Annotated in this window: 40 protein-coding genes; 20 read left to right on the forward strand and 20 right to left on the reverse strand. The window is 66.3% G+C overall.

From position 1 onward, the window contains the following. On the reverse strand, window positions 1-746 hold a 746-nt coding region (locus tag SCH01S_RS11215; protein ID WP_046348911.1), incomplete at its 3' end, for a class I tRNA ligase family protein. Window positions 747-749: 3 nt separating this feature from the next. Continuing rightward, window positions 750-1229 (reverse strand): DUF3576 domain-containing protein, encoded by a 480-nt coding sequence (locus tag SCH01S_RS11220; protein WP_046348912.1) that lies wholly within the window; start codon window positions 1227-1229, stop codon window positions 750-752. A 183-nt stretch (window positions 1230-1412) separates the two neighbouring features. On the opposite strand from SCH01S_RS11220, the gene SCH01S_RS11225 reads away from it, so the two are divergent. Beyond that, window positions 1413-2129: a hypothetical protein gene (locus SCH01S_RS11225; protein ID WP_046348913.1), complete on the forward strand. Its 717-nt coding sequence runs from the start codon at window positions 1413-1415 to the stop codon at window positions 2127-2129. Window positions 2130-2185: 56 nt separating this feature from the next. Beyond that, entirely contained in the window at window positions 2186-2416 is a 231-nt protein-coding gene (locus SCH01S_RS16805; RefSeq protein WP_046348914.1) for a hypothetical protein, read from the forward strand. 57 nt (window positions 2417-2473) lie between these two features. Here SCH01S_RS16805 and SCH01S_RS11235 read toward each other — a convergent pair whose 3' ends face one another. Then, on the reverse strand, window positions 2474-3007 hold the full coding sequence (locus SCH01S_RS11235; protein ID WP_046348915.1) for a thiamine phosphate synthase: 534 nt from the start codon (window positions 3005-3007) through the stop codon (window positions 2474-2476). A 22-nt stretch (window positions 3008-3029) separates the two neighbouring features. Between SCH01S_RS11235 and SCH01S_RS11240 the strand changes: the two genes are divergently transcribed. Together SCH01S_RS11240 and SCH01S_RS11245 are read left to right on the forward strand one after the other, a co-directional pair. Then, a complete protein-coding gene (locus tag SCH01S_RS11240; protein WP_046348916.1) occupies window positions 3030-3689 on the forward strand; it encodes a YggS family pyridoxal phosphate-dependent enzyme in 660 nt (219 codons plus the stop codon). Then, window positions 3686-4348, forward strand: a complete 663-nt coding sequence (locus SCH01S_RS11245) for an HAD family hydrolase (protein ID WP_046348917.1) — start codon at window positions 3686-3688, stop codon at window positions 4346-4348. Before SCH01S_RS11240 ends, SCH01S_RS11245 begins: the two co-directional genes overlap by 4 nt. A 154-nt stretch (window positions 4349-4502) precedes the next feature. Here the strand turns inward: SCH01S_RS11245 and ribA are convergent, their stop codons facing one another. The 3 genes from ribA to SCH01S_RS11260 all read right to left on the reverse strand — a co-directional run bounded on the left by ribA (window position 4503) and on the right by SCH01S_RS11260 (window position 7139). Further along, window positions 4503-5546: a GTP cyclohydrolase II gene (gene ribA, locus SCH01S_RS11250; protein ID WP_046348918.1), complete on the reverse strand. Its 1044-nt coding sequence runs from the start codon at window positions 5544-5546 to the stop codon at window positions 4503-4505. Beyond that, complete coding sequence (locus tag SCH01S_RS17225) at window positions 5543-6334, reverse strand: exodeoxyribonuclease III (protein ID WP_046348919.1); 792 nt, start codon at window positions 6332-6334, stop codon at window positions 5543-5545. Before SCH01S_RS17225 ends, ribA begins: the two co-directional genes overlap by 4 nt. 193 nt (window positions 6335-6527) lie before the next feature. Further along, window positions 6528-7139 carry a LolA family protein gene (locus tag SCH01S_RS11260; protein ID WP_046348920.1) on the reverse strand — a complete coding sequence of 204 codons (612 nt, stop codon included), beginning with the start codon at window positions 7137-7139 and terminating at the stop codon, window positions 6528-6530. A 208-nt stretch (window positions 7140-7347) separates the two neighbouring features. On the opposite strand from SCH01S_RS11260, the gene SCH01S_RS11265 reads away from it, so the two are divergent. Then, window positions 7348-7953, forward strand: coding sequence for a CatB-related O-acetyltransferase (locus SCH01S_RS11265; protein ID WP_052733908.1), 606 nt, complete (start codon window positions 7348-7350; stop codon window positions 7951-7953). Between the two features lie 83 nt (window positions 7954-8036). Here the strand turns inward: SCH01S_RS11265 and SCH01S_RS11270 are convergent, their stop codons facing one another. The 7 genes from SCH01S_RS11270 to SCH01S_RS11300 all read right to left on the reverse strand — a co-directional run bounded on the left by SCH01S_RS11270 (window position 8037) and on the right by SCH01S_RS11300 (window position 13749). After that, window positions 8037-8912: a SurA N-terminal domain-containing protein gene (locus tag SCH01S_RS11270; protein WP_046348921.1), complete on the reverse strand. Its 876-nt coding sequence runs from the start codon at window positions 8910-8912 to the stop codon at window positions 8037-8039. Window positions 8913-9022: 110 nt separating this feature from the next. Then, window positions 9023-9922 (reverse strand): hypothetical protein, encoded by a 900-nt coding sequence (locus tag SCH01S_RS11275; protein WP_046348922.1) that lies wholly within the window; start codon window positions 9920-9922, stop codon window positions 9023-9025. A 13-nt stretch (window positions 9923-9935) separates the two neighbouring features. Continuing rightward, window positions 9936-10430, reverse strand: a complete 495-nt coding sequence (locus SCH01S_RS15900; protein WP_052733909.1) for a glycosyltransferase — start codon at window positions 10428-10430, stop codon at window positions 9936-9938. Continuing rightward, window positions 10427-10882 (reverse strand): glycosyltransferase family protein, encoded by a 456-nt coding sequence (locus tag SCH01S_RS16490; protein ID WP_046348943.1) that lies wholly within the window; start codon window positions 10880-10882, stop codon window positions 10427-10429. The genes SCH01S_RS15900 and SCH01S_RS16490 overlap by 4 nt, the downstream gene beginning before the upstream one ends. After that, entirely contained in the window at window positions 10882-11964 is a 1083-nt protein-coding gene (locus tag SCH01S_RS11290) for a Gfo/Idh/MocA family protein (protein WP_052733910.1), read from the reverse strand. Before SCH01S_RS11290 ends, SCH01S_RS16490 begins: the two co-directional genes overlap by 1 nt. Before the next feature lie 72 nt (window positions 11965-12036). After that, window positions 12037-13218, reverse strand: a complete 1182-nt coding sequence (locus SCH01S_RS11295; RefSeq protein WP_245612240.1) for an ATP-binding protein — start codon at window positions 13216-13218, stop codon at window positions 12037-12039. A 264-nt stretch (window positions 13219-13482) separates the two neighbouring features. Beyond that, window positions 13483-13749: an XrtV sorting system accessory protein gene (locus SCH01S_RS11300; RefSeq protein ID WP_046348923.1), complete on the reverse strand. Its 267-nt coding sequence runs from the start codon at window positions 13747-13749 to the stop codon at window positions 13483-13485. A gap of 196 nt (window positions 13750-13945) precedes the next feature. On the opposite strand from SCH01S_RS11300, the gene SCH01S_RS11305 reads away from it, so the two are divergent. The 8 genes from SCH01S_RS11305 to SCH01S_RS11340 all read left to right on the forward strand — a co-directional run bounded on the left by SCH01S_RS11305 (window position 13946) and on the right by SCH01S_RS11340 (window position 23071). Further along, a complete protein-coding gene (locus tag SCH01S_RS11305) occupies window positions 13946-15313 on the forward strand; it encodes an outer membrane beta-barrel protein (protein WP_046348924.1) in 1368 nt (455 codons plus the stop codon). Between the two features lie 13 nt (window positions 15314-15326). Next, on the forward strand, window positions 15327-16199 hold the full coding sequence (locus SCH01S_RS11310; RefSeq protein WP_052733911.1) for a polysaccharide biosynthesis/export family protein: 873 nt from the start codon (window positions 15327-15329) through the stop codon (window positions 16197-16199). 12 nt (window positions 16200-16211) lie between these two features. After that, window positions 16212-17528 (forward strand): GumC family protein, encoded by a 1317-nt coding sequence (locus SCH01S_RS11315; protein WP_046348925.1) that lies wholly within the window; start codon window positions 16212-16214, stop codon window positions 17526-17528. Between the two features lie 11 nt (window positions 17529-17539). Next, window positions 17540-18256, forward strand: coding sequence for a CpsD/CapB family tyrosine-protein kinase (locus SCH01S_RS11320; RefSeq protein ID WP_157032903.1), 717 nt, complete (start codon window positions 17540-17542; stop codon window positions 18254-18256). 33 nt (window positions 18257-18289) lie between these two features. Beyond that, window positions 18290-19141: an exosortase V gene (gene xrtV / locus SCH01S_RS11325; RefSeq protein WP_046348947.1), complete on the forward strand. Its 852-nt coding sequence runs from the start codon at window positions 18290-18292 to the stop codon at window positions 19139-19141. Further along, window positions 19138-19842, forward strand: a complete 705-nt coding sequence (gene epsI / locus SCH01S_RS11330) for an exosortase-associated protein EpsI, V-type (protein WP_046348926.1) — start codon at window positions 19138-19140, stop codon at window positions 19840-19842. Before xrtV ends, epsI begins: the two co-directional genes overlap by 4 nt. A 62-nt stretch (window positions 19843-19904) precedes the next feature. Continuing rightward, complete coding sequence (locus SCH01S_RS11335) at window positions 19905-21392, forward strand: undecaprenyl-phosphate glucose phosphotransferase (protein WP_052733912.1); 1488 nt, start codon at window positions 19905-19907, stop codon at window positions 21390-21392. A 362-nt stretch (window positions 21393-21754) separates the two neighbouring features. Further along, complete coding sequence (locus SCH01S_RS11340) at window positions 21755-23071, forward strand: right-handed parallel beta-helix repeat-containing protein (RefSeq protein WP_046348927.1); 1317 nt, start codon at window positions 21755-21757, stop codon at window positions 23069-23071. A 3-nt stretch (window positions 23072-23074) separates the two neighbouring features. Here the strand turns inward: SCH01S_RS11340 and SCH01S_RS11345 are convergent, their stop codons facing one another. Together SCH01S_RS11345 and hisN are read right to left on the reverse strand one after the other, a co-directional pair. Next, a complete protein-coding gene (locus SCH01S_RS11345; protein ID WP_046348928.1) occupies window positions 23075-24667 on the reverse strand; it encodes a cisplatin damage response ATP-dependent DNA ligase in 1593 nt (530 codons plus the stop codon). After that, a complete protein-coding gene (gene hisN, locus SCH01S_RS11350; protein WP_046348929.1) occupies window positions 24667-25422 on the reverse strand; it encodes a histidinol-phosphatase in 756 nt (251 codons plus the stop codon). The genes SCH01S_RS11345 and hisN overlap by 1 nt, the downstream gene beginning before the upstream one ends. 88 nt (window positions 25423-25510) lie before the next feature. Here hisN and SCH01S_RS11355 point away from each other — a divergent pair, with 88 nt between their 5' ends. Next, window positions 25511-26350, forward strand: a complete 840-nt coding sequence (locus SCH01S_RS11355; protein WP_046348930.1) for an alpha/beta fold hydrolase — start codon at window positions 25511-25513, stop codon at window positions 26348-26350. Here the strand turns inward: SCH01S_RS11355 and nadB are convergent. Beyond that, window positions 26340-27929, reverse strand: coding sequence for an L-aspartate oxidase (gene nadB, locus SCH01S_RS11360; RefSeq protein WP_046348931.1), 1590 nt, complete (start codon window positions 27927-27929; stop codon window positions 26340-26342). The two genes, SCH01S_RS11355 and nadB, sit on opposite strands and share 11 nt — an antisense overlap. Window positions 27930-28054: 125 nt before the next feature. Next, window positions 28055-28972, reverse strand: coding sequence for an ABC transporter ATP-binding protein (locus tag SCH01S_RS11365; protein ID WP_046348932.1), 918 nt, complete (start codon window positions 28970-28972; stop codon window positions 28055-28057). 61 nt (window positions 28973-29033) lie between these two features. On the opposite strand from SCH01S_RS11365, the gene SCH01S_RS11370 reads away from it, so the two are divergent. The 3 genes from SCH01S_RS11370 to SCH01S_RS17230 all read left to right on the forward strand — a co-directional run bounded on the left by SCH01S_RS11370 (window position 29034) and on the right by SCH01S_RS17230 (window position 31563). After that, on the forward strand, window positions 29034-29237 hold the full coding sequence (locus SCH01S_RS11370) for a zinc-finger domain-containing protein (RefSeq protein WP_046348933.1): 204 nt from the start codon (window positions 29034-29036) through the stop codon (window positions 29235-29237). A 118-nt stretch (window positions 29238-29355) separates the two neighbouring features. Further along, window positions 29356-30786, forward strand: coding sequence for a metalloprotease TldD (tldD, locus tag SCH01S_RS11375; RefSeq protein ID WP_046348934.1), 1431 nt, complete (start codon window positions 29356-29358; stop codon window positions 30784-30786). Window positions 30787-30912: 126 nt separating this feature from the next. After that, window positions 30913-31563, forward strand: a complete 651-nt coding sequence (locus tag SCH01S_RS17230) for a PEPxxWA-CTERM sorting domain-containing protein (protein WP_245612241.1) — start codon at window positions 30913-30915, stop codon at window positions 31561-31563. Window positions 31564-31624: 61 nt separating this feature from the next. Here SCH01S_RS17230 and SCH01S_RS11385 read toward each other — a convergent pair whose 3' ends face one another. Then, window positions 31625-34963 carry a glycosyltransferase gene (locus SCH01S_RS11385; RefSeq protein ID WP_046348936.1) on the reverse strand — a complete coding sequence of 1113 codons (3339 nt, stop codon included), beginning with the start codon at window positions 34961-34963 and terminating at the stop codon, window positions 31625-31627. A 121-nt stretch (window positions 34964-35084) separates the two neighbouring features. On the opposite strand from SCH01S_RS11385, the gene cysD reads away from it, so the two are divergent. Next, the gene (gene cysD / locus SCH01S_RS11390; RefSeq protein ID WP_046348937.1) at window positions 35085-35993 is read left to right on the forward strand and encodes a sulfate adenylyltransferase subunit CysD; all 909 of its coding nucleotides are present in this window, start codon (window positions 35085-35087) and stop codon (window positions 35991-35993) included. After that, the gene (cysN, locus tag SCH01S_RS11395; protein ID WP_046348938.1) at window positions 35993-37900 is read left to right on the forward strand and encodes a sulfate adenylyltransferase subunit CysN; all 1908 of its coding nucleotides are present in this window, start codon (window positions 35993-35995) and stop codon (window positions 37898-37900) included. Before cysD ends, cysN begins: the two co-directional genes overlap by 1 nt. Here the strand turns inward: cysN and SCH01S_RS11400 are convergent. Both SCH01S_RS11400 and SCH01S_RS11405 read right to left on the reverse strand, forming a co-directional pair. Beyond that, on the reverse strand, window positions 37892-39409 hold the full coding sequence (locus tag SCH01S_RS11400) for an ABC transporter permease/substrate-binding protein (RefSeq protein WP_046348939.1): 1518 nt from the start codon (window positions 39407-39409) through the stop codon (window positions 37892-37894). The two genes, cysN and SCH01S_RS11400, sit on opposite strands and share 9 nt — an antisense overlap. After that, window positions 39406-40155 (reverse strand): ATP-binding cassette domain-containing protein, encoded by a 750-nt coding sequence (locus SCH01S_RS11405; protein WP_157032904.1) that lies wholly within the window; start codon window positions 40153-40155, stop codon window positions 39406-39408. Before SCH01S_RS11405 ends, SCH01S_RS11400 begins: the two co-directional genes overlap by 4 nt. Before the next feature lie 123 nt (window positions 40156-40278). Here SCH01S_RS11405 and SCH01S_RS11410 point away from each other — a divergent pair, with 123 nt between their 5' ends. Continuing rightward, window positions 40279-41061 (forward strand): SDR family oxidoreductase, encoded by a 783-nt coding sequence (locus SCH01S_RS11410; protein WP_046348949.1) that lies wholly within the window; start codon window positions 40279-40281, stop codon window positions 41059-41061. Window positions 41062-41080: the final 19 nt, after the last annotated feature.

Here is a 41080-nt window from a genome sequence, read left to right on the forward strand (position 1 = left end):
CCACCCCCGGCCCCTCCCGCAAGCGGGAGGGGAGAAGAGAGCCTGAACCTAAACTGCAGGCCCTGGCTCTTGCCGATCCAGTTTTCCTGCATCAGCCGGACCTTGTCGGGCCATTGGTCGAGGGTCTGGAGGCCGTCGAGCAATTCCTCGGCGAAGTCGGTGATCTTCAGGAACCACTGCGAGAGCTTGCGCTTCTCGACGAGCGCGCCGGACCGCCAGCCGCGGCCGTCGATCACCTGCTCGTTCGCGAGCACGGTCATGTCGACCGGATCCCAATTGACCGCCGATTCCTTGCGATAGACGAGGCCGGCCTCGAACAGGTCGAGGAACAACGCCTGCTCTTGGCCGTAATAATCGGGCTCGCAGGTGGCGAGCTCGCGGGACCAGTCGAGCGCGAAACCCAGCGACTTCAGCTGGTCGCGCATCGTCGCGATATTGGCGCGGGTCCAGGTGCCCGGGTGCACGCCCTTTTCCATCGCGGCATTTTCGGCCGGCATGCCGAACGCGTCCCACCCCATCGGGTGGAGCACTTCCATGCCCTTCATTCGCCGATAGCGGGCGAGCACGTCCCCCATCGTGTAATTGCGGACATGACCCATATGGATGCGCCCCGACGGATAGGGGAACATCTCCAGCACGTAGCTCTTGGGTTTGGGGCTGGCGTCGGACGCGTGGAACGTGCCCTGCTCGGCCCAGACGCGCTGCCAGCGCGCGTCGGCCGCCTTCGGGTTGAATCTGTCGGCCATGACTTACCGGATGCCGGAAGCGGCGCGCCTCAGGTCCCGCGCGCGGGTCAGGATGATGTCTTCCAGCTTCTGCACCGTTGCCGCGGCGACCGGCGCATCGACCCATTGGCCGTTCTGCTGGATCTGGCGCAAGGCCGCCACCTTCAGCGCGTCGGCGCGCAGATCCTGGTCGAGCACGGAGACGGTGAGCTTCATCCGCTCACCGGGCGAGCTCGGGTTCACATACCAGTCGGTCACGATCACGCCGCCGTTCGAATCCGCCTGCAGCAGCGGCATGAAAGACACGGTATCGAGCGCGGCGCGCCACAGATAGGAATTGACCCCGATCGTCGTCACCTTGGCAGCGGCGAGGTCCGCTTCCTTGGTCTTGTCGGGCGACTTGCCGTAGTTGAGCCCCTTGGCAAGATCATTGCGGATCGCCTGGCACGCCGACAAGGCCAAAGCGGAGGACACAAGCAGAACAAGCCGGGACGGGCGGAACATGGGTTATCCTTGGAAAACGCGCAGGGATGATCGCGCGCCGTTATAGGGGCTCGCATAGGCGGAGCAAGCCAGCTGTGGGCCTTGTGCAACACTGTGAGAAGATTCGACTCTTCCAAGGTGGCGGCCGTGCCGCGGAGTCGCTACTTGGGAAGTTCTGATAGCGGGGTGAAACGAGTCGATAAGATGCGCGTGCGTCGCACATATCTGGCTTTGGGCGTAGCGGCGGCTGCCGTTGCGGCCGTGGCCGTGCCTGCGATCGGCGCTTCCTCCGAGTCCACGCGCGCGATCCTGAAGCGCCCGGTTTCGTTGAGCGCGCGCGGTGGCATCGGGTCGTTCACGCCCGCCGCCGCCGATCCGCGCGTCGCCGCGATCTATGCGCGCGCGGGCCTCGTCAATAGCGGCTTCCGCTTCACGCCGGCATCGACCAGCCAGGCCGGCACCCATGCCGTGACGGTGGCGGTCCGCGCCGTCTCGACCGCGGCCAAGCCGGAGCCGACCCGCGTCAGCACCGCGTCGGTCAACATCACGCCGGTCGCGTATAACCTGGGCATGGCGGTGGGCTGGAAGCGGTTCGCGATCGCCGGCGACATGGCCCATGTCGACATGGGCGTCCTGCCCGGCAGCCGCGAGAAGCTGGACGTCGGCGTCAGCTATAACGCGCCGAAGTGGAGCGGACGTCTCCAGGTCGGCCAGGATCGGCCGATCGACACCGTCTCGGCCAACCTGACCGGCGGCCGCAGCGTGAACTTCGACCTGGGCGGCTCGTACGCGCTGACCAAGAACCTCGATGTGACCGCCGGCCTGCGCTACAAGGCCGAGCAGCGCGACCGCCTGCAACTGGTCGACGACGGCCGCCGCGACAGCCAGGCGGTCTATATCGGGACGGCGTTCAAGTTCTAGTTGCTGCGGCAGATTGAGCCATTGCGGCCTTAGCGCGGCCGCGTCATCCTACAGGCATGGACTTGATTTGGTACCTGGCAGCCACTGTTGCCGGTTCCGCGTTCGCGCTTTGGACGAAGCAAAAGTCGCTCGCTCTTGGGCTCCTGATCATGGGTGCTGCCAGTGTGCCGGCGGCACTTGCTGAGTTTCGGACCGGCGATTTCTGGATGGGTGAGTCCCTCATGTGGGGTCTCGGCCTCATTGTGGGAATAATCGTCATTTGCGTCGGAGAACTACGGGCGGGTTGAGCCCATCGGTGCGCTCGCTGACGAGTCTTCCGCCAACAACGTTCGCCGAGAGCTAAGCTACGTGTGGAAAGCTATCCAGGCGTCGATCGCCGCCCAGCCTAGAGCGCCCAGTCTCTCCAATCGGCGGAACCGAACTGACGTCATGCCGCCGAGCGCGATGATGGGTGCGCGCGCGGAGGCTGCGAGGCGGGCGACGCGGTGTGGGCCCAGGGTCCTTGCGCCCGGGTGCGAGCGGGTCGGGAAGACGGGGGAGAGCAGCAGCAGGGCGGCGCCGGCGCGCTCGGCTGCCCTGATCTCGCGGTGGTTGTGGACGGGGTAAAGCCTTGGGAGGCCGGTACGCGGGCCCGCGCCGTAGATCGCTTGCGCCCCCGCTTGCCGCGCCTCCTTTTCCGTGCCGGCGAACGCGACGAAGCGGCGCTGCTCCCGGATGCGGCGGGCCATGTCGAGGCGTTCTGCGAGGGGCAGCGAATAGTGGCGGACGATCACGCCGGCGCTCTTCGGCAGGCGGGCGAGCGCGTTCCATAGCGCCTCGCCTTGCCGTTCGTCGGTCAGAATCCAGACGCGCGGCAGTGCGAGGTGGCGGCGGTTCATTGCGCTGCCTATAGCAGCGCCGATGCAGGAAACTGAACGCCTCGCCGAAGTCCGCGAACGGATCGCCCGCGCCGCCAGAGTCGCGCGGCGCGACTTGGCCGACGTGACGCTGATCGCCGTCTCCAAGACCCATGCCGCCGAGACGATCGTGCCGCTGATCGAGGCCGGCCAGCGCGTGTTCGGCGAAAACCGGGTGCAGGAAGCGGAAGCGAAATGGCCGGCACTGGCCGAGCGCTATGAGGATCTTCAGCTGCATCTGGTCGGGCAGCTCCAGTCGAACAAGGCCGAGGCGGCGGTGCGGCTGTTCGACGCGATCCATTCGGTCGACCGGCCTTCGCTGGTCGACGCACTTGCCCGCGCGATCGACAGGGAAGGGCGGAGCCCGACGCTGTTCGTGCAGGTCAATATCGGCGACGAGCCGCAAAAGGGCGGGTGCGCGGTGGCCGCGCTGCCGGGGCTGCTCGATCAGGCGCGCGGGGCGGGGCTCACCATCGCCGGGCTGATGTGCGTGCCCCCTGCCGGCGTGGAAGCGGCGCCCTATTTCGCACTGCTCGCCAAGCTGGCGCGCGATCAGGGAGTGCCGCTGCTCAGCATGGGCATGTCGGACGATTTCGAGACCGCCGTGACGCTGGGCGCCACCCATGTCCGGGTCGGGTCGGCGCTGTTCGGGGCGCGCGCTTGAGATTCGACGGCATCATTTTCGACTTCGACGGCGTGCTGCTGGAGAGTGAGGCGGCGGGGAACGAACACCTTGCCGAGCTGCTGACGGAGCTCGGCTTCCCGCACACGCGCGAGGACACGCTGACCCATTACACGGGCCTGAGCGGCCCCGATTTCATCGCCGCGATCGAGGCGCGGATCGGGCGGGCGCTGCCGGACGAATTCCACCCGCGCCGGGCCGTGGAAGACGCGCGCGTGCTGGCGGAGGGGCTGGAGGAAGTCGCCGGCGCGGTCGCGTTCGTGCAGTCCCTGCCGCCGGACTGGCCCAAGGCGGTGGCTTCGTCGAGCAGCACGCATTGGGTGCGGACCCATCTGGCGCATCTCGGGCTGGAGGAGGTGTTCGGCGACAAGGTGTTCAGCGGCAAGGAACATGTCGCGCGCGGCAAGCCGGCGCCGGATCTGTACCTGCACGCTGCCGCCGCGATTGGCATCGACATTCGGCGCATTGTGATCCTGGAGGATTCGGTCGTGGGTGTAACCGGCGCGGTCGCCTCGGGCGCGCACGTGATCGGCCTTTGCGCCGGGTCTCATTGCCTGCCGGGCCACGCGGACAGGCTCCGCGCGCTCGGCGTTCACGACATCGCTACGAGCTTTGAAGAGGTGGTGCGGCTGATCGCCTGAGCGCGCGAAGCACAGAAAAGGATCGGTTCACGCGAAGACGCGAAGGGGATTTGGGCGACACGCTCGGTGCAAGCGCGTCAGCTGGTCTCTTTGCGCTTCGCGCGTGACCCGCTCGGACCTGCTTCGCGTCTTCGCGTCTTCGCGTGAACCAACCCTAAAGCTGGTGGCCTGTCCGGTCGCGCTTCGTCGCGAGATACTTCTCATTATGCGGATTCGGTGCGACGCGGTGGGGGACGCGTTCGACGACCTCGACGCCGGCCTTTTCGAGTTCCGCGACCTTGTTCGGGTTGTTGGTCAGCAGGCGGATGCGGCGCTGGCCGAGCAGTTGGAGCATGCGCGCAGCGACGCGGAAATCGCGCGCGTCGATGTGGAAGCCCAGGCGCGTGTTCGCATCGACGGTGTCATAGCCCTGGTCCTGCAGCGCATAGGCGCGGAGCTTGTTGACCAGGCCGATGCCGCGGCCTTCCTGGCGCAAATAGAGCAGGATGCCCCAGCCGGCGCCGGCGATCTCGCCGAGCGCGGCGTGGAGCTGCGGCCCGCAATCGCATTTGAGCGAGCCAAGCACGTCGCCGGTCAGGCATTCGCTGTGGAGGCGGACCAGCGGCGGATGGCCGTCCGGCTGGCCGAGGATCAGGGCGACGTGCATGTCGCCGCCCTCGGCCGAGCGAAAGGCGACGATCTCGGCCCGTTCATCCGCCTCGACCGGCAGGCGCGCGCGCGTCGCGATGCGGAGCGCGGCGGGACTTTCGAAAGCGACGATCTCGGCCGGCGTGAGCGCGTCCGCCGCAGCCGCATCGAGGACGAAGAAGGCCGGGAGCACGCCGGCGATGCGGGCCAGCTCGAGCGCGGCGTCCGCCGCCGCCTGATCGCCGACCGGCACCGCGCGGAACGGTCCTTTCAGCGGCGTCGCCAGATCGAGCGCGGGATCGGCGAGCGCGGTCCCTGCGTCGAAATCGAGCCAGGGCGCGCGTTCGATCCGGACGGCGTGGCCGGGATTAGCGGCGTCGCGCTGGTTCGCGAGCTTTAGCGTCTCGGCGCGGCTGGCGGACAGCAGGACGTCCGCCCGCGCGCCGGGATCGAAGGCTGCGAGCTGCCCGGCATCCGCCGTCTCGATCGCCAGCAGTGTGAAGGGGCCGATCGCCACCGGCCAGCCGCGACGCAGCGCGTCGATCGCGCGCGCGACGGCGTGGGGCGTCAAAAGGCGAACTCCGTCACCAGCGGAACGTGATCGGAGGGCTTGAGCCAGCTGCGGCAGGGCTCGTGCACGGCATGCGCGGTCGCGTGGCGCGCAAGTTCGGGGCTCGCCCACATATGATCGAGGCGGCGGCCGCGGTCCGACGCGGCCCAATCCTTCGCGCGGTAGCTCCACCAGGTGAAGCAGCGCTCCGGCGGGGCCACGAAGCGGCGGCCGAGATCGACCCAGTCGTGCGCGGCCTGCAAACGCCCAAGCGTCTCGACCTCGATCGGCGTGTGGCTGACCACGTCGAGCAATTGCTTGTGGCTCCAGACGTCGCATTCCAGCGGCGCGACGTTGAAATCGCCGACCATGACCGTCGGAACCCGTACGCCTTCGGACCAGGCGGTCATGCGCGCGAGGAAATCGAGTTTCTGGCCGAATTTGGGGTTGAGATCGCGGTTCGGGATGTCGCCGCCGGCCGGGATGTAGACATTCTCCAGCCGCACGCCGTTCGGCAGCCGCACGCCCAGGTGCCGCGCCTCGCCGTTCGCCTGCCAGTCGTTGCGCTCTTCCTCGATCAGCGGCAGCTTCGAGACGATCGCGACGCCGTGGTGCATCCGCTGCCCGTTCAGCAGCACGTGATGGTAGCCAAGGGCGTGGAAAGCGGCGGCGGGAAAGAGTCCGTCCTCGACCTTGGTTTCCTGCAGGCAGAGAATGTCGGGCGATTCCTGGTTCAGGAACTGCTCGACGATGCCGAGGCGGAAGCGGACCGAGTTGATGTTCCAGGACGCGAGCTTGAGCGTGTTCACGAGTGCCGACTTAGGTGCCGCCCGGTCACAAGGAAAGACCCCCGCTCCGGGGGCTTGGAGCGGGGGCCGACCGAGCGTTCGTCACGCTGGGAGGGAGGGGGCTCTCCGGGCGGGCAACAGGGGGAAATCCCGCCAAAAGCCCCTCTCCACCGAGCGAGCCCTAGGCCGGAAAACCTGTCCCGAAGATGAACAGTTACCCTCGTTTCTTTGCGGGGCGCGGATCGTCCCACTCAAACACCGTTTCGGCGACGGGAATGTTCAGCTTCTGGTTCGACAGCCGCACCGTCGTGCGGTTGTTCTGCGCGTCGAGCGCCACCCAGCCTTCGAGCATCAAGCCGCCCGGCGCGGCGGAATCCTGGGTGAACGCAAGCGTGATCGACCCGAATTGCGGTCGCCTCGGGTCGCGGGCGAGAATGGTGATCACGTCGGGCGAGGCCGACGGCACGACCTTCGCGATCCGCGACAGGTCGCGCTTGGGATCGAGCAGGATGTCGAGCGGCGAGCCGCCGATCGGATATTTGGAGACCTGGTGAACCTGGTAGTCAATGAAGTTCAGCACGCGTCCGTCGCCCACGACCAGGATCGGCACGCCCGGCTCATACTGGAAGCGGATCTTGCCCGGCTGCTTCAGGAAGACCTTGCCGGTCACCGACTTGCCCTTGCGATCGGTCTGCACGAAGTCCGCCGTCAACGTGTGCACGCCGCGCAGATGCTCCTGCACCCGGCGGATCATGCTCGGCTGGGCAATGGCAGGGGCGGCGGCAGCAATCGAAATCAGAACGGCGAAGGCAGGGCGCAAAGTCATCAATATCTCCTGGCAAAGTGCTTTCAGGCCTGGCCACTGAACCGCGCCTGAAGTCTCGATCCTTGAAACGCCAGAAACCGTCGAGCGGTTCGATGGGTGGGATTGCGCCAGCAACGCATGTCGCTGGCAGCCTGAAATCCAATGCCATTTTTCACAAGCATTGCGTAAGGATTGCGGCCGCGGCTGCCGCATTGAAGAGGAGTAATGGGTGAATCGCCTCGAACGAGCATTGCGGGTCCGGCTCGCGAAACTGCGCGGCAAGGAGCCGCCGCTCAACTACACCGCCGCGCGCCTGCCGCAATATCCCGTCGGCCGCGGCACGTACGGCGTTCCGCGCGTGTTCGATTACCCGAACAATGCAAGCCTCAGGATCGGCGCCTTCACGTCGATCGCGGCGGACGTCAGCATCTTCCTGGGCGGCAATCATCATCCCGAATGGGTCAGCACCTTCCCGTTCGGCGCGATGTGGAGCGAGCATCACCATCCCGAGCAGCCGGCCACCCGGGGCGACGTGATCATCGGCAACGACGTGTGGATCGGACGGGGCGCGATGATCATGTCGGGCGTGACGATCGGCGACGGCGCCGTGATCGGCGCCGCGGCCCTGGTCGCGAAGGACGTGCCGCCCTACACGATCGCGGTGGGCAATCCGGCGCGCAATGTGCGCCAGCGCTTTTCGCCGGAAACCGTCGACAGGCTGCTCGCCATTCGCTGGTGGGACTGGCCGGACGACCGCATCCGCCGGGCTGCCGCCAAGCTGCAAAGTCCGGACATCGAGGGATTCATCGCCGCCGTCGAGGCGGGCGAGGTCTGACGCTGCCGATGCGGCGGTGAGCCGCACAATTAGAACGAGGCCGGGAAGCGGGTTCCCGACCTCGATCATGCGCAGATATCGGTTTACTTCTCGGCTGGCGCGGCGGGCTTCTTCGGCGGGGCGAAGCCGGCCTGGTATTTCACTTCGCTCTCCGCCTTCTTCACCTTGGGCTCCAGATCGCGCTTGAGAAGATCCTGGAACTTGCGCTGCTGGAGGAGCGCCGTCGCGAACTGATTGGCCTGGTCGCCGGTCAGCGGCTGGACATCGGTGCCGGTGATCTTGTTCGCGACCATCACGCGGCCGGCCGGGATTAAGAAGATGTCGTCCTTCGGCATCTTCAGGACCTGCTGGACGAGCTCCGGATTGGCGGTGGCGACGTCGAGCTTGGATGGCGCACGCTTATACTGCAGGCCGTCCTGCTTCAGCATCGCCTCCACTTCGTCCATCGTCTTCAGCGGCTGGTACTTGCGCAGCACCTGCGGGTCCTTCGGCGCTTCGAACTGGATCTGGTCGATCGTGAAGATCTTGCGCTGCGCGAACAAGTCCGGGTTCTGCGCGATGAAGGTGTCGATTTCGGTCTGGGTCGGCTGCTTGACCGCGGCGCTCATCTGCCGCTGCAGCATCTGGACCAGGATGCTTTCCTCAGCGCGGCGTTCCTGGAGCAGGAACATCGGCGTCTTGTCGAGCCCGCGGTCGCGCGCGATGTCGGCCAGAATTCGGCGGTTGACGACCTGCTGAAGCGCCGCCTGCTCAAGCTGCTTCTTCTGGTCCGGCGCGATGTTCGCCGGGATGTTCGCGCCCTGCAGTTCGGCGTTCAGTTCGTGAACTGTGATGTCCTTGCCGTCGACGGTGGCGACGACCTGGCCCTTTTCCAGTTCCCCCTCGGCGCCTTTCTTGCCGCAGCCGGCTACGAGCAGTGCCGTCCCGACCATCAGAGTGGTGGCGATAGTCTTACGCATCTTGTTCTCCTCATCGGCGCGCCTTCCCTCAAGCGCCCCCTTTGCCGTGGCGAAACGCTATACTCGCGGCCGCCAATCCCGCACAATCAAAAGAAAGTCGCGAAATGTATTCAGCCCGCCCGTTCCAGTTGCGGGGCGGCGGCGCCGCGCTTCGCATCATATTCGTGGATCAGTTCGACCGTGGAGCGGATGTTGCCGGCACTCGATGCGCCGAACAGGATCGATTTGACATACGGTTCGCCGGTCACCCACTCGATCGCCTCGCGCGCCGGGATGGCGCCGGAGGCGAGCACGGACATGGCGATCACGCGCGCCGGCCGCTGCTCGAGCGCGTGGCGATAGCCGTCGATGCCGCCCGACATCCGGAAGCCGACCTTGTTCACATTGGCACACACGATCGGATTCGTGACGCCGACGCTTTCGAGCGCGGGCAGCAGCATCGGCAGGTTCATCGTGAAGAAGCCCGCTTCGGCATTGTATTTCGTCTTCACATGCTCCGCGAAGATGCGGAACGCGTCGTAATAGCCGAGGCCCAGCACCAGGTCGGTGACGACGTTCTGCAGGAAGACGATCGGGGTGGGGAGGCCTGCGAACATCTTCATTTCGGCATCGACGAGCATCGTGATCAGCGTCTCGACGTCGCGCGTGACCAACGCCTTGCCGCCGCGCATGATCGCGCCGACCACGCCTTCGTTGGGCAGCACCTGCTTCAGCGCGTCGAAATAGCCGTGCTCGGTCACGGCGTTCGCATATTTGTGCGCGTAGGGCATGCCCGGGCAGAAATAGAAGCCGTCCCATTTGGCCGGATCGGCGCGCACGGCGGCGGCGACATCGGCCATGCGGTCGTGGGTCGTGCAGGAAAAGCCCCGGACGCCTGCCTTCAGCGCCGACTGAAGCACGTCCAGGATCGCGTCCAGCGGCTGGAAGCGGATCAGCTGCTGGCGCGCCTTTTCCTCCGACATGTGGTTGACGCCGAAGAACTGGTTGTCGCCGAAAAGGATGCGGTCCATCGCTTTGGTCCTGTCAGGAAGTGCGGGCGGGCGCGAGAAAGGCGCCGATGCGGTCGATAAAGGCGGCAGGCGCGGCGCTGGGCAGCGCGTCGCCCGATGGAAGCGGATGAGCGAGGAGCTCGCCGATCAGCTGCTTCAGCTCGGCTTCGTCCTCTGTGATGCGCAGGCCGGGCGTGGCCGCGAAGCGGCGGGCGGTGTGGCGCTGGTGATCGGTCGTGTGTTCGCCGATCGAGCTGTCGCGGACAAGCAGCAGCATCTGCTTGCGCGCTTCCAGCGCCTGCAGGATCGACCCCATGCCGACATGGGCGACGAACAGGTCGCAGTCGTGGAGGCGCTGCGCATAATCGGCATGCGGCACGATCCGCGCCCACTCGGCATGGCGCGGCTCATAGGCGCCGCCGCCGATCTGGATGAAGACTGGGGTCTCCGGATGCTCCGCAGCCCATTCATCGACCGCGCGGACGAAGCGGTCGAAGGGCAGCATCGAGCCGACCGACGCGAAGATCACAGCACGCTTCCCCAGCAATCGACGCCCTCGGCCGCGGCCACTTCGGGCCATTGCGAGATCGTGCGATGGGCCAGCTTGCGCGCGAGCCGGCCCGATGACGACATCCGCTCCGAATTGGCGATGCTGTCGATCCAGAGCGTCCGCGCACCGGTGAGCCGCCCAAGCAGGATAAAGCTCAGCATCGGCGCCGAGCCGGTGGTGACGATCGCGCGCGGCCGCTCGCGCGCGACGATCTTCAGCGCGCGCCAAAACACCGGCAGAAAGCCCTTCAGGTCGAAACGCGAGGCGTCGGGCACAGTGTAATAGCGATGCCCCTCCACCATCGGCCGATAGCTATCGAACATCGATACGAATGCCGTGTCGAAACCCTGAAAGGCGTCGCGCAGGCGCAGCAGCTGGATCCAGTGCCCGCCGCCCGACGCCGCCGCGATCAGCCGCGGAGTCCTCGCCATCAGCGCCCCAGCCCGAAAAAGCGGCCGCGGCTGCGGGTCCGCACCGGCTCGACCGGGGCGCCGGCGACGCGCTCGCCGGCACTCGCGGCGCGGATCATCTCGATGGTCCGGTCGGTTTCGGCGGCGCTACGGAAGCTGTTCTCGACCGGCCGGCCGTCGAGGATGGCGGCGCCGAACGCCTCAAGCTGCGCCGAATATTCCTCGCCGCGCAGGTAGAAGCTGACCGGCTCGGTCAGTTCGGTGATGTATTTGACGGTCCAGCCCTTATTGTAGCCTTCGGGCGGCGCTCCGTTGCAGTGGAGCTGCAATTCCTGGCGGTCGGCGTAGATCTTGCCCTTGTCGCCCCAGATCGACACGCGCGTCGTCATCTTGCGAACGCTGTCGTCGGACCAATTGACCGACAGCTGGCCGGTGACGCCGCTGCCGAAGCGCATCGTCGCATAGACGGCGTCGTCCACTTCCGCAGACAAAGGGTTGGCGAGGATCGCGCCGGCGCAGTCCGTGGGCTGGCCGAAATACCAGTTCATCAGATTGAGCGGGTGCGCGGCATAATCGTAGAGGCAGCCGCCGCCTTCCTGCGCCGACGATCGCCAGGTCTTGTTGCTGGGCTTCAGCACGACCGGACCATAGGCTTCCGCCATGATGTGCGTGACGCGGCCGATCGCGCCGGCGTCCAGCAGCCGCTTCGCCTCGCGGAAGGTGCCGACGAACCGGTAGTGAAAGCCGACCTGGGCGACGAGCCGAGCCGCTTCCGCGCGCGCGGCGAGCGCCTCGCTCGCTTCGCCCGACAGCGTGAGCGGCTTTTCGGCGAAGACGTGCAGGCCGCGGTCGAGCGCCGCGCCGATCATTCGCTCGTGCAGCCGTGTCGGCGTCGCGATCACGACGGCGCCGAGGTCCGGGGTGGCCAGCACCTTCTCGAAATCGGTGTCGCAGACGATCCCGGTATATTTCCCGACCATCTGGCCGAGGATCGCCGATGAGTCGCACGCGGCGACGACGTCGAGCGAAGGAATGGCATTGGCGATGGAGAGGTGGGACACGCCCATCTTGCCCAGCCCCACGACCGCGGTCTTGACCTGCATAAGTTCACTCAATCCTGCACGTGACGGCACGGCGCCACGCCGGCCCCGTTGGTAGGTTTTTCGATGCCGTGTTCAGCGCGAAAGGCTGGCGCGTTCGCCGGCCAGCCGATCGGCGCGACCGGCGTCGCGCGCGACGCGCATCCACAGATAGGTGGGCAGCGGCTCCTCGCGGAACCGATAGCGGGCGGCGTCTCCCTCGGCGGCGCGCTCCAGCACGCCGGCGAGGGTCAGCTCGTTCAGGTCCTTGACCATCCGCTCGGGCGGGCAACTCTCGCAGAGCGAGAGCGCGTCCTCGGGCGTGAACCAGCCGTCGGGCGTGCTCGCCGCGCGGGCTGCCGCATAGATCATCAGCCCGTTCTGGCGGTCCAGATAGGGCTCGACCGCCGCGATCAGGCGCGGATCGATCCGCCCTGCGGCCTCGTCGACCACTTTGTCGAGCGCGCCCCAGACATCCTCGATCTCGATGCGAAGGCGCTCGGCATCGAGGGCGATCATCGATGCGTGGTGGCTGACCAGCCGGACGAGGTACGGCGAGCCGTTCGACAGCTGCTCGATAGCCTTCACGGCTTCTTCGTCGAATTCGACGCCTGCGCTCTTCTCGCCGATGCGGATCAGCGAGCGCACTTCCTCGTTCGACAAGCGCGGCATCGGCAGGCCGATGATGTTGCGCCGGATCGACGGGATGTAGCCGATCAGCTGCTGCAGGTTGGAGGCGACACCGGCAAGCACCAGCTGCACCCGCGCGGCGCGGTCGGACAGGTTCTTGATCAGCTCGGCGACGCTCTGCCGGAACTGGTCGCTTTCGGCGCGATCATATTCGTCGAGCACGATGATCACGCGCGTGCCGGTCACCTGCGCAAGCAGCTCGCCCAGCTGCCGCGCGTCGAAGCTGTCGGGCAGCCGATCCGCGAGCGAGCCCTGGTGCTCACCGACCGCGGTCGGATCGATGTCGCGCAGATAAAGCTGCGGGATGTCGCGCAGCACCGCACGGAAAATGTCCTCAAAGTCCGAAAAGGCGCCGCACGACGCGTAGACGACATTGTAGCGCGATTCCCGCGCAATATCGGCCAGAATATGGACCAGCGAGGTTTTGCCGATGCCGCGCTCGCCATAGATCACCACATGGCTGCGCTGCTCCTCGAGGATTTCGATCAGCCGGGCCAGCACGCCGAGGCGACCGGCGAACTTGCTGCGCTCCGTCACCGGCTGGGCGGGCGTGAAGACGTCGCGGAGCGTCATGCGCGCCTTGGTCAAGCGCGAGGCTTCGCCCCTGGATGCGGTCCGGTCGACGGCTGAGGAGCGAAAGGTCGGGAAACCGGATTGTGGAGCGGGGGCTTCCTCCGCCTCGCGCGCGGCATCGAGCGCAGCCTGCCGGGCGCGGCGACGTTCCAGCAGCTCGGCGCGGCCGGGCCGGCCTTGCTCTACGTCAGGCCGATTCCTGCGGAACCAACCGAAAATCCTTTTCCAAAACGCCACTGTCCGACCTCGCAAAACTCTGACCGGCGGGACCCGCCGCTCTCAACCGCGCCCGTGGAACGGTTTGATGACGAAATAGGTGTAGGCCAGAACGGCCAGGATGCCCAACGCGGCGAGCGCCTGATAGGCTGCATCGCCTTGTTCGATGCCCTTGTTGCCGAACCAATTCGAGACTGCGCAGCCGATCGCCGGCGGCAGGTAGCTCAGGATTGAATCCTGCGGCTCGCCCTCCCCGACCGAACGCTGCAGAAAGACGACGATCAGTCCCGCAAAAATCGCGACCGTCACCCAATCGTAAATCGTCTGCATGCCACCATCCGTGCGAACAAGCCGTCCCGCTATCATCGAACAGCCCCGATGACAAAGCTTCCGAGTCCCGAACTTCTCGGCAGACACGTGCGCCCGATAAGGTTTAGATGATATAAACGGATCGGGACCTAACCGGAATAGTGTCGCTGAATCGTCACAGGCACCGATAAACCGCTCGTGCGTTCAGGGGGAAAGATTGCGGCTGCGCCAGCCGGGGGATAGCCGAGAGGCCGAAGCCAACCTCGAGGCGCTGGACGAGAGGGAAAAGGGATTGAACAAGAATGCCTGGGTGGCGCTGCTCCTGATCGGGTGCGGAGATGCGGCGATTGCGCAAACGACATCGACCAGGCCACCGAGCTTCGGCTCCGCCGGTCGCGCCACCGCACCTGAACGCCACATACAGATCCGCGCGAACGTCGATGCGAGCTACGACAGCAACGTCTTCGGCCTCAGCGATGCGCAGATCGAACGCAACGGCCTGAGGGGGCGATCGAAGGACGATTTCTCGCTGACGCCGTCGCTGGCTGTCGACCTCTTCCTGCCGTTCGGGCGCGAGTCCGTCTACGCGCGCGGGGCGCTCGGCTATGATTTCTACACGAACAATACGCAGCTAAACCGGGAACGCATCAACCTGGCGCTCGGCGGCGACGTGCGCGTGACCACCAGCTGCTCCGCCGGTGCGGACGCGACCTACAATCGGACGCGGTCCAATGCGGGCGACGTTTTCGGCGTGACCGAAGGCACGATATTGACCCGCGCCAATACGACGGAATACCGGTCGATCGGAGCGCGAGGCCAGTGCGCGGGCGTGGTCGGTATCTCGCCGAGTTTCGGCTACACCCACTCCGAAGTTCGGAATTCCGCGCAGTTCTTCCAGCTCAACGACTCGAATCAGGATACGTTCGACGCCAGCATCGGCTATCAGCGTCCGTCGCTGGGCCGGCTGTCGATCTACGGCAATTATTCCCAGGGCACGTATCTCAACCGAAACGTGCTCGGTCTGCCGAACGTGATTGCCGGGATTCCGAGCGACGGCGTGAAGAATTACTCGGCCGGCGCGCGATACGAGCGAAACATCGGGACGCGGCTGTCGGGCGCAATCTCGCTCGGCTACAGCTGGGTCGATCCCAAGGCCGTTTTCTCCCAGAAGTTTCGCGGCGCCACCTATTCGGTCAACCTGAATGTGATCCCAACCAACCGCCTGAGCGTGGATCTGGTCGCATCGCGTTCGGCGCAGCTTTCGAACACGGTCTTCGCGTCCTACTCGATCACCGAGATTTATTCGGTGAACGGCACTTACAAGCTGAATGATCGGCTGGATCTGAATTTCGGAGGATCGGTGCAGAAGCAGAATTTCCACCAGACCGCATCCGCAATCGACCAGTCGGCCTTTCTGTCGAAGGACAGGTTCACCCGCACCTATGGCGGGTTCGTCTACAATCTTAATCGACGGATAAGGCTAAACGGGCTAGTCAGTCATCAGAGGCGATCGGCGGACAACGCGCTGTTTCGCTATAACAATACCACGGCGAGCCTGGGCGTCAGCCTGTCGCTGGGCCGCTGATCGGGACGAGGTGATGATGAAGGTTTTGATGCGTCTGCTTGGATCGGTTCTGCTCTTCGCCTCCGCGGCGGCCAACGCGCAACAGCCCGCGCCCGCCGGCCTTCCGCCGGCCGCAGCGGCGCAGATTCAGGGCCAGGCGCAGCCGCCCCGCCCGCCTGCCGGCCAGACCAAGGCCGAGAAGGACCTTGCCGCCGGCTATGTGCTGGGGCCCGACGACGTGGTCGAGATCAGCGTGCTCGGCCAGCCCGAATTCACGACGCGCGCCCGCATCAAGGCGAACGGCACGATCCAGCTGCCCTTCATCGGCGAGCAGAAGATTGAAGGCGAGACCGCGATCAGCCTGGCGCCCAAGCTGGCTGAAAAGCTTCGCACCGGCGGCTATTACGCCAAGCCCGTCGTCAACGTCGAAGTGTCGGGTTTTGCGAGCCGCTATGTGACTTTGCTCGGCGCCGTAGGTCAGACCGGCCTGCAGCCGGTCGACCGCGAATATCGCCTATCCGAGGTGATCGCGCGTGCCGGCGGCATTCGGCCGGACGGGGCGGATTATGTTACGCTCACGCGCGCCAATGGCGAGCAGCATGATTATAATTTCGAGAAGCTGGCCTCCGGCGGCCCTGAGGACGATCCGCTCGTCCATCCGGGCGACAAGATCTACGTGCCGGAGGCCGACCTTTACTATATCTACGGCCAGATCAATCAACCCGGCCAATTCCCGATCAAGGGCGACATGACCGTGCGCAACGTGATCGCGCGGAGCGGCGGCGTCACCGCCTCGGGTTCGGTCAAGCGCATCAAATTGTATCGGAATGGCGAGGAGCAGAAGGTCGACCTCGACATGAAGGTCAAGGCCGGCGACGTGTTCACCGTCGGCGAGCGTCTCTTCTAAGGAAAGCGCGACATGAGCCTGGTTCAGTTCCTTCGCATTCTCGCAGCGAGAAAGGCGATCATCTTCGCGACGTTGCTCGCCTGCTTCTTTGCTGCGACCGTCACGGTCTTCCTGCTCCCGCCGCGCTACGAGGCGCACAACCGGGTGCGGATCGATATCACCAAGCCGGACCCGCTGACCGGCCAGATGTCGCAGCAGATGCTCAACTCCTACCTCGGTAGCCAGTTGAAGATGATCACCGACGTGCAGACCGCGGGGCTGGTCGTCGACGATCTCGGCTGGGCGACCGACCCGGCGAACCAGGCGGCGTTCGAAGCCGCCGGCCGGCCGGGCGGCGATATTCGCGACTGGCTGGCCCAGCGCATCGTCGACAACACCCAGGCGCGATTCGCCGAATCGAGCAACATCATCGAAATCACCTATCGCGGCACCGATCCCGCCTCGACCCAAGGCATCGCCCAGGCGATCCGCGAAGCATTCCTGAAGCTCAATCGCGAACAGCGCACCAACACGGCGCAACGCAGCGCTGCGACGTTCCAGGAACAGGCGGATCGTGCGCTCGCCGCCGTCTCCGCCGCCGAGGAAGCGCGCACCAGGTTCGCGAAGGAAAACGGCATCGTCTATCAGCCGGGCGGCGTCGACCTGGAAAGCTCCAAGCTGACCGCCCTGTCGAGTGCCGCGACGGTGCCGTCGCAGGGACAGGTCGTCGCGCAGGGCAACTCGCAGGTCGCGATGCTGAAGCAGCAGATTGCGCAAGCGGAACAGACGCTGGGGCCGAACCATCCGACGCTGCAGGCACTGAAGCGCCAGCTGAGCGTGCTCGAGCAGCAGGGCTCCGGCCCGGTCATCAGCGGGAACAACCGCGCGCAGATCGAAAGCGCCTACCAGGCGCAGAAGGCGCGGGTGCTGGCGCAGTCGGACAAGATGGATCAGCTGAACCAGATGGAAGCCGACATCGCAGTCAAGCGCGACCAGTATCAGAAGCTCGCCGCCAAGGCCGAGGAGATGAAGTCGATCGCGCAGGCCGGCGACACCAACCTCGAGCCGCTGGGCAACACCAATCTGCCCGACGAGGCGGTCTGGCCGAACAAGCCGGCTATCATCGCGGGCGCGATCGGGCTCGGTCTGGTGCTCGGCATCCTGCTTGCGCTTCTCGTCGAGCTGTTCGCCCGGCGCGTCCGCAGCGAGGACGATCTCGAATACGCAACCGGCGCGCCGGTGCTGGCCATGGTCGGCCAGCCACGACCCGAAAACAGCCTGACGGCGCGCATGTTGCGCCTGATCGATCGCAAGGGCGCGAGCCCTGGCGCTTCACTGGCGGAGGCCTGATAGCCATGAGCATGAAGACCGCGCTCCAGGAAATGGAGCAGCAGGATACGGCCCCTGCCCGAAGCCTTGATCGGCAAGAGCTGAGCCCGATTGCCACCGCACCGATCGAATCGGTGATGGTGAACGATCCGCACTCGATCGAGGCCGAGGCGATCCGCGCGCTGCGGACGCGGCTTGCCGCGCAGCATCTGCGCGAAGGCCGGCGCTCGCTCGCGGTGTGCGCGGCCGCCGCCGAATCGGGCTGCACCTATATTGCCGTGAACCTGGCGGTGGCGATGGCGCAGGCCGGCGTCCGCACGGCCCTGGTCGACGCCAATCTGCGCGACCCGATGATCGCCGATCTGTGCGGGTTGCCGCTCTCGATGCCCGGCCTTTCGGACTATCTGTCGTCCGACTCGATCGCGATGGCGGACGTGGTCGATACCGAGCTGATGCCAAACCTGGCGGTGATCGGTGGCGGCGAGGCGCCGTCCAATCCGCAGGAGCTGCTGTCGGGCGCACGGTTTCGCGGGCTGGTCGACCAGTTGCTGCGCGAGTACGACCTGACGATCTTCGACACCGCGCCGGCCAAGATCTGCTCCGACGGCCTTCGCGTCGCGACGCTGGCGGGCTTCAGCCTGATCGTCTCGCGCAAGCACCGGACCTATTTCGAGGATCTGAAGACCCTGTCCAAGCAGCTGCGCGCCGACCGGTCGGTCGTAGTCGGCTCCATCCTGAACAGCTTTTAGATGAACATGGCCACGCGCCCGGTCCGGGCACACATGCCCGCGTCCCAGCTGCTGATGCGGCATTGGCCGCTGCTTCTCGGTCTCGCCGTGCTGGCGGTGCCGACGCTGATCGCGGTCGCGACCGGTTCCTGGACCGGGGAAGCCGGCGTGCACGGACCGATCGTTCTGGCGACGGGCATCTGGCTGTTCGCGCGGCGCTGGCAGGAACTGCTCAGCATCCAGCGGCCGGGGCAGATCGGAATCGTGCTGGCAATTCTCGTGCCGTCGCTGCTGCTCTATGTCTTCGGGCGCGCGTTCGATTTTCTGGTGTTCCAGGCGCTGGCGTTCCTAGGCGTCTGCATCGCTGTCTTCTACGCCTCGTTCGGCGCGGAAGCGGTGCGGCGCATGTGGTTTCCGATCCTGTATCTCGGCTTCGTGGTGCCGCTGCCGCTGTGGGTGATCACCACGCTGACGGCGCCGATGAAGGAGTATGTTTCCTACATGGCGACTTGGATCCTGTCGCACGCGGGCTATCCGATCGTGCGCGAGGGCGTGACGATCTATGTCGCCCAGTATCAGTTGCTGGTGGAAGATGCGTGCGCCGGTCTCAATTCGCTGATCAGCCTGACCGCGATCAGCCTGTTCTATATCTACATCCTCCACAACGCGTCGTGGCGCTACGCGCTGTTTCTGATGCTGTGGATCGTGCCGGTGGCGCTGCTCGCGAACCTCGTCCGGGTGATGATCCTGGTGCTGATCACCTACCATTTCGGCAATGCCGCGGCGCAGGGCTTCCTGCATTCGACCGCGGGGCTGGTGATGTTCGCAACCGCCCTTCTCGGAATTTTCGTGGTCGACGGGGTGATGAGCCCGGTTCGCCGCATGCTGACGAGGACGCCGGCATGATCAATCGTCGCGACCTGCTGATCGGCGGCGCCTGCTTCGCCACTGCCGCCGCTGCCGAAGGACTCCGTCCGCACAAGCGCGTGACGCTGTTGGGCGACCGCAAGCTTGAGGACCTGATTCCCAAGTCGTTCGGGGCCTGGCAGGCCCGCGAAGCCGAAGGCATCGTCACACCGCAAAGCGAGGACAGCCTGGCGGCGCGGCTCTACAACCAGTCGGTCGGCCGTATGTATGCTGGCCCGGACAACAGCGCGGTGATGCTGCTGATCGCGTACGGCAACACCCAGAGCGACACGCTCCAGCTGCACCGGCCGGAAGTCTGCTACCCAGCCTTTGGCTTCACCATCGCCGAAAACGCGCCGGCGCGCTTCGACCTGGGCCACGGCGCTGTCGTTCCCGGGCGCAACCTGGTGGCGACGTCGCCGGGCCGCGAGGAGCGGATCAGCTATTGGACGCGCATTGGCGAGTATCTGCCGACCAGCAACAGCGAGCAGCGCGAGATGAAATTCCGGATCGCGCTGTCGGGCATCATTCCGGACGGCGTGCTGGTTCGCATCTCGAACATGCGGAGCGATGATGCCGAAGGCTTCGGCCTGAACGAGCGCTTCGCGGCCGATCTGCTGAAGGCGGTGCCGGTTGCGGCGCGGCCGGCGCTGATCACCACCGACAAGGCGCATCAGCTGTCCGCAGTCACGCGGGCCTGATGGACGCCGCTGGAAGGAGGGACCTGCCGGAGCCCGACTCCGGCGGATCGAGCAGGGACGCAATGCTGCAGGAAACGACGGTCACGGCCGCTCCCTCTGCACGCGCGAGTGCCGATGCCTCGCGCGAGGGCGCGTCGCGTTCGCCGGTCTTGCTCGAAGTCGGCATCCTGCTGCTGCGCGGACTGGAGATGATCAGCGTCGCGATAACGGCCTGGATCTCGGCTGCGGTGGCGCTCGATTCCGTGCCGGTGGGGCTGGCCCGCTCGTACAGCAACGCGGCGCTGATCGCTTGCCTGTTCTATGCGGCGTTGGCCGAGGTGACCGGCTGCTATGACATCGACACCCGCTTTTCGGTCCGGACCGGCTGGGCGCGGGTGATGACTGCCTGGCTGTCGACGGGCATGTTCCTGATGACGCTGGGCTTCCTGCTCAAGGTCTCCGGCGATTTCTCCCGTGGATGGGCGATCACCTGGTTCGCGCTGGGCGGCGGCGTGCTGCTCGCAGTGCGGGCCGGGGGAACCGCCTGGATGCGTCGCCTGAAAAAGCGCGGCGTGTTCAACCACCGCGTGGCGATCTTCGGGGCCGGATCGCAGGGCGACCGGCTCGCCAAATATATTCTCGGCAACGAAAAGCTGACGATCGACCTGGTCGGCTTCTTCGATGATCGGCTGCCGGAGCGGCTTCCGGACCGCGAGGTGCTGCTCCCCCTCTATGGCAATCTCGGCGACTTGATCGCCCGCATCCGCGAGGGGCTGGTCGACCAGGTGATTGTCGCGCTGCCCTGGTCGGCCGAAAAGCGGCTGCAGGAAGTGGTGGCGGAACTGGCGATTACCCCGGTCCGCATCCGCCTCGCGCCCGATCTCGCGACCTTTGCCTTTTCGCAGCGGCCGGTAGTGCTGCTCGGCGACCTACCGGTGATGACCTTGTTCGAGCGCCCGATCTCGGGCTTCGACCAGATCATCAAGCGGATCGAGGACCTGATCGTCGGATCACTGGCGCTGATCCTGGTCACGCCATTGTTCCTGGTCGTCGCGATCGCCGTCAAGCTCGACAGCCCCGGTCCGATCTTCTTCCGGCAGGACCGGGAAGGCTTCAACAATCAGCGTTTCCGGATCTGGAAGTTCCGCTCGATGCGCAGCGAGCGCTGCGAACCGGACGGCATCACCCAGGCGCGAAGGGACGACGATCGGATCACGCGCGTCGGCCGCTTCCTGCGCCGCACCAGCATCGACGAGCTGCCGCAGCTGTTCAACGTGCTGGCCGGCGAGATGTCGCTGGTCGGCCCGCGGCCGCATGCGCCGTCCACCCGGGCCGGCGATCGCCTCTTCTCGGACGTCGTCACCCACTATGCCGCGCGCCACAAGGTGAAGCCGGGGATGACGGGCTGGGCACAGGTCCATGGCTGGCGCGGCGAAACCGATACCGAGGAAAAGCTGCTCAAGCGGCTGGAGCACGACCTCTATTATATCGAGAATTGGTCGGTGCTGCTGGACCTCTTCATCCTCGCGCGGACGGCAGTCACCCTGGTGTTCCAGAAGACGGCGTACTGACGCAGGCGGGTTCCCACCGTTTCGGCCCCCGTGCCGCAACTCGTCGCACATACTAAGCATCTGGTCGATACGCCTCTAACCCTCATCAACACTTGTCTCTATTCGGGACAACGAACGTCGTGCGGGGCGGCGTAGAACAAGATCAAAAGCAGTGGCCAAATCTGTAGCGTGCCCGCCTGGGTGCGTTGCCGACTTCGCTTGGCCATGAAGCGAGGATGTTCTTTCAGGGATAAGTAAGCGGGTGTCACTGTGGCCTTCAGCCTCGGGGACTATTCTTTCAATCAACCAATGCGGGGTCGGACCGGCCCGGACGTGGCTGGGGGCTGGCCGCGAACGACGGTCTGCGCCCTCCGGGGATCGCCATGACAACCATCAATGTTTCCAATTCCAGCCAGCTCCAGTCCGCGCTCAGCCACGCGGCCGGGGGTGATACGATCGTGCTCGCCGCCGGCAACTACGGCACGAGCTACATCAACGACCGGAACTACAGCGCCGGCGTGACCATCAAGTCGGCATCGCTCAGCAACCGCGCGCATTTTGATTATCTGGCCATCAGCAACTCCAACAATCTCCGCTTCGAAGGCCTGGATGTCGGGCATGCCCTTCGGCACGGCGAAAACCCCAGCTCGCCCTATGCGCGCGTGACGGATTCGGACAATATCAAGATGGTCGGCATGAGCTTTCATGGATCGCTTGATAATCATCCGGCGAACGACGGGGTCGGTCTAAACGTCACCAACAGCGATCATTTCCAGCTGATGGGGTCGACCTTCCGCGACCTGTATCGCGGCGCCTATATCCAGCAGGCGTCGGACGTTACCGTCGCGTCGAACAGTTTTCAGATGATCCGCACCGACGGCCTGGACTTCGGCGCCGTGAACGGGGCAGTGGTCGACAAGAACAGCTTTACCAACTTCCACCCGATAGCGGGCGACCATGCCGACGCGATCCAGTTCTGGCTGACCGGCCAGCCCCATGGGTCGTCGAACATCGCGATCACAAACAATACGATCATGCAGGGCAGCGGGACGGGCATGCAGGGCATTTTCATGTCCGACCCGAAAGCGTTCGGCTACAACAACGTGCGAATTCAGAACAACCTGGTCTACGGCAACGACCAGTATCACGGAATCTTCCTGAACGGCGTTCACGGCGCGCAGGTGATCGGCAATACGATGCTGTCGAAATCGACCGATCACAAGATGATGTGGATCGATTTGCACAACGGCAGCAATTTCACCGTGAGGGACAATCTGGCCGAGAGTATCCAGGTGCAGCGTGGCGCGACCGGTGTGTCGATGAGCCATAATGCTACGCCTGCCACTGTCGGATCATTCCACGCGCTGTTTCCGCACCTCGATGCGCCGACCTCGGTCAACGATCTGATCACCCATGGGTACGGCTATCAGCTCCCCGGCTCGATCTCGACCGGCATTGCGCCGGTTGCCACGGCGCTGGGTCAAAGCATCGGCAGCATGGTCGGACCCACGTCCACGGCGACCAGCGCCCAGGTGTCTCATACGGTCGTGGCCGAGCCGACGCATGCGCCTCCGACGTTGAGCCAGGTGTTCCCGAGCGCGCCTCACGTCGAGATGGTGGCGAACACGGTCACGGTGCCTGTCACGGTGACTCATCAGTTTTTCATGCCGCATTTCAATCACTTCGTGGCGATGGTCTGATCTTCAGGTCGTCATCCGCCTGAGCGTCTCAAGCCGGTCCGCTTCGGCGGCCGGCTTGTCCGTGCGGATGCGGGCGATGCGCGGGAAGCGCATCGCCACGCCCGATTTGTGCCGGCCCGACGCATGGATCGAATCGAACGCGACTTCGAACACCAAGCTCTTGTCGACTTCGCGGACCGGTCCGAAGCGCTGGACGGTGTGGTTGCGCACCCAGCGGTCGAGCCATTTCAGCTCCTCATCGGTGATGCCCGAATAGGCCTTGCCGACGGGCAGCAAATCGCCGTCTTCGGTCCAGCAGCCGAAGGTGAAGTCCGAATAATAGGATGAGCGGCGGCCGTTGCCGCGCTGCGCGTACATGACGACGCAGTCGGCGGTCAGCGGATCGCGCTTCCATTTGTACCAGAGCCCGACGCGCCGCCCGGCGACATAGGCGCTGTCGCGGCGCTTCAGCATCACGCCTTCGATCGAAGCGTCGCGCGCGCCGGCACGGATCGCTTCCAGCGTGGTGAAATCCTCCGCCTCTATTAGCGACGAGACGTCGAAGTGCTCCGGGCCGAGTTGCGCGGCAAAGGCTTCGAGTCGCTTGCGTCGTGCTTCCCACGGCAGCTCGCGCAAATCGTCGGTCCCGTCGAACAGGATGTCATAGAGCCGGACGAACGCCGGATAGTCGGCCAGCATCTTCGCCGTCACCGCCTTGCGGTTCAGGCGCTGCTGGAGCGCATTGAAACTGGCCGCCGCGCCGCCATGCTCTTCCGCGCCCTGCGCTTCCCCCCTCACCATCAGCTCGCCGTCGAGCACGCCCGGTGTGCGGAACGCCTCCGCGATTTCCGGGAAGCCGCGCGTGATGTCGTCACCCGCGCGGCTGTAGAGCCGGGTCTCGCCGCCCGCATGGACGAGCTGCACGCGAATGCCGTCCCATTTCCACTCCGCTGCGAACTCGGCCATGTCGACGCGCTGGTCCTCGAGGGCATGAGCAAGCATGAAGGGGCGGAACACCGGCAGGGCGGATGCGGCGGGCTGCTCGTCCTGGCCTTCGGCCCAGGCGAACAGGGTCGGATAAGGCGGGCGGATGCCGTGCCAGACTTCCTCGACCGCCGCGAGGTCGAGATCGAAGGCCTGGGCGAGCGCGGTTTTGGCGAGCCGCGCAGTCACCCCGATCCGAAGCGCGCCGGTCGCCATCTTCAACAGCGCGAACCGCTCCTCCGGATCCATCCGGTCAAGATGTGCGGCGAGCACCGCCGGCGCCTCGGAGCGCGACAGGCTTCGGAACCGCTCGACCACCGCGCCGAGCGACAGGTCGAGCGGCGTGTCGGGCACATGGTCCGGCCGCGGCCAGATCAGCGACACCGTCTCGGCGGTGTCGCCGACATAGTCGCGGCTCAGCCAGAACAGCACCGGGTCGACACGCTCCTCGACCAGCGCCCGGATCAGCGCCGGCTTGACCGCCGGCAGGTCAAGGTCGCCGGTGAGCGCCGCCAGTGCCCAGCCACGATCGGGGTCGGGCGTAGCCTTCAGGTAATCGCCGATCAGCTTCAGCTTCGCGTTGCGCGAGCGGGTGTAGACCAGCCGCTCCAGCAGAGTCGCGAAGCCCCGCATCAGCGCTCCAGCAGGCCCAGGACGTGCGGCAACAGCGCCGGATCGCCGACCGCGACCACGCGTCCGTCGCTGCCCTTGTGCAGCGCATGGCCCTCCCAATCGGTCATCCGTCCGCCGGCGCCTTCCACGACCGGGAGCAGCGCGGCCCAGTCGTGAAGTTTCAGTCCTTCCTCCACAACGAGATCGGCGTGGCCCGAGGCGAGTAGCGCGTAGTTATAGCAATCGCCGCCGAGCAACGTGTCGCCCGCCGCGCTCCGCAAGGCGTCGAATCCGCCGCAGAACCACGGCGCCGTCGTCGCGAACAGGGCGCGGGAAAGCTCTGTGCAGGGGCGGGTATGGGCCGGCCGGCCGTTGAACAAGGTCGGCTGCCCGGCGGCGCCGATCCAGCGTTCGCCCGAAATCGGCTGGTCGATCACGCCCAGCACCGGCCGGCCGCCGACCATCAGCGCAATCATCGTCCCGAAGATCGGCCGCCCGCCGATGAAAGCACGGGTCCCGTCGATCGGATCGAGCACCCAGATGCGCTCTGCATCCGCATGCTCGGCGCCATATTCTTCGCCGATGATGCCATCGCCGGGGCGGTGCGCTGCAATCAGGGACCGGATCGCCGCCTCCGCTTCGCGATCGGCCTGGGTTACGGGCGACGCATCCTCTTTCGCCTCCTGGGCGAACCGCGCGCGGAAATAGGGGCGGATCACCGCGCCCGCGGCGTCGGCGAGCTGGTGGGCGAGGGCAATGTCGTCATCGAGAGTCATCGGGCCCTGCCTAGGTCGGGAAGCACGTCGCTGGAAACACGATTCCGTCAGCGAAGGTTCAACCGATCTGCGGCAAAGGGCCAAGCCTATGGACAGGCGGACATTTCTTGAGGGCTGCGCGGCGGCTGCCGCGCTCGGCCTGGCGGGCAAGGCGGCCGCCTTCAGCTCGCCCCGCATGTCGGTGCAGGTCCGCGGCGACGGGCCGGACGTGATCCTGATCCCGGGCCTGACCAACGGTCGCAGCGTCTGGGACGGGACGGTGCGCGCGGTCCCAGGCTATCGCTACCATCTGGTGCAGGTCGCCGGCTTCGCGGGCGATCCGGCGCGCGGCAATGCGAGCGGGCAGGTCGTGTCCGGCGTGGCGAGCGAGATCGCACGCTATATCGTCGACGCGGGGCTGAGCCGCCCGGCGCTGATCGGCCATTCGATGGGCGGAATCGTCGCTATGATGATCGCCGCCAGGCATCCGGCGCTGGTCGGCAAGGTCATGGCGGTCGACATCTTGCCGTCGCCGGCCAGCGGCTTCGGCTTCGCGGGCATGCAGATCGCGCCGCTGGCGGACGCGCTGTTCAACGGGCTGATGAGCTCGCCGCAGGGCCGCAGCACGCTCGACGCCCTGATCGGTCAATTCGGCGGGTCGGGCGTTTCGAACAGCCGCAGCGATTCCGGCGTGGTCGCGCGCGCGACGCATGAGCTGGCGACGATGGACCTGACGCCCGAGCTGCCGCGCATCACCGCGCCGCTGACCGTCGTCTATGCGGTCCCGAACATTCCTGAGGACGCGGCTGCGATCGACCGGCTGTATCGGACCAGCTACGCGCCGGCCCGCGGCGTGACGCTGCGTCGCGTCCCCGGCAGCGGCCATATGATCATGTACGACCAGCCGCAGCGATTCTACGCGGACGTTCGGGAATTCCTTACGGGGTAAGCACCGTGTCCCGCGCTTCGGGCAGCAGGTCGGGATAGTCGAGCGTGTAATGTAGGCCGCGGCTTTCGTGGCGCGACAGCGCGGAGCGGACGATCAGGTCGGCGGTCTCGACCAGGTTGCGGAGCTCGACGAGGTCGGGCGTCACGCGGAAATTGCCATAATAGTCGGCAACTTCCTGGCGGAGCAGCGCGATGCGGTGCTGGGCACGCTCGAGCCGCTTGGTGGTCCGCACGATGCCGACATAGTCCCACATGAAGCGACGGATCTCGCGCCAATTGTGCTGGACGATCACCTCTTCGTCCGAATCGGTGACGCGGCTTTCGTCCCAGGGACGGATCGGGGGCGCTTCGGCGAAGCTGCCCCAGTTCGATGCGATGTGCTTCGCCGCCGCCTCGCCGAACACGAAGCATTCGAGCAGCGAGTTTGACGCGAGCCGGTTGGCGCCGTGAAGACCCGACTGGGTGACTTCGCCGGCCGCATAGAGGCCGGGCAGGTCGGTGCAGCCGTCGAGGTCGATCATCACGCCGCCGCAGGTGTAATGCTGGGCCGGCACGACCGGGATCGGCTCCCGGGTGATGTCGGTGCCGAGGTCGAGCAGCTTTGCGTAGATGGTCGGGAAATGCCCTTTCACGAAGTCGGCGGGCTGGTGGCTGATGTCCAGATGGACGTAATCGAGGCCCAGCCGCTTGATTTCGTGGTCGATCGCGCGGGCGACGACATCGCGGGGCGCCAATTCCGCCCGCTCGTCGAAATCGGGCATGAAGCGGTGGCCGGTCGTGGGCAGCTTCAGGATGCCGCCTTCACCGCGCACCGCCTCGGTGATCAGGAAGTTCTTGACCTCGCGATTGTAGAGGCAGGTCGGGTGGAACTGCATGAACTCCATGTTGGAGACGCGGCAGCCTGCCCGCCATGCCATCGCGATGCCGTCGCCCGTCGCCCCGCGCGGCGCGGTCGAATACAGATAGGTCCGCCCGGCGCCGCCGGTCGCGAGGATCGTCGCACGGCCGGTGAACAATTCGACATGGCCGGTGTTGCGGTTGATCGCATAGACGCCCCAGACATGGCCGTCGCCCGAATATTTGACGCCATGACGTCCCGTCGCAAGGTCGATCGCGACCCGGTCGGGCACAAGCGTGACATTGGGATGGGCATGCGCCGCGCGCTCCAGCGCCTGCTGCACCGCCCAGCCGGTCGCGTCGTCGACATGGACGATCCGCCTGTGGCTATGCCCGCCCTCACGCGTCAGGTGCAGGGCGCCCGCATCCTCGTTGAAGGGCACGCCCAACTCGGCCAGCCGCGCGATCGCGGCCGGCGCATTCTCGACCACGAACTCGACCGTCTCGCGGTTGTTGAGGCCCGCGCCGGCGATCATCGTATCTTCGATATGGTTCTCGAACGTGTCGCCTTCGTCGAGCACCGCGGCGATGCCGCCCTGCGCCCAGGCGGTCGATCCTTCGGAAAGGCCGCCCTTGGCGAGCACCACCACTTTGAAGCGGTCGGCCAGGTTCAGCGCGGCGGTCAGCCCGGCAGCCCCGGAACCGAGGATTACGACGTCGAAGGAATGTGGGTCTGAGCTCACCCTAGACTCCGGTTTGGGCTGAGCTTGTCGAAGCCCTCCCTTTTCTTGGGCGGTGGTAAGAAGAAGGGAGGCCTTCGACAAGCTCAGGCCAAGCCGTGTTTAGGGCGTCCGTTGTCGGGTCTGAACTAGGCCGCTCGGGTGAGAGACAGGAACACGTCCTCCAGATCCGCTTCCTTGGTCGAGACGTCGACAATGCCGAGTCCGGCGCCGCTGACGGCCGCGAGCACCTCGCCCGCGTTCACCTTGGCCTTGGAATAGGTGATCTCGAGGACGCGTTCGCCTTTCAGCACGATCTTTTCGAAGCAAGGGGCGGCGGGCGGCGAGTCGAGGTCGCGGTCGACCGTCACCTGCACCAATTTTTCCTGCGCCTTGTTGACCAGCTCGCGGGTCGGCTCATTGGCGATCAGCCGGCCGTGGTTGATGATCGCGATCCGGTCGCACAGCTCTTCGGCTTCCTCCAGGTAATGGGTCGTCAGCACCACCGTCACGCCCTGCGCGTTGAGCTCGCGGACATAGGCCCAGAGCTGCTGGCGAAGCTCGATATCGACGCCGGCGGTCGGCTCGTCGAGCACCAGCACCGGCGGCGAGTGGACCATCGCCTTGGCGACCAGCAGCCGCCGCTTCATGCCGCCCGAGAGCGTGCGCGAATAGGCGTTCGCCTTGTCTTCCAGATGCACGGCGCGCAGCAATTCCATCGATTTCCGCTGCGGCTTCGGCACGCCATAGAGCCCGGCGAACAGCTCCAGCGTTTCGTAGGGCGTGAAGAAGGGGTCGAACACGATCTCCTGCGGGACGATGCCGATCGAAGCCTTGGCGTTCCGGGGGCGTTCGTCGATGTCGAAGCCCCAGATGGACGCGGTGCCGCTGGTCTTCATGACCATGCCGCTGAGGATGTTGATCAGCGTCGACTTGCCGGCGCCATTGGGGCCGAGCAGCCCGAAAATCTGGCCGCGCGGCACGTCGAACGTCACGCCGTCCAATGCGCGCTTGCCGCCCTTGTAGGTCTTGGCAAGCTCCCGGATCGAGATTGCGGCTTCGGTCATGTGCTCGCGTTAGCCGGAGAGGGCTGGAAAGGGCAACGCACCATTGCTATTCGCCCCGCCCATGATCCCGCCGCCCGAGACTTATCGCGTATCGTCCCGCCGCGTCGCTTGCGACGGTTCCGGCCACGGCATCGACGCCGCCCTGGGGCACCCGCGCATCTATATCGAAATTGACGAGCGCGGCTTCGGCGAGTGCGGCTATTGCGACCGGCGCTTCGTGCTGACCGGCGGGCCTGCGGACCGGGACGAACTGACCAACTACTGATCGTCACCCCGGACTTGATCCGGGGTCCACCTGCCCTTCGGAACCGCGGCAAAGAAAAGGTGGATGCCGGATCAAGTCCGGCATGACGAAACAGAGAGTCATGCCTATATCCTTCTCCATGACTCTCCCCGCCGATCCGCGCGCCTGGCTTTACCGGGCCGATCTCGACCCCGACACCGCCCTTCGCCTCACCGCCGACGCCCTGAAGGGCTGCGACGACGGCGAGCTGTACCTGCAATACCAGACGTCGGAGAGCTTCGGCTTCGACGACGGGCGGCTGAAGACCGCGGACTACAACACCAATGCCGGCTTCGGGCTGCGCGGCGTGTCGGGCGAGATGACCGGCTTTGCGCATGCGAACGAACTGTCCGCCGCGGCCATCCGGCGCGCCGCCGAGACGATGAAGCTGCTCGATCCGGCAAGGGGCCAGCCCGCCCCGCCGCCGCAAGGGAGCAATCGCCATCTCTACACGGCCGACGACCCGCTGACGCTGGTGCCGTTCGCGGAGAAGGTCGCGCTGTGCCAGAGGATCGACGCCGCCGCGCGCGCCCGCGATCCGCGCGTCGCGCAGGTCTCGGTCGGCCTGTCCGGATCGTGGAGCGTGGTCGAGATCGTGCGGCCGGACGGCTTTGTCGCGCAGGATATCCGGCCGCTGGTGCGGCTCAACATCTCGATCGTGGTCGAGCAGAACGGGCGGCGCGAGACCGGCTCTTACGGAATGGGCGGACGCTATCTCTACGGGCGGTTGTTCGAGGATGCGGCGTGGCAGCGCGGCATCGACATCGCGCTGGGCCAGGCGCTGGTCAATCTTGAGTCGGTCGCGGCGCCGGCGGGGGAAATGACCGTCGTCTGCGGCCCCGGCTGGCCCGGCGTGCTGCTGCACGAAGCGATCGGGCACGGGCTGGAAGGCGATTTCAACCGCAAGGGCACCTCGGCCTTTTCGGGGCGGATTGGCGAGCGGGTGGCAGCGCCGGGCGTGACGGTGGTCGACGACGGCGCGCTCCAGGACCGGCGCGGATCGCTGAGCATCGACGACGAGGGTACGCCGACCCGCGAGACCGTGCTGATCGAGGACGGCATCCTGAAAGGCTATATGCAGGACCGGTTGAACGCCCGGCTGATGGGCGTCGCGCCGACCGGCAACGGCCGCCGCCAATCCTACGCGCACGCGCCGATGCCGCGGATGACCAACACCTTCATGAAGGGCGGCCAGGACGACCCGGCCGAGATGATCGCCCGCGCCGGCAGCGGCATCTACGCGAAGAATTTTGGCGGCGGGCAGGTCGATATCGTCTCGGGCAAATTCGTGTTCAGCTGCACCGAGGCCTACCGGATCGAGAACGGCAGGCTCGGGGCTCCGATCAAGGGTGCGACGCTGATCGGCGACGGGCCGACCGTGCTCACCAAAGTGCGCGCGATCGGCAACGACTTCGCATTGGACGAGGGCGTCGGCATGTGCGGCAAGGGCGGGCAGAGCGTGCCCGCCGGCGTCGGCCAGCCGAGCCTGCTGATCGAGGGACTGACGGTCGGCGGCACGGCGGCGGCTTGATCTTTATACGTCCCGATTTGGAACGGCTCGACTAGATCATTTCTGGTCCATCTCATTCAACTATGATAAAAGATTAGCGGGGCCGCTCTATACGAAACGAAATTTCTTCCACCAAAGGGGGTTACCATGGTGAAGAGATTCGGAATGGCCGTCGTTGCGGCCGCGTCGGTGTCGGCATCGCTTCCCGCGGCCGCCGCCACTTACCTTCCGGTCGGACCGCAGCAGAATGTCGCGCTGGCGACGGTTCTGGGCGGCGGCTGGACCCTGTGCTACCAGAAGACGATGAGTGTCGGGCTCGGCGCCAGCGCGCTGGACGAGCTCGCGGCATGCGGCGCGCCTGGCAAGAGCGTGATGCTCGCCGGTCGCCAGACCGGCAGCAACACGCTGCTGCTGCTCGCGCAAGCGCCGTACGCAGACGTAACGTTCAACACCGGCGCTGCCGATAACGGCATCACTCACAACGCCAACGGCTCCGAATGGTATTATTCGGACTTGTGGAGCTGGGGTTATGCCGAAGCGGGTGCCGCGGTCCGGAAGTTCGAGTGCGACACCAATGCCGGGCCACTGCGGATGTGCCTGCACACGCTGGCGAGCGGCGTCGGCGGCTTCAGGATCGGCGACAATACCGGCCTGAACAACAGCGTCGATTTCGAAAAGCTGATCTTCGTCAATGCCGGCAACGCAGTTCCGGAACCGGCGAGCTGGGCGATGATGCTGGCGGGCTTCGGCCTGCTCGGCATGGCTGCCCGGCGGCGCGCCAAGGTCGCTTTCGCATAACCTGAAGCATGCGGCGCCGCCGGCGCTTCGCCGGCGACGCCCATCCAAGCAGTGCACCGCATCACCGCGCCTGCACCCGGCCGCTTCGCTCCAGCTTGCCCCAGCCGACGCGAGGCCCGCGGATCGCGGCGGAGAGGGCCTTCAGCACCACGTAATACATGATCTGGCGGTAGCCGATGCGCTGCGGGATCAGCAGCCACATCAGCCGCCAGCGTTCGCGCGTCGACAGCGCAAACGCGATCGAGGCGGCGAGCAGGTCGATCGCGGTAAAGGCGATCCAGTAGGTCGCCATCACCGCCAGGTCCGTATGCGTCTGCGCCCAGCCATGTTCCTGGACGCGCATTGCCGTCGCGATCGTGCTGAAGACGAGCGCGAGGTCGATGACCGGCGAAATCGCCGCGAAGCCGACCTGGAACAGCATGGCCTGCGGCAGGCCGACCAGCGCCAGCCCGCGCGGGCGCCCGGTCTTGAGCACCGCGCCGTGCTTCCAAAGGCATTGCAGCGTGCCGAACGCCCAGCGGAAGCGTTGTTTGGCAAGCGCGCGGAACGTTTCCGGAGCCTCGGTGAAGGCGACCGCGTCCTGATCATAGCGGACCTTCCAGCCGGCGCGCTGAATCGCGATCGTCAGGTCCTGGTCTTCGGCAAGGGTGTCGGGCGGATAGCCGCCGACCTGCCTGAGCGCCTCCGCGCGCCACGCGCCGACTGCGCCCGGCACGACCGTCATCGCATCGAGCCTGGCTAGCGCGCGACGCTCGAGATTCTGCGCGGTGATGTATTCGAGCGCCTGCCAGCGGGTGACGAGGTTCACCCGGTTGCCGACCTTGGCGTTGCCGGCCACGGCGCCGATCTCGGGGTCGGAGAACCAGCGGACCAGCCGCGCAATCGTTTTCCTCGGGAATTGGGTGTCGGCATCCAGCGCGACGATGAACTCGCCGCGCGCAAGGGCGAGGCCGTGATTCAGCGCGCGCGCCTTGCCGCCATTTTCGAGGCGCAGCAGCTTGACCCGCGGTTCGTTCGCGAAGGCGCGCTCGACGATGTCGCCGGTGCCGTCCTTCGACCCGTCGTCGATCACGATGACTTCCAGCTGGACGGCGATGCTGGCGAGCACGCGGCGCACCGAGGCCTCGATCACGCGCGCCTCGTTGAACGCCGGGATGAGCACCGAGACGAAACGGTCGGGGCGGATCGCCGGCGCCTGTTCCGCCTGCTCGCGCCTCGCCTGCCAGAGCGCCAGGCCGGAAAGCACCAGCGCACGCGCGATGCCGAGCGTGATCGCGATGGCGAACAGCCATTTGATCGCGGTCTGCACCGCGCCGAGGGCAGTGAACATCGCAAGATCCGTGCGCGCCGCGGCCTGTTCCTCGGGCGTCAAGGCCGGCATGACCTGCGCGGGGGTCAAACCCACCAGCGCGGATACCGGCACGAACCGATAGCCGCGTGCGCGAAGCTGGTCGATGATGATCGGCAGCGCTTGAACCGTCTGCTCGCGGTTGCCGCCGGCATCGTGGAGCAGCACGACATTGCCGCTCCGCTCCGGATTCGAGGCGAGCACGCCGGCAATCGTGCGGTCGATGATCGCCTGCACGCCCGGTCGGGTCCAATCGCCGGGGTCGACATGAAGGCCCACCGACAGATAGCCGAGCTGCTGTGCGACCTCGACCGGCACGATTTCGTCTGCCGTCGTCGGCTCGGCGTCACCGAAAAAAGGCGCGCGGAACAGCCGGATGGCATGGCCGGTAAAGGCCTGGACCAGCCGCTGAACCGCATTGAGCTCGATCCGCGTCACCGCATTGCTGGTCTGGCCGAGATTTGGGTGGGTGTAGGTGTGGTTGCCGACCTCGTGGCCGTCACGGATCTCGCGCTCGAGCAGGCTGCGATAGGTGAGCGCGTTTTCGCCGACGATGAAGAAGGTGGCGGGAACCTGCTTCGCCTTCAGGATGTCGAGAACCTTTGGCGTCCAGTCTGGATCGGGGCCGTCGTCGAACGTGAGTGCGACCAGGCCGGGCTTGTAGCCGGCGCGCTCGATCGAGAAAGGGAGTGGCAGCTGGACGAAGGTTTCGCCGGTCACAAGGCCGCGCCCGTCAACCGTGAGTCGGCGCAGGCCCGGGATGGGCGTCGAGCCGACGCGGAGCACTTCGCCTGACCCTTCGATATCGACGTCGGTGCCGGCCGGGATGCGCTCGATCGCGTGCACGTCGGTGGCGCCGCGGTGGCGGCGGCCGAAGATCTGCCAGACCGAGGGGTCCTCGGTGCCCAGCCGCCATAGCGCGATCCCGCTGACGCCCTCGGCATGCGCCGCCATCATCTGGTTATGAAACGACGCGGCGTCGAGCATCCACAACTCGTGATCCTCGCCATTGTCCTGATAGGAAAAGGTGACGTTCCCGCTCGCCGGATCGAACCGCGGCGTCGTGCCCGAATCATGGGCGCTCAGCATCGCTTCTTCGATGGACGGCGTGTCGGCCGGGCGGTTCGGCGTCCAGTCATAGGCGTAGGAGCCGATCGCGACGACGACCTTGTCGACGGGGAGGCCCTTCATCGCCTTTGCAAGCGTCGCCGCGAACCAGGTCTGGGACGCGATCGGCCCCGGATCGCCGTCGGGATCATGCTCGTCATAGGCCATCAGGAACAGGCGATCGACCTGGCGCGCATAGGCCGGCAGGTGCCAGCTCGGATCGCCGACCGGCACGGCCATCGCGATCAGCCAGCCGTGCGGCTGAAAACGGGATCGCGCTTCCTGAAGGAAGGCATGGTAGTCGCGCTGCGCCGAAGGCGGCAGGTTCTCGATATCGAAAAAGGCGCCGTCGGCCCTGTTCGCGATCAGGAATTGCTCGAGTCGGTCGAGCAACTGCTTGCGCGCAGGCGGTGAGTGCAGCAGCGCGGTGGCGCCGGCCGAGTCCCACTCCCCGTTGAGCGCGTTCTGCACCATCGGCAGGATCTTGGGACGGTGAACGGCCCGATTGACGATCTGCCGGCCGGCCCGATCGGGAAACACCGTCCAGTGGTGATCCGGCCCCGTCACCGAGACCCAGCCGGGCACCAGCCAGTCGATTTCGTCGACGTGCCGCTGAAGCGAGGCGGCGCTCGAGCTGTCCCACGGCGCGTGGAAGGCGACGGTCAGCGTGGTCAGGCGCGCCGGGCGGCCGTTCAGCAGCCATTTGCCGCGCCGCACGATCGCCCGCCCGAACCGTTTCGCGCCGCGCTCGATCGCGTTCGGCGGCCCCGCGCTGCCCGGCCGCTCGGCCTGGAACGGCAGCGCCGGCTCCGGCGTGGTCGCAAGGATGGTGGCGCCGAACAGCCCGGCAGAAAGCAGCAGCAGCACGACGAACGCCGCCACCGCCAGCGTGAACTGGCGGCGCCTGCGGCCACTCGCATCGTAGAAAACGGGATTTGCGTCCATTGCTGCCCTTGACGTTGGCGTTCGATTAGACCCGCAACGATCAACGCGCCACATTAAGCTTCAGCCGCCCCAAGCAGAGCTAAGCTTCCGTCGCCGCATTGCTTTGCCTATCACACAGGCCATGCGGGACGGCGCCCTCACTCACCTCCAGCGGCTGGAGGCGGAAAGCATCCACATCATGCGCGAGGTCGCAGCGACCTGCACCAAGCCGGTCATGCTTTATTCGATCGGCAAGGATTCGGCGGTGATGCTGCACCTGGCGAAGAAGGCGTTCTTCCCGGCGGCTCCGCCCTTTCCGCTGCTGCATGTCGACACGACCTGGAAATTCCGGGCCATGTACGCGCTTCGCGAGAAATCGGCACGCGACGCGGGCATGGACCTGCTCGTCTGGCAGAACCCGGAGGCGCTCGCCAAGGGCATCAATCCGTTCGATCATGGCCCGCTCCACACCGACATGTGGAAAACGGAAGGACTGAAGCAGGCGCTCGACCATTACGGCTTCGACGCAGCCTTTGGCGGCGCCCGACGCGATGAAGAGAAGGCACGAGCCAAGGAACGCGTGTTCAGCTTCCGCTCGGCCAATCACCGTTGGGACCCGAAGAACCAGCGGCCCGAGCTCTGGCGGCTCTACAACGCGCGCAAGGCTAAAGGTGAAAGCATCCGGGTGTTCCCGCTCTCCAACTGGACCGAGCTCGATATCTGGCAATATATCCATCTGGAGGGGATCGAGATCGTCCCGCTCTATTTCGCGGCGCCGCGCCCGACGGTCGAGCGCGACGGATTGCTGCTGATGGTCGACGACGATCGCTTTCCGCTTGGCGTTGGCGAGGTGCCCGTCGAGCGCTCGATCCGCTTCCGCACCCTCGGCTGCTATCCGCTGACCGGCGCGGTCGAGAGCGAAGCCGCGACCCTGCCCGACATTATCCGCGAGATGCTGCTCACCACCACCTCGGAACGGCAGGGCCGCGCGATCGACAAGGATTCGGGCGACGGCAGCATGGAGAAGAAGAAGCAGGAGGGGTATTTTTGATGACCACCCCTTCCTACCGCCCCGACGCGTTGATAGCGGACGACATCGAAGCCTATCTCGACCGGCATCAGCACAAGTCGCTGCTGCGCTTCATCACCTGCGGATCGGTGGACGACGGCAAGTCGACGCTGATCGGGCGCCTGCTCTACGATTCCAAGCAGATATTCGAAGACCAGCTCGCGAGCCTGGAGGCCGACAGCAAGCGCGTCGGCACCCAGGGCGAGAAGATCGATTTCGCGTTGCTCGTCGATGGGCTTGCGGCGGAGCGCGAGCAGGGCATCACGATCGACGTCGCCTATCGCTTCTTCGCGACCGAAAAGCGCAAATTCATTGTCGCCGACACGCCGGGGCACGAGCAATATACGCGCAACATGGTCACCGGCGCCTCGACCGCCGATCTGGCCGTGATCCTGGTCGACGCGCGCAAGGGCGTGCTGACCCAGACGCGGCGGCATTCCTACCTCGCCCACCTGCTCGGCATCCGGCACATCGTGCTGGCGGTGAACAAGATGGACCTGGTCGGCTATGATCAGGCGGTGTTCGACCGCATCGCGCTGCAATATCGCGCCTTCGCGCACGAGATCGGTATCACCGGCTTCACGGCCATCCCGGTCTCGGGCCTTGCGGGCGACAATATCACGGAGCCGAGCGTCAACACGCCCTGGTATCGCGGGTCCACGCTGATCGGCCATCTTGAGGCGGTGCCGCTCGATACCGCGCGCGACGGTGCCAGGCCGTTCCGCATGCCTGTGCAATGGGTGAACCGCCCCAATCACGATTTCCGCGGCTTTGCCGGGCTGATCGCGAGCGGGAGTGTGGCGCCCCGCGACGCGGTGCGCGTGCTGCCGTCCGGGCGAACGACCACGATCGAGCGGATCGTCACGCAGGACGGCGATCTCGACAAGGCAATTGCCGGCCAATCGGTGACGCTCACCTTCGCCGACGAGATCGACTGCTCGCGCGGCGACGTGATTGCCGCGGCCGACTCGCCGCCGCAGGTGGCGGACGGGTTCGAAGCGATGATCGTCTGGATGGCCGACGCGCCGATGCTGCCGGGCCGCTCCTATTGGCTGCAACTGGGCACCCAGACGGTCACGGCGACGCTGCAGACGCCCAAATACCAGGTCAACGTCAACACGCTGGAGCAGTTGGCGGCGCGCACGCTTGAGCTGAACGCGATCGGCCTGGTCGCGTTTTCGACCGACCGGCCGCTGGTGTTCGAGCCCTATGCCGACAGCCGCGATCTCGGCGGCTTCATCCTGATCGACAAGACCAGCAATGCGACGGTCGCGGCGGGCATGATCCGCTTTGCGCTCCGGCGCGCGCAGAACGTGCATTGGCAGGCGCTGGATGTCACGCGCGAGCGCCGCGCGGAGCTGAAGCAGCAGCGGCCGGTGGTGCTCTGGTTCACCGGGCTTTCCGGCGCCGGCAAGTCGACGATCGCGAACCTGGTCGAGAAAAAGCTGGCCGCGCTCGGCCGCCACACCTTCCTGCTCGACGGCGACAATGTCCGGCACGGCCTCAACAAGGATCTGGGCTTCACCAACGCCGACCGGGTCGAGAACATCCGTCGCATCGGCGAGGTGGCGAAGCTGATGACCGACGCGGGGCTGATCGTCGTCACCGCGTTCATTTCGCCGTTTCGCGCGGAACGGCGGATGGTCCGCGAGATGCTGCCGGAAGGAGAGTTCGTCGAGGTATTCGTCGACGTGCCGCTGGCGATCGCCGAAGCGCGCGACGTGAAGGGGCTCTACAAGAAGGCGCGGGCCGGGCAGCTCAAGAACTTCACCGGCATCGACAGCCCGTACGAAGCGCCGGAGCACGCCGAAATCCGGATCGATGCGGCCGCGATGAGCCCGGAGGCTGCGGCGGACCTGATCGTCGAGCGGTTGCTGGGCTCAGCGTAGCCGCGCATCCAGCCCGGCCGCAGCCTCGCCCGGCGTGCGCTTGTCCCGGTCGCGATCCACGCTGAAGTTCGCGGCGCGCATGGCCTCGACATCGATCCGCCCGACCAGCGGCTTCAGCGCAGCGATGAAGCGCTGATCATGCGCTCGCTTTTGAGAGACCAGCAGCAGCGCGTCATAGCTCGGGATCGCGTGGCGGGGATCGGCGAGCACGACCAGCTTCTGCGCGGCGATCCGCCCGTCCGACGAAAAGGCGGAAATCGCGTCGACCGCGCCGCTGTCGATCGCGCGGTACATGAAGGTCGGGCTGTAGGCGCGGGTGGCCGAGAAGCGGAGGGAATAGGCGTCGCGGACCGCCGCCCATTCGGGCCGCTCGAGGAACTCCAGATCGGTGCCCAGCACCATGCGCGGCGATGCGCGCGCGAGGTCGTCGAGCGTCTTGAGGCCCAGCCGCTGCGCGTCGCTCCCGCGCACCGCGATCGCATAGGCATTCTCGAAACCGAGCGGGCCGACCAGACCGACGCCATGCTCTTGCGCCGCCCACCGGCCGATCGCCGCGACCATGCGCTTCGGATCGGGCGCGTCGCGGCGCTTCATCTCGTTGGTCCAGAGCGTCCCCGCATAGTCGACATAGACGTCGACATCGCCGGCCGCGAGCGCGCGGAAGATGACCGCCGAGCCGAGCCCTTCGCGATATAGGACGCGGTAACCGGCCGCTTCCAGCCGCCGCCCGATCAGACGCGCTAGGATATATTGCTCCGAGAAATTCTTGGCGCCGATCCTCACCACCGGCTGCTGCGGGACGAGGCTGGGCGCCAGAGCGAGCCCCGTCCCGGTGAACAGCAGCGCCGCGCCCAATGCTATAAGACCGCGCCGCCGCACCTTAATGCCACGCTCGATCAGCCCGAGCAGCGCGTCCGTGGCCAGCGCCAGCGCCGCGGCGGCGATGCAGCCGGTCATCACCAGCGCCCAATCCTGGGTCTGGAGCCCGGCAAAAATCAGGTCGCCGAGGCTCGGATAGCCGACCGTCGTCGAAAGCGTGGCCGCGCCGATCGTCCAGACCGCCGCGGTGCGGATGCCCGCCATCAGCACCGGCGCGGCAAGCGGGGCTTCGACGATCCACAATTTCTGTCTTGGCGTCATGCCGACGCCGTCTGCCGCCTCGCGCACGGCGGGGTCGATGCCGGTCAGCCCGGCAACGCCGTTCCTCAGGATCGGCAGCAAGGCATAGAGCCCCAGCGCGAGCAACGACGGAACAAAGCCCAAGGCCGGCACGCCGCCGCCGACCAGCGCCGAGGTAGCCAGCAGCACCGGGTAGAACAGCGCGAGCAACGCCAGCGCGGGGATCGTCTGCACCAGGCTTGCGAAGCCGAGCGCGACGCGCGCGACATGCCGGTTCCGCGCCGCCCAAACCGAGAGCGGCAGGCTGACGGCGAGACCCAGCAGTAGGGCTGCGGCGGCCAGCAGCACATGGCTGGCGAGAAGCTCCGGCACGCGCGACCACGCGCTCAAGCGCCCAGCTCCTTCAGCCGCTCGGCCTGCGTGCGCGGCACGTCGACCAAGGCCGCCGCCTCCGGTCCCGCGCGGCCGGCGAGCAGGTCAGCCGGCGTGCCGTCGCCGACAATGCGGCCGGCGGCCATCACCAGCACGCGGTCGGCGAGCAGCAGCGCCTCGGCCATGTCGTGCGTGACCATGATCGTGGTGAGGCCCAGCAGCTCGTGCAGGCCCCGATAGGCGCGGCCGAGCGCGTCGCGGGTGACGGGATCGAGCGCGCCGAACGGCTCGTCCATCAGCATCAGCTTGGGGCCCAATGCCAGCGCGCGCGCGACGCCGACCCGCTGTTGCTGCCCGCCCGAGAGCTGGTCCGGCATCCTGGTGGCGCATTCGGGCGGAAGGCCGACCAGCGCCAGCAGCTCCGCGACGCGGCCATTCTCCGGCCGATGCTCCAGCCTCAACCCGATCGCGACGTTCTCGGCGACCGTCAGGTGCGGAAAGAGGCCGATATTCTGGAACACATAGCCGATCCGCCGCCTCAGCGCGTGCGGCTCCGCGTCCGCGACATCGGCGCCGTCCAGCAGCACGCGGCCGCTATCGGGCACGACCAGCCGGTTGACGGTCTTCAGCAGCGTCGACTTGCCCGATCCCGAGCTGCCGACCAGCGCGACGAAGCTGCCGGGGGCAATGGAGCAGGACACGCCGTCGACGGCAAGAGTTGCGCCGAACGCCTTGCTGACGTGCTGAAACTCGACCCCGCTCACCAGGACACCCTAACCCGTTCGGGCTGAGCTTGTCGAAGCCCCGCCTTTCCCTTTACCCAAGCCAGGAAAGAAGAAGGGAGGGCTTCGACAGACTCAGCCCGAACCGGGAGGAGAGTGCGGGGCATGAAAAAGGCGATTTTCATTACCGGCGCGGGTTCCGGCATCGGCCGAGCCGCCGCGGAGCTGTTCGCGAAGCGTGGCTGGTTCGTCGGGATGGCCGACGTCAACCAGGCCGGCATCGAAGAGACCGCGCGGCTGATCGGGCCCGAGAATGCGAGTCTTTACCGTATGGATGTGCGCGACCGTGCGCAGTGGCGGACGGCGCTCGACGCATTCGTGAAGGCCAGCGGCGGCCGGCTGGACGTGCTGTTCAACAATGCCGGCGTGGGCCATGGCGGCCCGTTCGAGCTGATGGACGAGGACAAGCGCGAGCTGGTCATCGACGTGAACCTGAAGGGCGTGATGTACGGCGCCGAGGCCGCCCTGCCGTATTTGGCCGCGACGCCGGGTTCGTGCCTGCTCAACACCTGCTCGGCGGCGGGCCTGTATGCGGGCCCGGGCATGTCGGTGTACGCCGCGACCAAGTTCGGCGTGCGGGCGCTCACCGACTCGCTCGACGCCGAGTGGGAGGACCACGGCGTAAAGGTCCGCTCGATCATGCCGAGCTTCATCGATACGCCCTTGCTCGACAATGTCGCCGCCGGCTCGAACCTGTCGGGGCGCGAGCATGTGAAGGCGATGGGGCTGGAGTTCACGCCCGTCGAGCAGGTGGCCGAAGCCGCCTGGAACGCGGTGCATGGGAAGAAGCGGCACATCGTGGTCGGCAAGACGGCGAAGCGCCTGGCGTTCATCCTGCGCTGGGCGCCGGGGCTGGTCGCGCGGATGCGGCCGAAGAACGCCGAGTAAGGCTCCTCCCCGGAACGGG

Source organism: Sphingomonas changbaiensis NBRC 104936, assembly GCF_000974765.1.
Taxonomy (GTDB): domain Bacteria; phylum Pseudomonadota; class Alphaproteobacteria; order Sphingomonadales; family Sphingomonadaceae; genus Sphingomonas_B; species Sphingomonas_B changbaiensis.

What these genes read in the sequence shown, in the direction of transcription:
- SCH01S_RS11220 (WP_046348912.1), bottom strand. Translation starts at nt 1,229, where the DNA reads ATGTTCCGCCCGTCCCGGCTTGTTCTGCTTGTGTCCTCCGCTTTGGCC.
- SCH01S_RS11225 (WP_046348913.1), top strand. Translation starts at nt 1,413, where the DNA reads ATGCGCGTGCGTCGCACATATCTGGCTTTGGGCGTAGCGGCGGCTGCC.
- SCH01S_RS16805 (WP_046348914.1), top strand. Translation starts at nt 2,186, where the DNA reads ATGGACTTGATTTGGTACCTGGCAGCCACTGTTGCCGGTTCCGCGTTC.
- SCH01S_RS11235 (WP_046348915.1), bottom strand. Translation starts at nt 3,007, where the DNA reads ATGAACCGCCGCCACCTCGCACTGCCGCGCGTCTGGATTCTGACCGAC.
- SCH01S_RS11240 (WP_046348916.1), top strand. Translation starts at nt 3,030, where the DNA reads ATGCAGGAAACTGAACGCCTCGCCGAAGTCCGCGAACGGATCGCCCGC.
- SCH01S_RS11260 (WP_046348920.1), bottom strand. Translation starts at nt 7,139, where the DNA reads ATGACTTTGCGCCCTGCCTTCGCCGTTCTGATTTCGATTGCTGCCGCC.
- SCH01S_RS11270 (WP_046348921.1), bottom strand. Translation starts at nt 8,912, where the DNA reads ATGCGTAAGACTATCGCCACCACTCTGATGGTCGGGACGGCACTGCTC.
- SCH01S_RS11275 (WP_046348922.1), bottom strand. Translation starts at nt 9,922, where the DNA reads ATGGACCGCATCCTTTTCGGCGACAACCAGTTCTTCGGCGTCAACCAC.
- SCH01S_RS16490 (WP_046348943.1), bottom strand. Translation starts at nt 10,882, where the DNA reads ATGGCGAGGACTCCGCGGCTGATCGCGGCGGCGTCGGGCGGCGGGCAC.
- SCH01S_RS11290 (WP_052733910.1), bottom strand. Translation starts at nt 11,964, where the DNA reads ATGCAGGTCAAGACCGCGGTCGTGGGGCTGGGCAAGATGGGCGTGTCC.
- SCH01S_RS11300 (WP_046348923.1), bottom strand. Translation starts at nt 13,749, where the DNA reads ATGCAGACGATTTACGATTGGGTGACGGTCGCGATTTTTGCGGGACTG.
- SCH01S_RS11310 (WP_052733911.1), top strand. Translation starts at nt 15,327, where the DNA reads ATGATGAAGGTTTTGATGCGTCTGCTTGGATCGGTTCTGCTCTTCGCC.
- SCH01S_RS11315 (WP_046348925.1), top strand. Translation starts at nt 16,212, where the DNA reads ATGAGCCTGGTTCAGTTCCTTCGCATTCTCGCAGCGAGAAAGGCGATC.
- SCH01S_RS11320 (WP_157032903.1), top strand. Translation starts at nt 17,540, where the DNA reads ATGAAGACCGCGCTCCAGGAAATGGAGCAGCAGGATACGGCCCCTGCC.
- xrtV (WP_046348947.1), top strand. Translation starts at nt 18,290, where the DNA reads ATGCCCGCGTCCCAGCTGCTGATGCGGCATTGGCCGCTGCTTCTCGGT.
- epsI (WP_046348926.1), top strand. Translation starts at nt 19,138, where the DNA reads ATGATCAATCGTCGCGACCTGCTGATCGGCGGCGCCTGCTTCGCCACT.
- SCH01S_RS11335 (WP_052733912.1), top strand. Translation starts at nt 19,905, where the DNA reads ATGCTGCAGGAAACGACGGTCACGGCCGCTCCCTCTGCACGCGCGAGT.
- SCH01S_RS11340 (WP_046348927.1), top strand. Translation starts at nt 21,755, where the DNA reads ATGACAACCATCAATGTTTCCAATTCCAGCCAGCTCCAGTCCGCGCTC.
- SCH01S_RS11345 (WP_046348928.1), bottom strand. Translation starts at nt 24,667, where the DNA reads ATGCGGGGCTTCGCGACTCTGCTGGAGCGGCTGGTCTACACCCGCTCG.
- hisN (WP_046348929.1), bottom strand. Translation starts at nt 25,422, where the DNA reads ATGACTCTCGATGACGACATTGCCCTCGCCCACCAGCTCGCCGACGCC.
- SCH01S_RS11355 (WP_046348930.1), top strand. Translation starts at nt 25,511, where the DNA reads ATGGACAGGCGGACATTTCTTGAGGGCTGCGCGGCGGCTGCCGCGCTC.
- SCH01S_RS11365 (WP_046348932.1), bottom strand. Translation starts at nt 28,972, where the DNA reads ATGACCGAAGCCGCAATCTCGATCCGGGAGCTTGCCAAGACCTACAAG.
- SCH01S_RS11370 (WP_046348933.1), top strand. Translation starts at nt 29,034, where the DNA reads ATGATCCCGCCGCCCGAGACTTATCGCGTATCGTCCCGCCGCGTCGCT.
- tldD (WP_046348934.1), top strand. Translation starts at nt 29,356, where the DNA reads ATGACTCTCCCCGCCGATCCGCGCGCCTGGCTTTACCGGGCCGATCTC.
- SCH01S_RS17230 (WP_245612241.1), top strand. Translation starts at nt 30,913, where the DNA reads ATGGTGAAGAGATTCGGAATGGCCGTCGTTGCGGCCGCGTCGGTGTCG.
- SCH01S_RS11385 (WP_046348936.1), bottom strand. Translation starts at nt 34,963, where the DNA reads ATGGACGCAAATCCCGTTTTCTACGATGCGAGTGGCCGCAGGCGCCGC.
- cysD (WP_046348937.1), top strand. Translation starts at nt 35,085, where the DNA reads ATGCGGGACGGCGCCCTCACTCACCTCCAGCGGCTGGAGGCGGAAAGC.
- cysN (WP_046348938.1), top strand. Translation starts at nt 35,993, where the DNA reads ATGACCACCCCTTCCTACCGCCCCGACGCGTTGATAGCGGACGACATC.
- SCH01S_RS11410 (WP_046348949.1), top strand. Translation starts at nt 40,279, where the DNA reads ATGAAAAAGGCGATTTTCATTACCGGCGCGGGTTCCGGCATCGGCCGA.